This is a genomic window from Methylocystis sp. (assembly GCF_046349115.1).
Lineage (GTDB): Bacteria > Pseudomonadota > Alphaproteobacteria > Rhizobiales > Beijerinckiaceae > Methylocystis.
This window is the reverse complement of sequence record NZ_JAXMCX010000002.1, coordinates 191,309-248,508: the sequence shown is the minus strand read 5'-3', so window position 1 is coordinate 248,508 and position 57,200 is coordinate 191,309. Positions and strand designations below refer to the sequence as shown.

Annotated in this window: 47 protein-coding genes (1 of these 47 cut by a window edge); 29 read left to right on the top strand and 18 right to left on the bottom strand. The window is 63.6% G+C overall.

The genetic code is table 11. From position 1 onward, the window contains the following. Window positions 1-120 precede the first annotated feature (120 nt). The 3 genes from hisC to U1E20_RS06920 are packed head-to-tail and all read left to right on the top strand — an operon-like array spanning window position 121 to window position 2,913. Window positions 121-1,263 carry a histidinol-phosphate transaminase gene (gene hisC / locus U1E20_RS06930; protein WP_409979863.1) on the top strand — a complete coding sequence of 381 codons (1,143 nt, stop codon included), beginning with the start codon at window positions 121-123 and terminating at the stop codon, window positions 1,261-1,263. Next, window positions 1,256-2,179 carry a prephenate/arogenate dehydrogenase family protein gene (locus U1E20_RS06925; RefSeq protein ID WP_409979862.1) on the top strand — a complete coding sequence of 308 codons (924 nt, stop codon included), beginning with the start codon at window positions 1,256-1,258 and terminating at the stop codon, window positions 2,177-2,179. The genes hisC and U1E20_RS06925 overlap by 8 nt, the downstream gene beginning before the upstream one ends. A 38-nt stretch (window positions 2,180-2,217) precedes the next feature. Further along, complete coding sequence (locus tag U1E20_RS06920; protein WP_409979861.1) at window positions 2,218-2,913, top strand: methyltransferase domain-containing protein; 696 nt, start codon at window positions 2,218-2,220, stop codon at window positions 2,911-2,913. On the opposite strand, the gene U1E20_RS06915 is transcribed toward U1E20_RS06920, so the two are convergent. After that, window positions 2,888-3,241: a polyhydroxyalkanoic acid system family protein gene (locus U1E20_RS06915; RefSeq protein WP_409979860.1), complete on the bottom strand. Its 354-nt coding sequence runs from the start codon at window positions 3,239-3,241 to the stop codon at window positions 2,888-2,890. The genes U1E20_RS06920 and U1E20_RS06915 overlap by 26 nt on opposite strands. A gap of 912 nt (window positions 3,242-4,153) precedes the next feature. On the opposite strand from U1E20_RS06915, the gene U1E20_RS06910 reads away from it, so the two are divergent. Beyond that, a complete protein-coding gene (locus tag U1E20_RS06910) occupies window positions 4,154-5,029 on the top strand; it encodes a class I SAM-dependent methyltransferase (RefSeq protein WP_409980364.1) in 876 nt (291 codons plus the stop codon). A 266-nt stretch (window positions 5,030-5,295) separates the two neighbouring features. Here U1E20_RS06910 and glnA read toward each other — a convergent pair whose 3' ends face one another. The 3 genes from glnA to sseA form a co-directional block, all read right to left on the bottom strand. Continuing rightward, window positions 5,296-6,705 carry a type I glutamate--ammonia ligase gene (glnA, locus tag U1E20_RS06905; protein ID WP_409979859.1) on the bottom strand — a complete coding sequence of 470 codons (1,410 nt, stop codon included), beginning with the start codon at window positions 6,703-6,705 and terminating at the stop codon, window positions 5,296-5,298. A 110-nt stretch (window positions 6,706-6,815) separates the two neighbouring features. Next, a complete protein-coding gene (locus U1E20_RS06900) occupies window positions 6,816-7,154 on the bottom strand; it encodes a P-II family nitrogen regulator (protein WP_292532821.1) in 339 nt (112 codons plus the stop codon). A gap of 182 nt (window positions 7,155-7,336) precedes the next feature. Next, on the bottom strand, window positions 7,337-8,212 hold the full coding sequence (gene sseA, locus U1E20_RS06895; RefSeq protein ID WP_409979858.1) for a 3-mercaptopyruvate sulfurtransferase: 876 nt from the start codon (window positions 8,210-8,212) through the stop codon (window positions 7,337-7,339). A gap of 321 nt (window positions 8,213-8,533) precedes the next feature. Here sseA and U1E20_RS06890 point away from each other — a divergent pair, with 321 nt between their 5' ends. The 3 genes from U1E20_RS06890 to U1E20_RS06880 all read left to right on the top strand — a co-directional run bounded on the left by U1E20_RS06890 (window position 8,534) and on the right by U1E20_RS06880 (window position 10,658). Continuing rightward, window positions 8,534-9,196: a class I SAM-dependent methyltransferase gene (locus tag U1E20_RS06890; protein ID WP_409979857.1), complete on the top strand. Its 663-nt coding sequence runs from the start codon at window positions 8,534-8,536 to the stop codon at window positions 9,194-9,196. Window positions 9,197-9,387: 191 nt separating this feature from the next. Next, a complete protein-coding gene (locus tag U1E20_RS06885; RefSeq protein WP_409979856.1) occupies window positions 9,388-9,804 on the top strand; it encodes a hypothetical protein in 417 nt (138 codons plus the stop codon). A gap of 65 nt (window positions 9,805-9,869) precedes the next feature. After that, a complete protein-coding gene (locus U1E20_RS06880; protein ID WP_409979855.1) occupies window positions 9,870-10,658 on the top strand; it encodes a DUF3108 domain-containing protein in 789 nt (262 codons plus the stop codon). A gap of 16 nt (window positions 10,659-10,674) precedes the next feature. On the opposite strand, the gene U1E20_RS06875 is transcribed toward U1E20_RS06880, so the two are convergent. Next, complete coding sequence (locus U1E20_RS06875; RefSeq protein ID WP_409979854.1) at window positions 10,675-11,067, bottom strand: hypothetical protein; 393 nt, start codon at window positions 11,065-11,067, stop codon at window positions 10,675-10,677. 780 nt (window positions 11,068-11,847) lie between these two features. Between U1E20_RS06875 and U1E20_RS06870 the strand changes: the two genes are divergently transcribed. Beyond that, window positions 11,848-12,633 carry a LuxR C-terminal-related transcriptional regulator gene (locus tag U1E20_RS06870; protein WP_409979853.1) on the top strand — a complete coding sequence of 262 codons (786 nt, stop codon included), beginning with the start codon at window positions 11,848-11,850 and terminating at the stop codon, window positions 12,631-12,633. On the opposite strand, the gene U1E20_RS06865 is transcribed toward U1E20_RS06870, so the two are convergent. Both U1E20_RS06865 and U1E20_RS06860 read right to left on the bottom strand, forming a co-directional pair. Next, window positions 12,634-13,422, bottom strand: a complete 789-nt coding sequence (locus tag U1E20_RS06865) for a YdcF family protein (RefSeq protein WP_409979852.1) — start codon at window positions 13,420-13,422, stop codon at window positions 12,634-12,636. It lies immediately after the preceding gene. A gap of 134 nt (window positions 13,423-13,556) precedes the next feature. Further along, window positions 13,557-15,233: an electron transfer flavoprotein-ubiquinone oxidoreductase gene (locus tag U1E20_RS06860; RefSeq protein WP_409979851.1), complete on the bottom strand. Its 1,677-nt coding sequence runs from the start codon at window positions 15,231-15,233 to the stop codon at window positions 13,557-13,559. Between the two features lie 168 nt (window positions 15,234-15,401). On the opposite strand from U1E20_RS06860, the gene U1E20_RS06855 reads away from it, so the two are divergent. The 4 genes from U1E20_RS06855 to U1E20_RS06840 all read left to right on the top strand — a co-directional run bounded on the left by U1E20_RS06855 (window position 15,402) and on the right by U1E20_RS06840 (window position 19,030). Next, window positions 15,402-16,391 (top strand): HlyD family secretion protein, encoded by a 990-nt coding sequence (locus tag U1E20_RS06855; RefSeq protein WP_409979850.1) that lies wholly within the window; start codon window positions 15,402-15,404, stop codon window positions 16,389-16,391. Further along, window positions 16,388-17,317: an ATP-binding cassette domain-containing protein gene (locus tag U1E20_RS06850; RefSeq protein ID WP_409979849.1), complete on the top strand. Its 930-nt coding sequence runs from the start codon at window positions 16,388-16,390 to the stop codon at window positions 17,315-17,317. Before U1E20_RS06855 ends, U1E20_RS06850 begins: the two co-directional genes overlap by 4 nt. Beyond that, a complete protein-coding gene (locus U1E20_RS06845; protein WP_409979848.1) occupies window positions 17,314-18,498 on the top strand; it encodes an ABC transporter permease in 1,185 nt (394 codons plus the stop codon). Before U1E20_RS06850 ends, U1E20_RS06845 begins: the two co-directional genes overlap by 4 nt. Window positions 18,499-18,826: 328 nt before the next feature. Beyond that, a complete protein-coding gene (locus tag U1E20_RS06840) occupies window positions 18,827-19,030 on the top strand; it encodes a hypothetical protein (RefSeq protein WP_409979847.1) in 204 nt (67 codons plus the stop codon). A 14-nt stretch (window positions 19,031-19,044) separates the two neighbouring features. On the opposite strand, the gene ubiA is transcribed toward U1E20_RS06840, so the two are convergent. Both ubiA and U1E20_RS06830 read right to left on the bottom strand, forming a co-directional pair. Then, window positions 19,045-20,001 (bottom strand): 4-hydroxybenzoate octaprenyltransferase, encoded by a 957-nt coding sequence (gene ubiA / locus U1E20_RS06835; RefSeq protein WP_409979846.1) that lies wholly within the window; start codon window positions 19,999-20,001, stop codon window positions 19,045-19,047. Beyond that, complete coding sequence (locus tag U1E20_RS06830) at window positions 19,998-20,450, bottom strand: hypothetical protein (RefSeq protein ID WP_409979845.1); 453 nt, start codon at window positions 20,448-20,450, stop codon at window positions 19,998-20,000. Before U1E20_RS06830 ends, ubiA begins: the two co-directional genes overlap by 4 nt. A 139-nt stretch (window positions 20,451-20,589) precedes the next feature. On the opposite strand from U1E20_RS06830, the gene U1E20_RS06825 reads away from it, so the two are divergent. Together U1E20_RS06825 and U1E20_RS06820 are read left to right on the top strand one after the other, a co-directional pair. After that, a complete protein-coding gene (locus U1E20_RS06825; RefSeq protein WP_409979844.1) occupies window positions 20,590-21,354 on the top strand; it encodes a 16S rRNA (uracil(1498)-N(3))-methyltransferase in 765 nt (254 codons plus the stop codon). Window positions 21,355-21,610: 256 nt separating this feature from the next. After that, a complete protein-coding gene (locus tag U1E20_RS06820; RefSeq protein WP_409979843.1) occupies window positions 21,611-21,937 on the top strand; it encodes a hypothetical protein in 327 nt (108 codons plus the stop codon). A 16-nt stretch (window positions 21,938-21,953) separates the two neighbouring features. Here U1E20_RS06820 and U1E20_RS06815 read toward each other — a convergent pair whose 3' ends face one another. Beyond that, window positions 21,954-23,342 (bottom strand): glutamate--cysteine ligase, encoded by a 1,389-nt coding sequence (locus U1E20_RS06815; protein WP_409979842.1) that lies wholly within the window; start codon window positions 23,340-23,342, stop codon window positions 21,954-21,956. Between the two features lie 202 nt (window positions 23,343-23,544). Further along, the gene (locus U1E20_RS06810; RefSeq protein ID WP_409979841.1) at window positions 23,545-24,390 is read right to left on the bottom strand and encodes a DUF937 domain-containing protein; all 846 of its coding nucleotides are present in this window, start codon (window positions 24,388-24,390) and stop codon (window positions 23,545-23,547) included. A gap of 298 nt (window positions 24,391-24,688) precedes the next feature. On the opposite strand from U1E20_RS06810, the gene ispH reads away from it, so the two are divergent. From ispH to U1E20_RS06765, 9 genes are all read left to right on the top strand, one after another. After that, the gene (gene ispH / locus U1E20_RS06805) at window positions 24,689-25,657 is read left to right on the top strand and encodes a 4-hydroxy-3-methylbut-2-enyl diphosphate reductase (RefSeq protein ID WP_409979840.1); all 969 of its coding nucleotides are present in this window, start codon (window positions 24,689-24,691) and stop codon (window positions 25,655-25,657) included. A 28-nt stretch (window positions 25,658-25,685) separates the two neighbouring features. Beyond that, complete coding sequence (gene thrB, locus U1E20_RS06800; protein WP_409979839.1) at window positions 25,686-26,651, top strand: homoserine kinase; 966 nt, start codon at window positions 25,686-25,688, stop codon at window positions 26,649-26,651. Further along, window positions 26,648-27,124, top strand: coding sequence for a ribonuclease HI (gene rnhA / locus U1E20_RS06795; RefSeq protein WP_409979838.1), 477 nt, complete (start codon window positions 26,648-26,650; stop codon window positions 27,122-27,124). Before thrB ends, rnhA begins: the two co-directional genes overlap by 4 nt. Before the next feature lie 211 nt (window positions 27,125-27,335). After that, entirely contained in the window at window positions 27,336-29,087 is a 1,752-nt protein-coding gene (locus U1E20_RS06790; RefSeq protein ID WP_409979837.1) for an OmpA family protein, read from the top strand. A 21-nt stretch (window positions 29,088-29,108) separates the two neighbouring features. After that, window positions 29,109-29,885, top strand: a complete 777-nt coding sequence (locus U1E20_RS06785) for a hypothetical protein (RefSeq protein WP_409979836.1) — start codon at window positions 29,109-29,111, stop codon at window positions 29,883-29,885. A gap of 25 nt (window positions 29,886-29,910) precedes the next feature. Continuing rightward, a complete protein-coding gene (locus U1E20_RS06780; RefSeq protein ID WP_409979835.1) occupies window positions 29,911-30,696 on the top strand; it encodes a pentapeptide repeat-containing protein in 786 nt (261 codons plus the stop codon). Next, window positions 30,693-31,616 (top strand): ROK family protein, encoded by a 924-nt coding sequence (locus U1E20_RS06775; protein ID WP_409979834.1) that lies wholly within the window; start codon window positions 30,693-30,695, stop codon window positions 31,614-31,616. The genes U1E20_RS06780 and U1E20_RS06775 overlap by 4 nt, the downstream gene beginning before the upstream one ends. A gap of 91 nt (window positions 31,617-31,707) precedes the next feature. Next, on the top strand, window positions 31,708-32,511 hold the full coding sequence (locus tag U1E20_RS06770; RefSeq protein ID WP_409979833.1) for an NAD kinase: 804 nt from the start codon (window positions 31,708-31,710) through the stop codon (window positions 32,509-32,511). Then, window positions 32,512-32,808, top strand: coding sequence for a (2Fe-2S) ferredoxin domain-containing protein (locus U1E20_RS06765; protein ID WP_409979832.1), 297 nt, complete (start codon window positions 32,512-32,514; stop codon window positions 32,806-32,808). On the opposite strand, the gene U1E20_RS06760 is transcribed toward U1E20_RS06765, so the two are convergent. Together U1E20_RS06760 and U1E20_RS06755 are read right to left on the bottom strand one after the other, a co-directional pair. Continuing rightward, the gene (locus U1E20_RS06760; RefSeq protein ID WP_409979831.1) at window positions 32,809-33,216 is read right to left on the bottom strand and encodes a hypothetical protein; all 408 of its coding nucleotides are present in this window, start codon (window positions 33,214-33,216) and stop codon (window positions 32,809-32,811) included. Window positions 33,217-33,264: 48 nt separating this feature from the next. Beyond that, complete coding sequence (locus U1E20_RS06755; protein WP_409979830.1) at window positions 33,265-36,393, bottom strand: type ISP restriction/modification enzyme; 3,129 nt, start codon at window positions 36,391-36,393, stop codon at window positions 33,265-33,267. 109 nt (window positions 36,394-36,502) lie between these two features. Here U1E20_RS06755 and U1E20_RS06750 point away from each other — a divergent pair, with 109 nt between their 5' ends. Together U1E20_RS06750 and U1E20_RS06745 are read left to right on the top strand one after the other, a co-directional pair. Next, entirely contained in the window at window positions 36,503-37,231 is a 729-nt protein-coding gene (locus U1E20_RS06750; RefSeq protein WP_409979829.1) for an aldolase/citrate lyase family protein, read from the top strand. Window positions 37,232-37,404: 173 nt separating this feature from the next. Next, window positions 37,405-38,355 (top strand): hypothetical protein, encoded by a 951-nt coding sequence (locus U1E20_RS06745; protein ID WP_409979828.1) that lies wholly within the window; start codon window positions 37,405-37,407, stop codon window positions 38,353-38,355. Between the two features lie 70 nt (window positions 38,356-38,425). On the opposite strand, the gene U1E20_RS06740 is transcribed toward U1E20_RS06745, so the two are convergent. After that, window positions 38,426-40,006, bottom strand: coding sequence for an outer membrane beta-barrel protein (locus U1E20_RS06740; protein ID WP_409979827.1), 1,581 nt, complete (start codon window positions 40,004-40,006; stop codon window positions 38,426-38,428). Between the two features lie 352 nt (window positions 40,007-40,358). Here U1E20_RS06740 and U1E20_RS06735 point away from each other — a divergent pair, with 352 nt between their 5' ends. Then, window positions 40,359-41,909, top strand: a complete 1,551-nt coding sequence (locus tag U1E20_RS06735; protein ID WP_409979826.1) for an FAD-dependent oxidoreductase — start codon at window positions 40,359-40,361, stop codon at window positions 41,907-41,909. A 9-nt stretch (window positions 41,910-41,918) separates the two neighbouring features. On the opposite strand, the gene U1E20_RS06730 is transcribed toward U1E20_RS06735, so the two are convergent. Then, window positions 41,919-48,257, bottom strand: coding sequence for an apolipoprotein acyltransferase (locus U1E20_RS06730; protein WP_409979825.1), 6,339 nt, complete (start codon window positions 48,255-48,257; stop codon window positions 41,919-41,921). Window positions 48,258-48,520: 263 nt separating this feature from the next. Here U1E20_RS06730 and U1E20_RS06725 point away from each other — a divergent pair, with 263 nt between their 5' ends. Then, on the top strand, window positions 48,521-48,970 hold the full coding sequence (locus U1E20_RS06725; protein WP_409979824.1) for an Hpt domain-containing protein: 450 nt from the start codon (window positions 48,521-48,523) through the stop codon (window positions 48,968-48,970). On the opposite strand, the gene U1E20_RS06720 is transcribed toward U1E20_RS06725, so the two are convergent. Next, complete coding sequence (locus U1E20_RS06720) at window positions 48,937-49,857, bottom strand: transporter substrate-binding domain-containing protein (RefSeq protein WP_409979823.1); 921 nt, start codon at window positions 49,855-49,857, stop codon at window positions 48,937-48,939. The two genes, U1E20_RS06725 and U1E20_RS06720, sit on opposite strands and share 34 nt — an antisense overlap. Window positions 49,858-49,937: 80 nt before the next feature. On the opposite strand from U1E20_RS06720, the gene U1E20_RS06715 reads away from it, so the two are divergent. Then, window positions 49,938-51,941 (top strand): glycosyltransferase, encoded by a 2,004-nt coding sequence (locus tag U1E20_RS06715; RefSeq protein WP_409979822.1) that lies wholly within the window; start codon window positions 49,938-49,940, stop codon window positions 51,939-51,941. On the opposite strand, the gene U1E20_RS06710 is transcribed toward U1E20_RS06715, so the two are convergent. Beyond that, window positions 51,900-52,973, bottom strand: a complete 1,074-nt coding sequence (locus tag U1E20_RS06710; RefSeq protein ID WP_409979821.1) for a DGQHR domain-containing protein — start codon at window positions 52,971-52,973, stop codon at window positions 51,900-51,902. The two genes, U1E20_RS06715 and U1E20_RS06710, sit on opposite strands and share 42 nt — an antisense overlap. A 517-nt stretch (window positions 52,974-53,490) precedes the next feature. Here U1E20_RS06710 and U1E20_RS06705 point away from each other — a divergent pair. Further along, window positions 53,491-56,628, top strand: a complete 3,138-nt coding sequence (locus tag U1E20_RS06705; RefSeq protein ID WP_409979820.1) for an efflux RND transporter permease subunit — start codon at window positions 53,491-53,493, stop codon at window positions 56,626-56,628. 179 nt (window positions 56,629-56,807) lie between these two features. Here the strand turns inward: U1E20_RS06705 and U1E20_RS06700 are convergent, their stop codons facing one another. Then, window positions 56,808-57,200, bottom strand: the 3' portion of a protein-coding gene (locus U1E20_RS06700; protein WP_409979819.1) for a DUF2182 domain-containing protein. 417 nt of this gene lie beyond the right edge of the window; 393 of the gene's 810 nt are visible here — the last part of the coding sequence; its start codon lies beyond the right edge, outside the window; its stop codon occupies window positions 56,808-56,810.

Here is a 57,200-nt window from a genome sequence, read left to right as displayed (position 1 = left end):
TAGTGTGTGTTTTGTAACACACACACTGTGTATGTCAACGAGGGCGCCTCGAAAAACTTTGCGCTCACTACGCCAAGGCTTATGAGAGGACGCTCCCGCTGCGCCGCCGAAAAAAGACAAATGACAAAGCCCACACCCCGCTCGAGCGTTCTCGCGATCGACGCTTACGTGCCCGGCAAGAGCGCCGCGCCGGGGGCGGCGCGCGTTTTCAAATTGTCGGCCAATGAGACGCCGCTCGGACCGTCGCCGCGCGCAGTCGAAGCCGTCCGCGGCATGGCGGACCATATTGCGCTTTATCCCGAGGGTTCGTCGCGCGCCCTGCGCGAGGCGATCGGCGCGCGCTATGGGCTCGACCCCGATCGGATCATCGCCGGCGCCGGCTCTGACAATCTTCTGGAGCTGCTGGCGCTCGCTTACGTCAGTCCGGGAGACGAGGGCGTCTACAGCCAATACGGGTTTCTCGAATATAAAATCGTCACGCTCGCCGCCGGCGGAACGCCCGTCGTCGCGCTAGAGACGAATTACACCGCGGACGTCGACGCGTTGCTCGGCTGCGTGAGCGAGAGAACCAAAATCGTTTTTCTCGCCAATCCGAACAATCCGACCGGCACGTTTTTGCCCGCGAGCGAGGTTGCTCGGCTGGCGCGTTCGCTGCCCTCGCATGTGCTGCTCGTCATCGACGCCGCCTATGCCGAATATGTCGTGCGTGAGGGTTACGAAGCGGGCGTCGCGCTCGTCGATGCGCATGAAAATGTCGTGATGACCCGCACCTTTTCGAAAATCTACGGACTTGCCGGACTGCGCGTCGGATGGGCTTACGGACCTGCGCATGTGATCGAGGCGCTGAATCGAATCCGCTCGCCTTTCAACGTCTCGAGCGCGGGTTCGGTCGCGGCGATCGCGGCGTTGTCGGATCGCGCCCATCTCGACGCGGCGATCGGGCATAATGCGCGCTGGCTGCCGTGGCTCACCAGGGAAATTACCGCGCTCGGGCTCGACATTCTGCCGAGCGTCGCGAATTTCATCGCCATCCGTTTCCCGGAGACGCCGGGATCGACGGCCGCCGACGCCGACCGTTTCCTCACCTCGCGCGGTCTGGTGCTGCGCGCCATTGGCGCTTACGGCATGCCGGAATTCTTGAGGCTCACCGTCGGCGGACAAGAGGCCAATGAACGCGTCGTCGAAGCGCTCGCCGAATTCGTGCGGAGCGCGCCTTCGCAACAAGACGCGCGAGCAAACGCGCAAGCGGACGCGCATGGCTGAAGTGATTTGCGAACGCCTCGCGCTGATCGGCGTCGGACTGATCGGCTCGTCGATCGCGCGCGCGGCGCGCCAGTTCGGCGCGGCGCGGCATATCGCTGTCGCGGATTCGTCGCCGCAGGTCGTCGAACGCGCCGGCGAACTCGGCCTTGCCGACATTGCGACGCAGGATTATGCGCAAGCCGTCGCCGGCGCCGATCTCGTCATCATTTGCACGCCGGTCGGCGTCTGCGGCGAGGTCGCGCGCGCGATCGCGCCACATCTTAAGGACGGCGCGGTCGTTTCCGACGTCGGTTCGGTAAAGGGGGCGGTCGTCGCGCAGAGCGCGCCGCATCTTCCCGAACCCGCGCGCTTCATCCCCGCCCATCCGATCGCAGGCACGGAGTTTTCCGGGCCGGACGCGGGGTTCGCCACGCTTTTTCAAAACCGCTGGTGCATTCTCACGCCGCCCGAGAACGCCGCCGCCGAGGCCGTGGAAACACTGACAAAATTCTGGGCGCGTCTCGGCGCGAATGTCGAGACGATGAGCGTTTCCCATCATGACGCGGTGCTGGCGCTCACCAGCCATCTGCCGCATCTCATCGCTTACAATATCGTCGGCACGGCGGATGATTTCGGCGATGAGACGCGCTCGGAAGTGATCAAATTCTCCGCCTCGGGCTTTCGCGATTTCACCCGCATCGCGGCCTCCGATCCGATCATGTGGCGCGATATTTTTCTCGCCAACAAGGACGCGGTGCTGCAGATGCTCGGGCGGTTCAACGAGGATTTAAGCGCGCTGCAGCGGATGATCAGACGCGGCGACGGGCAGGGACTCGAGGATTTTTTCGCGCGCACGCGCGAAATTCGGCGCTCGATCGTCGAACAGGGCCAGGACACCGCTGCGGCGGACTTCGGAAGGCGCGGGCAGGGGCGGTGAGCGCATCTCACCAGGCGCAGGCAATGCAAGGATCACAAATGATCGAACCCGATCGCGATGCTTTGCGCTCTGCCTTCGAAAGCGCCGTTCCCGGCTATGATGGGCTGCGCCGAAAGCTCATTCCGCATTTCGACGCTTTCTACGGAACCGCGCTCGACCTTTTAGAAGAGGCCGTCGGCGCGGATGAATTTCGATGCGTCGATCTTGGCGTCGGCACCGGACTTCTGTCGGAAATGATTCTCAAGCGCTTCCCCGGCGCGCGGATCGAAGGCGTCGATTTCGCGCCGAAAATGCTCGATGCCGCGCGGGAAAGGCTCGCGATTTACGGCGCGCGGCTGCGCCTCTCGGCCGCCGACTATGCGACCGCGCCGCTTGCTGCGCCGCTCGACGCGGTCGTCTCGGCGCTCTCCATCCACCATCTCGAAGATGACGCGAAGCGCCGGCTGTTTCGCCGGATTCACGATGCGTTGAGGCCCGGCGGCGTGTTCATCAACGCCGACCAGTCGCTCGGCGCGACAAGCGAGATCGAGGATGCCTATCAGCGCCGCTGGGAAGCGGACGTGCGTCGTTCGGAAATCGCCGAAGAGGATTTCGCGGCGGCGAAGAAGCGCGCCGAACTCGATCGCAGCGCGACTTTCGCCGACCAGATCGCCTGGCTGAAAGAAGCCGGGTTCCGCTATGCCGACATCGGCTGGAAGCGCCACCGCTTCACGGTGTTTTACGCGCGGCGCTAGAATCGTCTTTCGACCCGTGGCCAAGGCGCAAGGCCTCGTCGGCGTTTCGCGCGATGACCTGCTGCACCTTGCCGGAGAGCGCGGCGAGCACCCACGGCAGCTGAATATCGATGCGCAATAGATCATTCAGCACCGCGATCTGCGCCGTCGCCGTCTGACCGAGCGCCGCGACGCGCACCGTCGCGACATCGCCCGCCCATGTGACTTCAGAATGCGCGACCTTGTCGACATAGGCGCGCTGCATTTTCGTCAGCTGTTCCGAAATGCGGGCCTTGGCCGCTTCGACGCCCAGTTTATGCGGCACGGTGATGGTGATGGCGTTCGGCATGGTTTTCTCCACTGGCCTCAATGTAGGCGTCCGAGCGCCTGTTTAAATGGCGCGGCTGAAGCCGATCGATGATCTCTCGAATATTGGCGCCGCAGGATTGATGAGGTTGCGCCGTCAATTTCGCGCCCTGGCGCCCAACCTGGACGATCGTCGGCGTCGAACGACGCATGAGCCGCCGGGCGTTTGCCGACGACAGGCGCGTCATATGCAAAGGCGATCGCTCTTAGTCTCAATTCCCGACGATTAAGCCCGGAACGATTTCGAGCGCCTGCCCTGGCTGCGCGAAGGGGATGGCGTTGACTTGGTCGCCGGAGAAGGTCCTCACGCTTGACGCCGCGTCTGGCGCTTTCGGCTGAGTCAGTGGCTTCCGCGCTTCTTCATAGGACCAGGGAACGGCGGGGTTCGCCGCAGCGGCGGGCGCATTCCGGACGATGCGCGCTTTTGAGCCGCCGATTCTGACGGTCGGTCGCCGTTCGATTTGTGGCGCGGCGCTGGCGAGCGTCGCAGCCAGGAGGCTAACGGCCAGCGGGAGAAGGTATCGTCCCATGTTAATTCTCGATCTCGGAAGAGAGAACAGGTTCGATTGCTGAACCCGCGCCTTCTTACATATAGCGCGATGTTGCGCCGGATTGCGCGTCTGCGCGGTCAGATCGGCTGCGCTTCAATTTCCCGTCGTTTGACGATCGATTGCGCGGATATTTGAAGATGCGCGGGTCGAAAATCATAGAATTCCTCGCGCTGAAACGTTAAGGTGCCGTTCATCTTTCATGATGAACCCGAATCGCCGGCGTGGCGCGCCGCTGTGATGCAGCGTTGTCGCTCCCAACGGGCAATAAGAGGAGGCTTGGAATCGTGATCGACGACTATGGAGAGATCAACACGGCCAAGGCGAATTTCGACGAAATCTATGTAATGGATGATCCAAGGTCGTACTATTCTGTCCTCGGCGGCTTGGATTACATGATCCCCGACGTCGCCGAGCCGGTCATCCGGCAAGTGCTCGCGGCCAAGGCTACCGGCGGAAACAGGCCGATCGTCCTCGATGTCGGTTGCTCTTACGGGATCAATGCCGCGGTACATCGATTTCCGCTCAGTTTCGATACGCTGAGACGCCGATACGCCCGGCGGGAGTTGGTGGAATTATCTTCTGACGATCTGTTGCGGCTCGACGCCAATTTTTTCGCGGCTTGGCCGGACCGCGGTCTGGCGCGCTTTATCGGCTTCGACATTTCGGCGCCCGCGATCCGTTACGCCAAAAGCGTCGGTCTGATCGAGGATGGCGTCGTCGCCGACCTGGAAGAAAATGAATTGACGTCGGACGCCGCGCGCATCGTCTCCCGCGCCGACGTCATTCTCTCCACGGGCTGCATCGGTTATTTGGGCGAGGCGACGTTCCGCAAGCTGCTTGCGAAGATGAATCGCCGGCCATGGGTGATTTCCTTCGTGCTGCGCATGTTTCCTTTCGACGGCGTCGCGCAGGCGCTCGGCGAGCATGGCTATGTCACCGAACATTTGGACGGCGCCACTTTCATCCAGCGGCGTTTTCGAAACGGCGGCGAATTCGAACATACGCTGGAGACGCTCGCGGCGCTCGGAAAGGACACCCACGGGCTTGAGGCGGAAGGCCTCTACCACGCCGATCTCTACATTTCCCGTCCCGCCGAGGAAGCGGCGGAACTGCCGCTCTGCGAATTCGTGACGATCGCCAGCGGGCGCTATCGGTCGTTCGGACCGCGCTATGTCCATGTCGAGACCGAAGACGGCAGGCTCGTTACGCTGGAGCCCTGAGTATTGGAACGGATAGGCTGCGAAAAAGTGGGAACCGGCTTTTCGCATAGAGCGCGCTCTAAACTTTTGGAATCGATCACGTTATCTGCGTTTAGGCGATTCCGCCTAAACGCAGTGTGATCTAGGGCGTGGCGCCCTGGCGATGCGTCTGAATAGACGCGACATGAATTCAATAATCTCACAGGCGCGCAATAAAAAAACCGGGAGGCGAAGGATCGCCTCCCGGATCGCTTGGTTGCAACCGGCCGGAAAGGCCGGCCTCCTCCTTAGTAGGAGTAATACATGTCGAATTCGACCGGATGCGGCGTCATCTCGAAACGGATCACGTCCTGCATCTTGAGGTCGATATAAGAGTCGATGAAGTCTTCGCTGAACACGCCGCCGGCGGTCAGGAAGGCGTGATCGGCCTTGAGGCTTTCAAGCGCTTCGCGCAATGAGCCGCAGACCGTCGGGATCGCCTTCAACTCTTCCGGCGGGAGATCGTAAAGGTCCTTATCCGACGGCGCGCCGGGATCGATCTTGTTGGCGATGCCGTCAAGGCCGGCCATCAACATCGCGGCGAAGGCGAGGTAGGGATTGGCCGTCGGATCCGGGAAGCGCACTTCGACGCGCTTCGCCTTGGGGTTCGTCGAGAACGGAATGCGGCAGGAGGCCGAACGGTTGCGCGACGAATAGGCGAGTAGCACCGGCGCTTCGAAGCCCGGCACCAGACGCTTATAGGAATTCGTCGACGGGTTGGTGAAAGCGTTCAGCGCCTTGGCGTGCTTGATGATGCCGCCGATATACCACAGGCATTCCTGAGAAAGGCCGGCGTATTTGTCGCCAGCGAAGACCGGCTTGCCGTCCTTCCAGATCGACTGATGCACATGCATGCCCGAGCCGTTGTCGCCGTAAACCGGCTTCGGCATGAAGGTCGCCGACTTGCCGTAGGAATGCGCCACCTGATGGATGCAATATTTGTAGATTTGCAGATGGTCGGCGATGGTGACGAGCGTCTCGAACTTCAGACCGAGCTCGTGTTGCGCCGAGGCGACTTCGTGATGGTGCTTCTCGACCTTGGCGCCCATGGCCGCCATGGCGGCGAGCATCTCGCTGCGCATGTCCTGCGCCGAGTCGACCGGCGGCACCGGGAAGTAACCGCCCTTGGTGCGCACGCGATGGCCGAGGTTGCCGCCTTCATAGGCCGTGCCGGAGTTCGAAGGCAGTTCGGTCGAGTCGAGCGAGAAGCCTGTGTCGTAAGGCTCGACTGAAAAGCGCACGTCGTCGAAGACGAAGAACTCGGCTTCCGGGCCGAAATAGGCCGTGTCGCCGACGCCGGCGGATTTCATATGGGCGAGCGCCTTTTTGGCGATGCCGCGGGGGTCGCGGTTATAGGGCTGGCCCGTCGTCGGCTCGATAACGTCGCAGACGATCGAAAGCGTCGACGCCGCGAAGAAGGGGTCGATGGTGAGGGACTCCAAATCGGGGACCAGCGTCATGTCCGATTCATTGATCGCCTTCCAGCCGGCGATCGACGAGCCGTCGAACATGATGCCTTCGGTCAAAGCGTCCTCATCGACGATCGAAACGTCGAACGTAACGTGCTGCCACTTGCCGCGCGGGTCGGTAAATCGGAAATCGACGTATTTCACGTCGTTATCCTTGATTTGCTTAAGTACGTCCTTGGCCGTCGTCATTTGGTTCGATGCCTCTCTTTGCTGATCCTGCTGTTTAGCTGATTTCGTATTGGGCGCGGCAGAGCGTTTGAAAATATTGGCGAGGAAGCTCATGGGGCGGGGGCTCAGTGCTAAATGGCGTCAGCGCCGGTCTCGCCGGTGCGGATGCGGATCGCGCCTTCTATGTTGGAAACAAAAATCTTGCCATCGCCAATTCGGCCGGTCTGGGCGGCGGTGCGTATCGCCTCGACGGCGCGTTCTACGGCGTCGTCGGCCAGCACGATCTCGATTTTAACTTTCGGCAGAAAATCAACGACATATTCAGCGCCGCGATAGAGTTCCGTATGCCCTTTCTGACGACCGAAGCCCTTCGCTTCGGTGACGGTAATGCCCTGGAGACCAGCCGCCTGCAGAGCTTCCTTCACCTCATCGAGCTTGAATGGCTTGATGATCGCCTCGACCTTTTTCATCAAATCCCCCGCGCGCTTAGCTTAAGCCCCGGCCCCGCTAGCGTCTTTGGCTCGGCTGAAGAACCGCCGAGCTTCTAACACTGCCGCGTTGGTCGCGCCATGGCCAAAGTTCCGGCGCCGGATTCGATTTGGCGCCCAAGCGAAGTGCGATATGCATATAAATTATGCATTAAGCACAATAATCAGGCGATGCCTCGATCGTCGACGACCGCAGGCAAATCTTCCCTTGCGCCCCATTCCGTCCAGGACCCGTCATAGACCGTCGCCATCGGTCGGCCCATCGCGGCGAGCGCGAGGCTGATGATGCAAGCGCTGAGCCCGGAGCCGCAGGTCGCGATGACCGGCGCGTCGGGATTGACGCCCGCCGAGGAAAACGCCGCTTCGAGGCCCGCTCTCTCCTTCATTACGCGCCCGCCGTCGAGAACATTGCCGTAGGGAAGATTGAACGCGCCTGGCATATGGCCGGAACGCAGCCCCTGTCGCGGCTCTGGCGCCCAGCCGTGGAAACGCTCGGCGCCGCGCGCGTCCACCACTTGCGGGTCGCCAAGTTCGATCGCGCGCCGCACGGCGTCGGCGTCGGCGACGAGGCGCGCGTCGATACGGGGGGTAAATCGCGCGGGCGCTCTCTGATGCGCCTCGCCTTGTTCGAGCGGCCGGCCTTCGGCCTTCCAGGCGGGCAGACCGCCGGCGAGGACAGAAACTCTTTCGGCGCCAAAAACATTGAGCGTCCACCACAGGCGCGGCGCCGAGAAAATGCCGACGGCGTCATAGACGACGGCCCGCATGCCGTCGCCAAATCCCAGCCGGCTCATCTCCGCGGCGAAGACGTCCGGCGCGGGCAGCATATGCGGCAGGTCGGTCGAATGGTCGGCGACGGCGTCGATATCGAAGAACACGGCGCCGGGGATATGGCCGTCAAGATATTCCGCGCGTGGATCGCGCTTGGTCGCGGGCATGTGCCAGGACGCGTCGAAGACGAGGAGATCGGGCGCGCCGAGCTGGTCGGCGAGCCATTGCGTGGAGACCAAGAGGCTTTTGGGATCGATTTGGCGCGCCATGAATTTGCTCATACCGCGTTGCGGCGACCGGCGCCAACTCATCACGACCTGACGATGGAAGCTTGGGCTAGCTGCGATTTCAGCGCCTCTTCGCGTCCTGTCCGCCAGACATCGTTCGCAATGGCGCGTCGGCCTTGTCGTAAACGCCGAATGAAAGCATTCTCGTTTCCGAATCGGAGGCCATCTGGAGCATCCCGGCGCGGCTGTCGAGAAAGAGCAGCCGAGAGTCGATTTACGCCTACACTCGCTCTCATGGCTTGACCGTTTGCCGCTTCCCTGCCGCATGCGTTATTCGCCCGAGCGTTCCGACAAGAGCAGGAATTGAAAGCGATGATGATCGATGACTCAAAATATATGTTTCTACAGACCGGCGACACGCACCGGCGGACAATACTCGATCACATCCTGAGACATATTACTGTCGAACGTGATCGCAAACTTGTCGATCTTGGCGCCGGGCACTGCATTTTTTCATGCGCCGCCGCAGCGCATGGTTATCGCGTCACCGCCGTCGACGCGCGACAAGACAGAAAACCCGCGGTTCTGCCGCCGAACGTATCGTTCAAGCTGCAAGACGTCCGCACATTCGACCTGGCCGGCTTTGACGTGATTTTGATTCTTGGGCTCTTATATCATCTGACCCTCGACGATCAGATCGACTTGCTGACGCGTTGCCCGAAAGGCAGCCGGGTGATCATCGACACCCAGGTCCACATCAGAGATCTCGTCGCGCAGGATGTCTGGGATCAAATGAAATTGGACGCGGACGCGATTGAGCGTCAATCCGGCTATGAAGGAATCTTGTATCCGGAACAAACGAATCTGCAGGCGTCCGTCGGCAACGCGCATTCCTGGTGGCATACAGAGCCCAGCATCTTGAGACTGTTCAAAGAAACAGGCTTTTCAAGGTGCGTCATGATCGGTCTGCCCTATGTGTCGAAATATGGCGGCAGGCGGTGGTATGCGCTGTCAAAGCAACCATAGTCGATCGGCCTACGACCCGGCTTCGTCCAAACCGGACCGAAGCGAGCGGCAAGCGTCCCGAGCGCAGCCTTGCGCGCCGACGGACTGATCCGCCCGAATTCCCTGTTCATCCGCCCGGCGCTGCTTGCATCCGGCGCGCTCGCGTTCACAATACGCCGATTCGAATCTCTCGCCATCGGCGCTTAACCCTCATGCTCGACATCCCCGGCAAGGCCTGCGGCTCCTGCTTCTTCTGCTGCAAGGTGCTTGAAATCGAAGAATTCAAGAAGCCGGCCGGCAAGCTTTGCGAGCATTGCGCGCAGGCCGGCGGCTGCGGCGTTTACGACACGCGCCCGCAAGTGTGCCGCGACTATTATTGCCGATGGAAGGACGAGCGCAGCTTCTCCTCGCAACTGCGGCCCGATCGGGTCGGCGCCCTGCTGATGGACGACCCCGACAGCGACGAATATCTCGCCGTCTGCGACCCGGAAAAGCCCTTTTCCTGGCGCAATCCTCTCGTATTCAAGCATCTTGTCTCTGAGGCCAAGGCGGGACGTCTCGTTGTCGCAAAGGCTGGATTGCGGGCATGGCGCATATTCGAGGACGGACATTGGCAGGAATGGGCCTGAGCCTCTGCGCCGCCGCGGTTGAGCAACGCCTAAAAACGTTGGGCCGGGACATCGTCGCCCTCGCCATGCCTCTGGCCCTTTGCCTGGCGCTTGGCGCGCCGGCCGGGGCTGAGACTCTCAGGGCGCATTATGCGTTGAGCCTGATGGGGCTTTCGATCGGCAGCGCCTATGCGTCGGGCGTCGTCGATCCGCAGACCTATCGGGTCGAAATCTCGATGCGGACGACCGGCCTCGCCAATCTGATCAACAACGCCCGGGGCGCCGCCAGCGCCAGCGGCGGGCTGACCCTGGCGGGCCCCTCGCCGGCAAGCTACGCCAACACCACTTCGAACAGCGACGAGACGCGCACGGTGCGCATGTCGCTCGCCGGCAACGCCGTGCGCACGGTCGACGTAAGGCCGGCGCCCTGGGACGCCGAGGCGCGCATCCCGGTCACGGAAAGCGCCAAGCGCCACATCGTCGACCCGGTCAGCGCGCTGATCATGAGGGTGCCGCCAGGAGAGCAGCTTACCGGTCCATCAGCGTGCAACCGGACCATTTCGGTGTTCGACGGCGTCACGCGCTTCGACGTGGAACTCGCCTACGCCGGCGATCACGTGGCGCAAATCAGAGGCTACGCCGGTCCCGTCACCGTCTGTTCGGCGCGCTATATGCCGATCGCCGGCCACCGTCCGGACAGTTCGTCCACCCGCTATATGGCGAATAATCACGACATCAGCGTCTGGCTCGCGCCGCTGCCCGACGCCCATGTCGTCGTGCCGATCCACATCGCGATCGGCACCGCCGCCGGCAGGCTCGTCATCGACGCTTCTGAATTCGAGATCAATCAGCGCCGCGCCGACTCCAGGCGTTGAACTTCTCGCGCCGATTTCAGTTGACCCGAACTTCCTTCGTCTTCTTCCGGTTCATGCGATCAGACTCATATTCGAGATATCTGACTTCTAGAGGCTCGGCGTTCGCGCCCGGGCGCAGGCAAAATGAGGGCTGGGGCGAAAAGCCTCCTTCCGGGGCCTGGAAACAGTCCGAAAAACGCACTTCGCACTGAAACATGGTCTCGGTTTTCGGCGCCGCCCGCACGACGACCGCGCGCGCTTTTTCGATCGCCTGCTTGCATATGTCGGGCGCGAAGCCCCATGCCTCGCAGTCGCTCCGCGTCGCCATATATTTGCCGTCGGCGGAACAGACGGGCGAGCGCCGGAAGGCGTAAAAGGCTGAAAACCCTGCGGCCGCCAAGGCGACGGCGATGATCACGAACCTGAACATGGAAGGTTTGCTCGCGAGAAGGACGGGCGCCGCGCTTTGATAGATAGTCGCGGAGGCGAGGCGACGGCAAGCGCAAACTAAGCCTGTGCTTGGGGCCGTCGATGCGGCGATGCAGCGCATCTGCGGCCATTTCAGTCGCTTGACAGGACTGTGCGTCTGCAATACTTCCAAACGACCGCATTTCGGAACAGCGGCCGAGAGCTGCGAGCATTATGGCTCTCCGGGCGCGGCTAGGGCCGAATAAGCGATGCAGACGCGTTCCCGCCTAAGTGAGGTCGATGTTGAACTGAGACCGAATTGGGCCGGCGTCAGCCATGCTATCCACTTGACCAATTCTACAACGACCGCAATGCCGCATCGCGGATTGCAGCGTGAATCTCGGCATGTGGCAAACCCGCAGTGTGTGACAGAAGGAGGAAACTATGGGCGCTATTCTTGAACTGACGAGCTATGCAGCGACTCCGGTCGGCATGATCGCGATCATCGTCATTGGCGCGGCCGCTTATTTCGCCGCCCGCTGGGTGTTCAGCGACTAAGACCAGCTCTTAAGCAGCTTATAAATACGGCGCGCTGGCTCGGCCAGCGCGCCGTTTTTCTTGCCGGCCGACCCTTCTCCTGCGCCCGAAGAGGCTTGCATCCGCCGGCGCCTGCGCTATGGTGATACGCCCACTTCGATCGGGCGGGCAGCGCCGACCCGACGGGCCAGAATTTGCTCTATGTCCGAGTTTGTTGGGGGCGAATCGGACACATGCGCCGCGCTCGCGTGGCGGTGGAGGCTAGATGGCTCCTACCTCTTCGACCAGGGCCGGAAACGACCATAAGGATGGTGGCCGCGCCGCGCGCGCCAATGGCCCCGACGGCGCGCAGGCGACGGCCGAAGTGGAACGCATCGACGTCGCCGTCGCGGACAAGAGCCCGCTGATCCTTGCCGGTCTCGACAAGCTGCTGTCGGACGATCGCCGCTTCAACCTCGTGGCCAAGCTGACCGACGGCGAGGAATTCCTTGAGGCGGCGCGCCAGCAAAAATTCACCATCGCGGTCATCGGCTGGCAATTGCCGACGCTGCACGCCCGCGACGTGCTGCGGGCGCTGTCGCGCCAGGTCGCCGCGCCCAAAATCGTCGTCTACAGCGGCACCAATGATCCTGCTGCGCCGGCCGAGACTCTCCAGCTTGGCGGCGCGGGCTTCGTCTCGAAGCGGGCCCCGCCGGAGCGGCTTCTCGACGTGCTCGCCGCGGTGGCGGCCGGCGACATGGTTTTTCCTTTCGTCGACATTCGCAAAATGCGCAGCGACCCGCTGGAAAATCTGACCTTGCGGGAGCGAAGCCTGCTGTCGGCGCTCGGCTCCGGCCATACCAACAGCCAGCTCGCAAAGGATTTCGGGGTCTCGATCAACACGATCAAGTTCCATTTGCGCAATCTTTTCGAAAAGCTCGAGGTGCGCAATCGCGCCCAGGCCATCGCTCTTTTCCTGGAAATGAAACACGGCGCTTATCCTGGCGGCGGGGGCGGGCGCAGCATGGAGCCGGCGGGCGCGTCGCGCGGACGGCGTAATCGCTCGGATTGATCACGGCGCGGGAAAGAGCGTGTCGGTCTTTCCAGTCAGCCAATAAGCGACAAGCCCCGCCCATTCATGCGCGGCGGATTCGAAGAGGGCGAATGCGCCGAGCGCGCCTGGAATTTCTAGGCGCCGGATATCGCGATGCGTGCGGTAATCGACCGGAAAGGCGATCACCGGAAATCCCGCTTTGCGAAAGACGCCGATCGCGCGCGGCATGTGCATGGCGGAAGTGACGAGCAGCCAGCGTTCGCCCGCCTTCGGCTGAACCAGGTCGCGCGTGAAGATGGCGTTTTCGAGCGTATTGCGCGAGCGCTCTTCATAGAAGACGCGGCTTTCGTCAAGGCCGACGTCGTTCCAAAATTGTTTCGCGACCTCCGTCTCCGGAATGCCAAGCGGCGCCGCCGATCCGCCGCTGAAAATTAGTCGCGCCTCTGGATATTTGCGCATCAGCGCGATCGGCGTCGTCAGGCGTTCCGCCGCCTCCGACAATATCGGCCAGCTTCTCTCGGCGCTCAATTCCGCATCGGCCGCGCCGCCGAGCACGATGATTCCGTCAGGCGGCGCCGGCAGATCGCGCGGCGCTTCGTGAAAACGGCCTTCGAGCGGCGCCGCGAGCATGGCGCCGAGCGGCGTGAAACCCATGAGCAGCAGCGCGAGCGCGCCCATGGTGGCAAGCGCGCGCCCCCATGCGCGCCAGCGCGTGTAGAGCAGCATCGCGCCGATGACGCAAAGAAAGACGGCGACATGGATGGGCGCCAGAAGGTAGCCGAGGATTTTCGAGGCGAGGAAAAACATTTGCGTTTAGGGACTCCTCCGCGCTTCTTTGCGAGGCGCGAGGCGACGAAGCAATGACGGCTCCATGCAAAGAGCGCCGCCGCCGCCCTCGTCCTTCGCGCCGCGCTTCGCCCGCTCTTCGGACGGAAAACCGCTCACATATTCGGGTAATTCGGACCGCCGCCGCCTTCCGGCGGCGCCCAGGTGATATTCTGCGCCGGGTCCTTGATGTCGCATGTCTTGCAGTGGACGCAATTCTGCGCGTTGATGACGAATCGCGGATCGCGGCGCATCTCCTCGTCGGCGTAGACCACTTCATAGACGCCGGCCGGACAATAGAGCCGGGCCGGCTCGCCATAGACCGGAAGATTGCGATCGATCGGGATCGTGGGATCGGCGAGCTTCAAATGAACCGGCTGATCTTCTTCGTGATTGGTGTTCGAGACGAACACCGACGACAGTTTGTCGAAGACGAGATCGCCGGCGCGTTTCGGATAGACGATCGGCGTCACTTCCGAGAGCGGCGTTAAGGTCTCGTAATCGGCCTTGCCGTGCTTGAGCGTGCCGAAGAGGGAAAAGCCGAACAATTCGTTCGTCCACATGTCGAGGCCAAAGAGCGGCGCGCCGACATAGGTGCCGTATTTGGACCAGAGCGGCTTGACGTTGCGAACCGGCTTTAGATCGCGGCCGATGTCGGACGCGCGCCACGCCGCGTCATAGGCGGCGATTTCGTCATGCGCGCGGCCTTCGGCGATCGCCGCCGCGACATGATCGGCGCACAGAATCCCGGAGAGCATCGCATTATGCGACCCCTTGATGCGCGGCACATTCATGAAGCCCGCGGCGCAGCCGACCAGCGCGCCGCCGGGCATGACCAGCTTCGGCACGCTCTGCCAGCCGCCCTCGGTCAGCGCGCGCGCGCCATAGGACAGGCGCTCGCCGCCTTCGAGCGTCGGCGCGATCATCGGATGCGTCTTGAAGCGCTGAAACTCGTCGAAGGGAGAGAGCGTCGGATTCGAATAGTTGAGATGGACGACGAAACCGATCGACACGAGATCGTCGTCGAAATGATAGAGGAAAGAGCCGCCGCCGGTGTCGCCGGCGAGCGGCCAGCCGAAGGAATGCTGCACCAGCCCGTCCTTATGCTTTTCCTTTTGAATACGCCAAAGTTCCTTGAAGCCGATGCCGAATTTCTGCGGCTCGCTCTTCGCGCAAAGATCGTATCTCGCCAGCAGTTGCTTGGTCAGCGAGCCGCGCGCGCCTTCGGCGAAAATCGTATATTTGCCCCTAAGCTCCATCCCGCGGGTGAAACTGTCCTTGGGTTCGCCGTCGCGGCCCACGCCCATGTCGCCGGTCGCGACGCCGACGACCTCGCCCTGATCGCCATACAGGACTTCGGCGCCGGCGAAGCCGGGATAGATTTCGACGCCGAGGGTTTCAGCTTCGGAGGCGAGAAAGCGAACGACATTGCCGAGCGAGCCGATAAAATTGCCATGGTTGTTCATCAGCCGCGGCATCAACATATTGGGAATGCGAAACCCGCCTTTTTCCGACAGCAGCAGAAAATGATCTTCATGCACCTGAGTTTTGAGCGGAGAATCGTCGCGCGTACGCCATTCGGGCAGAAGTCGGTCGAGGCCGATCGGGTCGATCACCGCGCCAGACAGAATATGCGCGCCGGGCTCGGAGCCTTTTTCGATGACGACGACTGAAAGATCTGGCGCGACCTGCTTCAAGCGAATCGCCGCGGCGAGGCCGGCCGGGCCCGCGCCGACGACGACCACGTCATATTCCATCGATTCGCGCGGCGGCAGCTCCGTATCTTCAGTCATTTTCAATCCCTTTTGCCTTTCTTGGAGACATTCTAGCCTTTTTGCGCGGGCTGCGGCAAAAGGAGTTTCGCGTTTGAGCAAGGCTTTGATCGAGCCATTTCCGGCGAAAGTTCGGGGCGCGGCCAGAGAGGTGCATAATCAGATCATGCGCGATCCGATTTCCGCCCCATGAAGCGTCTCCCCTATTTCATTGCGATCGCGCTCCTCGCCTTTGGCGTCTGGATCGTCACCGCTCGCCCGGTCAATCCCGGCGACGTCTTCCTCGGCTATGTCGAGGGGGACATTCTCTACATCGGCCCCTATGAGAGCGAAAAGATTGCGAGCGTCGCGGTCGCCGCCGGTTCGGCGGTGAAGAAGGGCGATCCGCTGTTCGCGATGTCGACCGCGCTTCTCGATCGCGCTCGTGACGAGGCGGCGGCGCGCGTCGCGCAACTCGAGGCGCAAGCCGAAAATCTGCAGGCGGCGATGAATCGGCCTGAACAGATTGCTGTTTTGCAGGCGGCGCTGGAGCGCGCCGAGGCGGCGTTGCAATTGTCGCGCGCCGATTATGACCGGCAACGCAAGCTCTATGCCGACGGCCATGTCGCCAAGGCGGCGCTTGATCGCGCCGAGATGGCGCGCGCCCGCGATGAAGCGAGTGTGAAGGAGGCGCGCCGGCAGGTCGAGGCGTCGCGCATGGCGAGCCGCACGCAGGAGATCGAAGCGGCCGAAGCCAGTTTGAAACAGGCCCGCGCGCAGCTCGATGCGCTCAACATTCGCATCAAGCGCCAGAGCGTCGTCGCGCCCGCCGACGGCGTCGTGCAGGACGTGTATTTTCGGCCCGGCGAAATCGTCAACGCCGGCCAGCCGGTCATCGCGCTGCTGCCGCCAGAGAACCGCAAAGTGCGCTTTTATGTCTCCGAACCGAAATTGCCGAAAATCGCGCTTGGCGAGCGGGTGCTCGTCGCATGCGACGGCTGTGCGAACGATCTTTACGGACGCATTTCCTTTATCGCCGGACGCGAGGAATATACGCCTCCTGTCATTTTTAGCGACAGGGAGCGCGCGAAACTCGTCTTCAAGGTCGAAGCGCATCTCGAAGGTCCGGCGCGCGCCCTGCCTTTAGGGATGCCGGTCTCCGTGAGCCCCGCGCCGGAATCGACGGAACCGGGGCGATGAGCGTCGCGAGCGACATCGCGATCGATGTGCGCGGGCTGACCAAATCCTTCGGCGCGAAAAAGGTCGTCGACAATCTCACGCTGCAGGTGGCGCGCGGCGACATCCAGGGATTTCTCGGCCCGAACGGCAGCGGCAAGACAACGACGATCCGCATGCTCTGCGGGCTGCTGACGCCCGACTCGGGCGAGGGAACATGTTTCGGCTACGACATCCGCCGCGAGCAGGAAGAGATCAAGCGTTATGTCGGCTACATGACGCAGGGCTTTTCGCTCTATCGCGACCTCACCATTCGCGAAAATCTCGAATTCGTCGCGCGCGTCTATAATCTCGAAGCGCCGGTGCGCGCGGCTCAGGCGGCGCTTGAGCGATTGGGGCTCGCGGCGCGCGCCGATCAGCTCGCCGGCGAATTGTCCGGAGGCTGGAAGCAGCGGCTGGCGCTCGGCGCCTGCATCCTTCCCGGACCGTCGCTGCTTCTTCTCGATGAGCCGACCGCCGGCGTCGATCCTAAGGCGCGCCGCGATTTCTGGGACGAGATTCATCATCTCTCGACTCAAGGCCTGACCGTGCTGGTTTCGACCCATTACATGGACGAAGCCGAGCGCTGCCATAAGATCGCTTACATCGCCAACGGCCGGCTCCTCGCGTCGGGGACGATTCCGCAGATCATCGACGGCGCGCATCTCTCGACATGGGTCGTGACCGGCGAGGATCTCGATGCGCTCGGCGGCGAATTGAAACATCAGCCGGGCGTCGACATTGTCGCGCGCTTCGGCTCGGCGCTGCATGTGGGCGGGCGCGACGAAGCGGCCATGGAGCGCCTTGCGCGCCGCTATGGCGCCGAAGGCCGCCACCGCTGGAAGCGCGACGAGCCGACTCTCGAGGACGTGTTCATCGATTTGATGACTCGCGCCGGAGCCGACCGATGAGCGCGCCGCAACGCCCGCCAAGCGCCGCCTCGCGTTCGGCGCGCGGCGCGCTGGCGCAGTCCTGGCAGCGATTCGTCGCCATGTTCGTGAAGGAATTTATTCAGCTTCGTCGCGATCGGCCGACCTTTGCGATGATCGTCGGCATTCCGCTCATGCAGCTGATGCTGTTCGGCTATGCGATCAACAGCGATCCCAAACATCTCCCGACGGCCGTGCTCACCACGGATGACAGTCCGATCGCGCGCGCGCTGATCGGCGCGTTGCGGGCGACCGATTATTTCGACATCAAATATGTCGCGCGGGGCGAGGCGGACGCCGACAAATTGATCCTTTCGAACAAGGTGCAATTCGTCATTCAGATTCCGCCCGATTTTTCTCGCCAGCTGGTTCGCGGGGAAAAGCCGGCGCTGCTGCTGACCGCCGACGCGACCGACCCGACCGCGACCTCGGGCGCCGTCGCCGCCGCGCTCGGCGCCGCCAATCAGGCGCTCGATCGGGAGTTGATCGGACCGCTGGCCTCGCTTGCGCAAAATGCGGCACCTTACGATATCCGCGTGCATCGCCGCTACAACCCGGCGGGAGAGACCCGCCGCAATATCGTTCCCGGATTGATCGGGACGATTCTGACCATGACGATGCTGATGTATACGGCGATGTCGGTGACGCGCGAAATCGAGCGTGGAACGATGGAGGCGTTGCTCGCCATGCCGATACTCCCGGTCGAGATCATGCTCGGCAAAATCGCGCCCTATGTGGTCGTCGGCGGCGTGCAAATGGCGACAATTCTCATTGTCGCCTCGGTGCTGTTTCAGGTGCCCTTGGTCGGATCGCTGTTCACTCTCACCTTGCTGACGCTGCTCTTTATCGTCGCCAATCTTTCGGTCGGCTATACGTTCTCGACGGTCGCGGTCAATCAGCTCCAGGCGATGCAAATGGCCTTCTTCTTTTTTCTGCCGAGCATGCTTTTGTCGGGCTTTCTTTTTCCTTTCTATGGAATGCCGACATGGGCGCAATATCTCGGAGAGGCGATGCCGCTCACCCATTACCTGCGGATCGTGCGGTCGGTGATGCTGAAGGGCTCGACCTTCGGCGAACTCGCCATCGACGCCGGCGCGCTCGCGGCTTTCACGCTTGTCGCGATGAGCGTCGCGGTGATGCGATTCAGACAGACGCTCGATTAGATCACGCTGCATGTGGGTGGAAGCGCCCAAATGCAGCGTGATCGATTCCAAAAATTTGGAGCGCGCTCTATGCGAAAGACCGGGCCGCATTTTTTCGCAGCGCGCTCTATCGTTGACGGCGGATTTTATGGCGGCCTAATACGAATTCCCGCTGATCCGTTAGCTTGGACGGCGTCATTCCCGGCAGGCCGAAGGCCTGGCCGGGAATCCAGAGCCGACCCGGCAAAGCTGGATTGCTCTGGATTCCCGATCGCGCGCGTTGCGCGCGTCGGGAATGACATCCGCGCAGTTCAAACGGGTTTCGTATAACTCTGGCGCGGAGATAAAAATGTCCGGCACTGAAGATCCGCAACAGCGGTTCAATTTGATCATGAAGGTCGCCGCGCTCGCCGCGGTGCTGCTGACTCTCTATTACGTCTGGTCGTTTTTCGTCAGCAGCCGCTACCAGGCGCTCTGCGGCGGCTCCTATTGGGAGCTGGACAAGAAGGAGATCGATTCCTGCATCGATCGGAAAAAGGAACTCGAAAAATAGGGCTAGTCTGGCGATCAGAGCAGAAACATCGCGCTTTGCGCGAAGAAACCGGCGAACAGCAGCAGCCCGGCGTCGCGATTGGAGCGGAACAGGCGAAGCGCGGTCGCCGGCGCGGCGTCTTCCTTCGTCTGCGCGGTCTGCCAGACGAGATGCGCCGCATAGGCGGCGACGCCGAGATAGGACAGCCATCCGCCGCCCGCCAGAAAAGCCGCGAGCGCGGCGCTCGCGGCGGAAAGGGCATAGAGAGCGCCGACAGCGAGCTGCACGCGCGGCCCGAAGAGACGCGCCGTCGAGCGCACGCCGACGATCGCGTCGTCGCGCAGGTCCTGAAGCGCATAAATCGTATCGAAGCCGATGGTCCATAAGATCGCGGCGGCATAGAGGAATAGCGCCGGGGCGCCGAGCGCGCCGGTCTGCGCCGTCCAGCCGAGCAGCGCGCCATAGGCGAAGGCCGATCCGAGAATCGCCTGCGGCCAGGACGTGAACCGCTTGGCGAAAGGATAGATCAGCACGATCAGCGGCGAGATCAGTCCCAGCGCGATCGTCAGCCCGTTAAACGAGAGAAGCACCGCAAGACCGATGAGGCATTGCGCGACGATGAAGGCCAGCGCGGCGCGCGGCGTCACCCGTCCGCTGGCCAGCGGACGCAAACGCGTGCGCTCGACCTTGGCGTCGATCTTGCGATCGACATAGTCGTTATAGGTCGAGCCCGCGCCGCGCATGACGACGGCCCCGATGAAGAACAGGGCCAGATGCCAGAAATTTGGCCCTTCGCGCAGCGCGACCGACGCGAGCGCGCTCGACTCCCAGCAAGGCAGCAGGAGCAACCACCAGCCGATCGGCCGGTCGAGGCGCGCAAGCTGGAGAAAAGGCAGGAGCGCGGGAGGCGCGCGACGCAGCAATGCATGGTCCGCGATCGCGTCGGGCAGCGCGGTCGCTCCCGACGCATCGCCGCTTCGTCTGATGGTCACAGCGGCCCGGCGGGCAACTTCGGCGGCGCCATCATGCCGCCGCCCCCGGCGGCCGCCTGATCGCGCATCTGTTTCATCTTCGCCGCGGCCGCGCAGGCCTGCGAAGCAAAGCCCTGGGTCTTGCCGCGCGCATCCTTGAAGCCGTCGACGACATTGTCCGGAATGTTGCACCACTCCTTGTTCTTGGCGAGGTAATTCATCATCTCGGTCTCGATCGCGACGAGACGGCGCGCGGCCGGGCAGGCGGCCTCGGGATCCATCTTGCCCTTGCCCGCCTTGCCGATGGCGTTGAGCGCCTCGATGCCGGCCATCCGCTTGACGGTGAGCTTCTGAAAATCCTCCTGGCAGCTTTGCGCATGCGCGCCATTCGCCGCGATCAGCGTCGCGAGGAGGGCAAAGATCGAATGTCGCGCGAGGGCGCGAGGAAAAGCGACAGCGCCAATGATCATGTCTCTTGGTCCGCTCATAAGGCTTGCAGCAATACCAGCAGGCTTGCCGCCGACGCAAGTTTTAGCGAACCTGCGCGCAACAAAGCGGCGGCTTCATGGCAAGCGCGCATCGCGCTCGCGTCGCCGCTCGGAAGCGATTGTGTCAGCTTATGATTTTACCGCCCAGCGCCTGTTCGTTCGCGACGAGCTCGCTCCTGGCGTCGACTTCGCGCCTTCAGCTGAGGCGTTGAACTATCTGCTCAATGTTTTGCGCCTGCGCGAGGGCGCCGCGATACATGTATTCAACGGTCGCGACGGCGAATTTCGCGCGACGCTCTTCGATGTTACGCGCCGCGCCGCAAGATTGCGCGTCGCGGAGCGGTTGCGCGTCCAGCCCGAACGCGCCGACCTCGATTATTGCTTCGCGCCCTTAAAGCAGGCGCGTCTCGACTATATGGCGCAAAAGGCCACGGAGATGGGCGCCGGCAGGCTCCTTCCGGTGATTACCCATCGCACCCAGGTCCGCCGAATCAATGCCGCGCGGCTTCAATCGAATGTCGTCGAAGCCGCCGAGCAATGCGGCGTGCTGGCCGTGCCCGAAGTCGCGCCCGCCGTCGAATTGCCCGATTTCCTGGCGGGTTTCCCGGCGCGGCGGCTGCTCATTTTTTGCGACGAACATGCCGTTCTCGCCAATCCGATGGACGCGCTCGCCGACTGCACGGCCCGGGAGGGCGTGAGCCTGCTCATTGGGCCCGAAGGCGGCTTCGACGATTCTGAACGGGGATCCATTCGACGATTGCAGAATGTCGTTTGTCTCTCGCTTGGACCGCGCGTGCTGCGCGCCGACACCGCCGCGGTCGCCGCCTTGGCGATCGTTCAGGCCGCGATTGGCGATTGGCGACCGCCAGCGCAAGACAAAATCTAAACAAAAAATAAATAAATAGAAAATAAAGCGTAAGGCGCGTGTGACGCGGGCGGGCTTCGCGCGCAGGGCGTGAGAGACACGATCCTGCCACGATGTTTGGCTCTAGTTGGAATGTGAGTAAACAGCGTCGGGCTCGACGCGAGCGTTTGTCTTCGCCGTCGGCCCAATTTCGTCGCACCGAGAGACAGGTCGGGATTGCAAGGCTCCTGAAATATCGCGCCCGGGCGCGAATTTTCGGAAGTGAGGCCAAAAAATTATGACGACCCAAGACATCATCCGCCGCAGCGAAGGTCAAATTCCGGGGCGCCTGTTTGCAGTCATCGCGCTCGCAACGTTCGCGGTCACGCCGGTTCGCGCCGAAAATGTGAGCCAATGCGCGCGCTATGGCGCCGATTATGTCCCGGTCGCCGGGTCGAATGGCTGCGTTCGATTGGGCGGACACGTTCGCGTCACCATGCCGAGAACGCCGGTCGCCCCGATGGGCTATGCCGAAATGCCGCGCGACGGCATGCGGCATGCCGCCGCGCATTCCTCATGGCTGCCGATGGCGCCCTTCGGACTGCACGATCTCTTCCCGCGCTGAGCGCGGTTCAAAGCGCCTATAGCGGCAGGACGCAGTCGACGAAGGCGGCGTCGATCGACTCTCCCCATCCGCCGTAATAGGCGTCGAGCCGCTGCTGCGCCAAACATCGTCCTTCTTCGACAATGGCTTCTAGGGGCGCGAGAAAAACGCTCTCGTCACGGCCCTGCGCGTCCAGTCGCGCGCGCCGGCGTAACCCGTCCTTCGCCAGCGAAAGAACGTCGCGACCGATGTCGCGCAGACCGCGGCCCCCGATCGTCGCATCGAGCGCCAACGCCGGAACGTCGTCGCGCAGCGCCTGGCGGGCGTCGGCGGTCCAATCCTTGGTGAGTTCGCGCGCCGCGTCGAGCGCGCCGGAATCATAAAAGAGGCCGGCGAACAGCGCGGCGAGGGCGGTGAAATGCGTGCGGGGCCCGGCGTCCGCGCCGCGCATTTCCAGATAGGTCTTCAGTCGCACCTCGGGAAAAATCGTCGAGAGATGATTGGCCCAGTCGGACATTGTGGCGCGTTCGCCGGGCAATTGCGCGAGGCGCCCTTCCATCAGATCGCGAAAGCTTGCCCCCGCCACGTCATGATAGACGTCGCCGCGCTTGACGAAATACATCGGCACGTCAAGCGCATAATCGACGTATCGCTCGAAGCCGAATCCCTTGTCGAAGGCGAAAGGCAGCATGCCGGTGCGATTCGGGTCGGTATCGAGCCAAATATAGGATCGTTGCGACAGTCGGCCGGTCGGCTTGCCGTCGAGAAACGGCGAGTTGGCGAAAATTGCCGTGACGAACGGCTGCAGAGCGAGGCCGACCCGCATCTTTTGAACCATGTCGGCTTCATCGACGAAGTCGACGTTGACCTGCACGGTGGCGGTGCGAAACATCATGTCGAGGCCGCGCGCGCCGACTTTCGGCATATAGCTCCGCATGATGGCGTAGCGCTGCTTGGGCATCGCCGGCGTTTCCGCGCGCGACCATTTGGGGCTGCAGCCGAGATCGAGGAAACGCACCCCGAGCGCGTTTGCGACTGGCGCAAGCGCGCCGAAATGCGCGTCGAGTTCCTCCTTCGTCGCGTGAACGTCGAGCAGCGGCGCGCCGGAGAGTTCGAACTGGCCGCCGGGCTCGAGCGAAATCGCGCCGCCGCCTTCCGGCTGATAGAGGCCGATCAGCGCGTCGCGGTCGAAGATCGGCGCCCAGCCGAGCGCATCGCCGAGGCCCTCGAGCAGCGCGCGCACGCCGCCGCGACCGGCCGAACCGTCATAGGGGACGGGCGCGTTGTCTGCGGCGTAAAAGGGGATTTTCTCGTGTTCGGTGCCGATGCGCAGCGGCGCGCCGCCGGTCTTGCACCCGGCTTCCAGCCATTCGACCAACATGTTGCGCGACGTGATTGGCGTCGTGTCGGATACGTCGCGGGCCATCTATCGGAAACTGTCCGTGTTCGAGGAGGGGCGCGATCGCGGCGCGGACGCGCCTCGCGCTGTCGAGGAATCGCGCCGATGGATTGCAGGAAAGACGGCGCTGCGCAAGCCTCCGTTGCGCCGGCGGGGAAGGGCGCCTCGTTAACGATCGGCCGCCATTCCCCTGGGGCTTGCGTCGCCGCCGATGGCGGCGCCGCCTTGCTCAGCGCTTGCCCAATATTTGACCGATGATGCTTTCGAAATCCGAGCGCGCCGCCGCGGTTTCGCCCTGGCCGCCGCGCCCAATCTGCAGTGTTTTCTTGATGTCTTCGATCGCTTGCTTGATCGATGCCTGATCCATTTCCGGGGTCCCCTGGGAGCTCCCTCGGCCTGGGTCGAGATCGAAGGGGCCGCCGCCCGTATCGTCCGCCGGTCCCCGATAGGGGCCGGGCGCCGGTCGGCGGCCGCCGCCAAGCAGCGATCCTAGGATCGATCCGAGGATTCCACCCAGCCCGCCGCCCAGTCCGCCGCCACGCGGTGTCGGCGTTGGCGCGGGCTCCGGCGCACGGCCGCCGCCGAGCATTTGTTCGAGGATGGACCCCAGCGCGCCCGAATTGACGAGTTGGCCCAACACGCCGCCAAGTCCGCTGGTTCCGATATTCTTGAACAATCCGCCGATGAGAACCGAGACCAGAATTGGCAGAAGCTGCGAAAGAATATCGGGACGCAGGCCTGATTCTCGCGCCGCGACCTGGACGATCCGGCCGACAGCCGCCGGCGAGCCAAAGAGATCGTCAAGCAGCTGTCGCGATTGAGCGACCGAGTCAATGTCATGCGCCGCGCTGGGGTCGTCGAAGGCGGCCGCGCGTCCGGGCGACGCGATGTCGCCCAGAAGCCTTTGGAACATCGCTGGCTGTTCGGCGGCGTTGCTCAACCCGATTTCGAGCGCGGGGGCGAGCGCCTTGATCGCGCCTTCCATCTGTTCGGCCGTCAGGCCGAAGCGTTGAGCCAGGTTGGCGACCAGCTGGCCGCCTTGCGCCGATTGCAAAATCTCGTCGAGATAGGACATGCGCGCAGCTCCGTTCATTCGGGCCCGGGATGCGGGCGCCGGCGTCATCGTGTCACAGAGCGGCGGCGCCGCCAATCGACGGCGATATCGGGAAACCGTTAGGGACGCTCGATATTCTGCAACGCTTTGGCCTGGCTCACGGATGAGTCTCTCGCCGGCGCCGCAAGCGTCGCGGCCGGCTTGACACCGTCGCGCATGCGCGACATTGCTTGCCGGCGTTCAATCCGGGGGTCCGGATGGCCGCGTTTGGCGCTTGAGCGACTCTCCGCCTGGCGCCGCCTCTGCCTAAGGCGCGAAGATGAACGTCCACTCCCGGCCCGCGAAGCCGCCGCTCAAGATACTTTTGTGTTCGCCGCGGGGATTTTGCGCCGGCGTCGTGCGCGCGATCGACGCCGTCGAGCGGGCGCTCGCCAAATTCGGGCCGCCGGTCTATGTGCGGCACGAAATCGTCCACAATCGCTATGTCGTCGAGTCGCTCAAGGCCAAGGGCGCGATTTTCGTCGAGGAGCTCGACGAGATTCCAAAGACTGCGGCGCCGGTGATCTTCTCGGCGCACGGCGTCGCCAAATCGGTCTCCGCCACCGCGGCTGAGCGCGGGCTGCTTGCTATCGACGCCACCTGTCCGCTCGTCACGAAAGTGCATCGGGAGGCGGAAATTCATTGGCGGCGCGGCCGTCGGGTGCTGCTCGTCGGACATTCCGGCCATCCGGAAGTCGTCGGCACGATGGGGCAGCTTCCGGAGGGCGCTGTTGTGCTGGTCGAGTCCGTCGAGGACGTCGATCGACTCAAATTCGACGACGAATCCAATCTTGCCTATGTGACGCAAACGACGCTGTCGCTCGATGATTCTCAAGTGATCGTCAATGCGCTGATGCGGCGCTTCCCGAAAATCATCGGCCCGCATAAGGAAGACATCTGCTACGCGACGACGAACCGTCAGGCCGCGGTCAAGGAGGTCGCGCCTTACGTCGACGCGGTGATTGTCGTCGGTTCGCCGAATTCCTCCAATTCGCAGCGGCTGCGCGAAGTAGCGGAGCGCGCTGGCGCGCCGGCGCAGCTCGTGCAGGGCCGGGGAGAGATCGACTGGGAGATTTTCGGCAGCATCGCGACGCTTGGCATCACCGCCGGCGCGTCGGCGCCCGAAGTGCTGGTCGAGGAGATTATGGACGCTTTCGCCGAGCGTTACGACATTGTCGTCGAAACCGTCTCCAGCGCCGACGAAAACGTGTCCTTCCCCCTGCCAAAGGAACTGCGGGCGATCGCCTGAGGGCGGCCTGCGGGAACGGTCGGCGCGCATGGCCGTCTATACGCTCGTCGACGATGAAGAGCTGATCGCTTTTCTCTCGACTTATGACCTCGGCGAATTGCTGTCGTGCAAAGGCATCGCCGAGGGCGTCGAGAACTCCAACTATTATCTCCATACCGGCGCCGGCAGCTTCATCCTCACGCTTTACGAAAAGCGCGTCGCCGAAGCCGATCTGCCGTTTTTCCTGAATCTCATGGAGCATCTCGCGGCGCGGGGCGTCACCTGCCCGCTGCCGGTGAAAGACCGCGCCGGCGTCGCGCTCGGGCGGCTCGCCGGCCGCCCGGCAGCGATCATCACCTTTCTTGACGGCTATTCCGTCCATCATCCCGAAGCCGCGCATTGCGCCGCGCTCGGCGCGACGCTCGCGCAACTTCACCTCGCCGGCGCCGATTTCGCGCAGCGGCGCCACAATGCGCTGTCGGTCGAGGGGTGGCGGCCGCTTTTTTCGACCTGCGCGTCGCGCGCCGAGGAAGTCGCCTCGGGATTGCGCGCGCTTGTCGAAGCCGAACTCGACCATCTGGAGCGCGACTGGCCGCGCGACCTGCCGTGCGGCGTCATCCACGCCGATCTTTTCCCGGACAATGTGTTCTTTCTCGGCGAGCGCATCTCGGGTCTGATCGACTTCTACTTCGCCTGCACCGACGCCTACGCCTATGATCTCGCGGTCTGCCTCAATGCCTGGTGCTTCGACGCCGAGCATTGCTATCAGCCTCAGAAGGGCGCGGCGCTGCTTGACGCCTATCGCCGAATCCGGCCGCTCTCCGCGGCCGAGATCGCGGCCTTTCCGACGCTTGCGCGCGGCGCCGCGCTGCGCTTTCTGCTGACCCGCTACGTCGACTGGCTCAACGTGCCGCCTGGCGCCTTGGTGCGTCCGAAGGATCCGCGCGAATATCTCGCCAAGCTCCGCTTTCATCAGTCCGCCGCCGATGCGCGTGTCTATGGCCTCGTCTCGTGACGCGCCGAGTCGCGATCTGGACCGACGGCGCCTGCTCGGGCAATCCGGGCCCCGGCGGCTGGGGCGCGATCTTGCGATTCGGCGATCGCGAAAAGGAGATCAACGGCGGCGAGCCGCTCACCACCAATAATCGCATGGAGCTGATGGCGGCGATCAGGGCGCTTGAAACGCTGACGCGGCCATGCGCCGTCGACCTTCATACTGATTCGCAATATTTGCGCGGCGGAGTCACGTCATGGATCGCAGGCTGGAAGGCGCGCGGCTGGCGCACCGCCGACCGAAAGCCTGTGAAAAACGTCGATCTATGGCAAAGACTCGAAGCGGCGGCGGAGCCGCATGACGTCGACTGGCATTGGGTCAAGGGCCACTCGGGTCACGACATGAACGAGCGCGCCGACGAATTGGCGCGCGCCGGCATGGCGCCCTTTCTCCCGGGAAGACCTGCGGCAAGCGAGCGCGCTTCCTCGAAATAGTCTTGTCGGCGCGCTGACAAACTCTATGTCTTAGTCAACCAGGACTCTTCTTCGCCTTTGGGGAGCGCGGCGCGGCCGTGTTCCCCATTTTGCTTTGGATATCGCTGAGCGTTCGCCATCATATTGACATCACGCCGCGCAAAGGGAGCCATGTGCGGTTAAAGTATGCGCGTCTTCGCTGATTCTCTCTTCGATGGAGGGCAAGACGTCGATGCTCCTTCCCAAGAAATGGTGGATTGGTCTGCCGGTCCTTTTCGGACTCGGATATTTTGCGCAGCAGGCGCTGACGCCTGTGCTCGAGGATGAACTGCGCGACGCGGTTCTCTCTCGCATCGCAAAATCGCCTGACGCGATCGACAGACCAGAGGTCCGCGTCGGGGGCCGCGACGTGATCCTCGCTGGGATTTCGCTGTCGCCTGATGTGAAAGCCCGCCTGCTGACGGCGTTGGGAATCGAAACGCCGGCGCGGCGAATCGTCGACGCGACCGAGCCGCTTTCGCGGGCGACGCCCTTCGTGCTGAAACTCGAACGCCACGGCGGAAAGGCGACGATCTCTGGCAATATCCCGCCGACAGGCGCGCGCGAAAGGCTGCGCGCCGAGATCGCCTCTTTGGGCCTGGAAGTGAGCGACGCCGCAGCCTATGCCGACGGCGCGCCGCAATCCTTCGCCGAGCTTGCGTCCTTCGCCATTCGCCGACTCGCCGAACTCGATCCGGCGACGACGACGATCACCGACGCGACCTTAGCGGTCTCGGGCGAAGCCCGCAGCGCCGCCGATTACGACAGAGCGATCGCGGCGCTCAAATCGCCGCCCTTCGACGCGGGCGCCGTAAAGGCCGCGGTGTCGCCGCCGCGGGTTTCGCCTTACGTGTTTTCGGCGGCCTTGCGCGACGGCGTCGTCAGCCTGTCCGGCCATCTTCCGAATGACGATCTGCGCAAAAAGATCGTCGCCATGGCGGCGACGGCCGGGGTCGGCGCCGCGGTCAGCGACGCGACGCAGCTCGGCGCCGGCGCGCCGGAGGGCGATTTCGCCGGCGCGCTCGCATTCGCGGTCGGCGAACTCGGCAAGCTCTCGCAAGGCAAGGTCGTCGTAACGGACGGCAAAATTGTCATTGAAGGGCAGGGACGCGAAAACATCTTAAGCGCGACGATTCAAGCTGACGCCAAAGCCCGCCTGCCTGCGCGATTCGCAATCGCGCGGCTCGACGTGACGGCGGGTCCGGTCGCGCCTTATGTGTTTGACGCGCAGCGCGCCGGCGGCGAAGTGACGCTGACGGGCTATGCGCCGGATGAAAGCGTCCGCAATCGTCTCGTCGAAACCGCGCGCAGGAGTTTCTTCGACGCCGCGGTCGTTGACCGACTCGCCATCGCGAAGGGCGCGCCGCAGAATTTCGCGGAAGCGACGGATCATTCGCTTGCGGCGCTCGCGCGGCTCGACGAGGGCAAGCTTTCGATCAGCGATTCGACAGTATCGCTGGCCGGCGTCGCGCGTCATCAGAACGCGCGCGCCGATATCGCAACGGCGTTCGACGAGGGGCTGCCGCAGAGCTTCCATGGCGACGCTCAGCTCTCGACGCGCATCGTCGGCGCGCCGCTCGACGCCGGCGAATGCGGCGCGACCTTGTCTCGGCTGATCGCCAAATCGCCAATCGTCTTCGCCTCGGATGATGCGACGATCGCGCCTGAATCCGCGCCGCTCGTCGATGCGATCGCCGCGACGGCGCTGCGCTGCCAGGGCGCGGTCCTCGAAGTCGGCGCGCATACCGACAATGTCGGCATCGCCGAAGTGAACATTGGACGCAGCAAGCGTCGCGCGCAGGCGATCCTCGATCGTCTCTCGAAAGCTGGCGTCGACCCGTTCAAAATGACGGCGGTCGGCTATGGCGGCGAGCGTCCGGTCGCACCCAATGACAGCGACGAAAATCGCGCCCGCAATCGCCGCGTCGAAATCATCGTCAAGTAGCGTCAGAAAAGGAGAAAGCAGATGGCTTATGTGCTGACGCTCGGCTGGCCCTGGTTCGCCGCCGCTTGCGCGCTTGGCGCGCTGATCGGTTATGTCACGACCGCGCCGGCGAAGGATTCGCCCTCGGCCCCCGGCTGGAACGTCGTTGCGGTCGCCTCGGCGCTCGCGGGAGGCGCGGCGGCGTCCTGGCTGGGACTCCTCGAAGGCCGCGCCGCGCTGACCTTGGACATATTGCTTGTCGCGGCCTTCGCTTATCTCATCGGACTGCCGATCGGCGGCGCGTTCAAGCAGGTTCAGGGGTCGGCGCCGGCCCATGCGGTGAAGCGGCCGACGCTCATTCTTCGCGGCGTGACGGCCGAAATCTCCGAACCAGTCGTCGCGCCGCCCGCTGAACCGCTAGCCGACATCGCCGCGACGGCCGAGCCCATAACGCCGATGAGCGTCGAGCCGGCGTTGGAGTTGGCGGCTTCGGCCGCCAAGGCGTTGAACGAGAAAGCCGCGCAGATGCGCGCGCCAAGCGGCAAGATGGCGGCTGGCGCACGACCCGCCGTGCTTCCCGCGCCGCGCGGCGGCGCGGCCGACGATCTCGCCAAGATCAAGGGGCTCGGACCAAAGAGCGTCGAGAAGCTGCACGCGCTGGGGGTTTTCCATTATGATCAGATCGCCGCCTGGAGCGACGACAATGTCAAATGGATCGAATCATCGATCGGCGCGGCGGGCCGGGTGAAACGCGGCGGCTGGGTCGCGCAGGCGCAGGCGCTGAGCGGCGGCGCTGATCGGAGCGCCGACGCGGCGTAGCGCCAAAGAGGACGAGTTCGAGCGTATGCGTCAAGTCCTGAGCTTCGTCCTTCTTTGCGTCGCGCACCTGTCGGCGCCAAGCGCTCGCGCTCAGGACATGCTGCAGGGCGTCGACCTTGCGCAGCCCGCCTATTCCAAGGCTGAATTGACGCGCGCCGACGTCGAGGCGGCGCTGCGGCAGCGCAGCAACGAACGCAAGGTCGATCTCTCAGGTAAAAGCCTCAACGGGCTCGATCTCTCCGGACTCGATCTGCACGGCGTCGATTTTCGCGCGGCGCGCATGAACAAGACGCGTCTCGCCGGCGCGCGGCTTGATGATTCGATCCTTGATCAGGCCTGGCTGATCGAAGCCGACCTCTCCGGCGCGTCGCTGAAAGGCGCGCACGCCTTCGCATCGCAGATGCAACGGATGCGCGCCGACGGCGCGGATTTCGCCCATGCGCGACTCGCAGGCGACCTCACCGGCGCATCGGCGCGCGGCGCCAATTTCGCCGACGCCGATCTTTCCGCCGACATGAAGAACCAGTCGATGGGCCTGATGCGCGCGGTGCTGCGCTCGGCGTCATTGGAGGGCGCGCGTTTTCACGGCGCCAATCTCGCGAGCGCCGACCTTCGCTTTGCGAAAGCCGCGCGCGCCGATTTTACCAACGCAAATCTGACTGGCGCCGACGCCGCCGGCGCTGATTTCACCGACGCCAACTGGGCAGGCGCGAAGACCGAAGGCCTCGATCTCGATTCCGCGCAGATCGACTCTTCCGCCCGGGGCGCGCTCTCCGATGCGCAGAATCTCGATCGCGCCCGCGTGAAATGACGCGCGATCTCATTCGCATCGGCGTCGATCTCGGCGGCGCCAAAATCGAGGCGATCGCGCTCGACGCTAAGGGCGAAACTCTGGCGCGCCGCCGCGTCGCGACGCCCGCGCATGATTATCAAGCGATCGTCAAGTCGATCGCGGCGCTCGTCGGCGACATCGATTCAGACATCGGACGGCGCGGCGCCGTCGGCGTCGGCGCGCCCGGCGCGATTTCGACCCATACCGGGCTGGTGAAAAACTCCAACACCGCCGTCGTCAACGGCAAGCCGCTCGACGTCGATCTTTCGCAGGCGCTCGCACGGCCGGTGCGCGTCGCTAATGACGCCAATTGCTTCGCGCTGTCCGAGGCGGTGGACGGCGCCGGCCGCGGCGCTGGCGTCGTCTTCGGCGTCATCCTCGGCACCGGCGTCGGCGGCGGCATCATCGTCAATGGCGGAATTGTCGAAGGCCGCAATCGCGTCGCCGGGGAATGGGGCCATACGCCGCTGCCGTGGATGACCGAGGACGAATATCCGGGAGAGCGCTGCTTTTGCGGTCATCGCGGTTGCGTCGAGACGTTCCTCAACGGCGCCGGCCTTTCGCGCGACTATGAGCGACGTTCCGGCGAAGGTCGCTCTGCGACCGAAATCGCCGTGCTGGCTGAGGCAGGTGACGCTTTCGCGCGCGAGAGCCTCGAGCGCTATCAGGACCGGCTGGCGCGGGGGCTCGCGGTAGTCGTCGATCTCATCGATCCCGACGTGATCGTGCTTGGCGGCGGTCTTTCCAATATCTCACTGATCTACGACGGGCTTGCGGCGCGGGTCGGGGAATACGCCTTCACCGACGCTTTCGACACGAAAATCCTGCCCAATGTACATGGCGATTCAAGCGGCGTGCGCGGCGCGGCCTGGCTGTGGCGCGCCGGGGAGATCGGCTGAGCGGGGCGGCCGCGGCGCCTTTCCCTAACGCCGCGCGTCGGTGTATGCGAAAGGATCGCGGCGGCTGCGGACGCAGGCGAGGGGAGTTGTGATGGGCGCCGCCGGAGACCAGCCGAATAATGTGAAAAGGCCCTTCTCCAAGCTCGCCTTTCTCGCCTCGGGCGCGCCGGACGCGGAAGAGGCGCGCCGGCGCCTCGCCGAAAAATACGGCGACTGCCCGCCGGAAGAGGCCGACTGCATCGTCGCGCTCGGCGGCGACGGGCTGATGCTGCGCACGCTGCATCGCTTCATGGACGCCGGCAAGCCGATCTATGGCATGAACCGCGGCTCGGTCGGCTTTCTGATGAACCAATATCGCGAGAGCGGGCTGCGCAAGCGGATCGCCGAGGCGAAATCCTCGATCGTCCACCCGCTGCTGATGCATGCCGTCAATGTGCGCGGCGACGAGTTTTCGGCGCACGCCATCAATGAAGTTTCGCTGCTGCGCCAGACGTCGCAGATCGCCAAGCTGCGTATTCTTGTCAACGGCCAGGAGCGCATGCCGGAACTCGTCACCGACGGCGTGCTGGTGTCGACGCCCGCCGGCTCCACCGCCTATAATCTTTCCGCCAATGGTCCGATCCTTCCGCTCGACGCGCCGTTGATGGCCTTGACGCCGATCTCCGCCTTCCGCCCGCGCCGCTGGCATGGCGCGCTGCTGCCAGACGCCGCCAAGGTGCGGATCGAAGTGCTGGAGGCGGCCAAGCGCCCGGTCTCGGTCGTCGCCGACCATGACGAATTCCGCGATCTCGCTTATGTGGATGTCGAGATGGACCATGCGACGACGCTGATCCTGCTCCACGACCCCGGCCATTCGCTGGAGGAGCGGATTCTGCGCGAACAATTCGGATATTGAATGCCTGATACAGCGATCAAACCTTTCCGCAGCCATATCTTCGTCTGCGTCAACCAGCGCGACGGCAAGCCGGCCTGCGAGGACCACGGCGCCAAGGCGGCGCTCGCCCAGGCGAAGGAGGCGATGAAGGCGCTGCCCTTCGCCAAGCGCGACGGCGTGCGCCTGTCGCAGTCGGGCTGCCTCGGCCAATGCGAACACGGCCCGGTCGCCGTTGCCTATCCGTCGGGGAAATGGATCAGCTATACCTCGGCCGACGAGCTGACCCGTTTCGTGCTGGAGGCGTGCGAGGCGGAGTGATCAGCGGCCGGGCGGGCGGCGGACCCAGCGGGGGGTGAATTCGCGGGTCGGATATTTGTAATAGTCGGCGTGCTCTTGCTGGGGCGCGCGCGGGCCGGCGGCGTCGAGCCGCGCCATCTCGGCCTCGTAACGCTCCCGCCATTCCTCGGCCTCGGCGTCGTCGGCGATGAGGCCGTAATAATATTCGGCGCTCTCGATCAGGCGGAGGCGCGCCCAGGCGTGTTCGTCGGTCCAGGCCTTGACCGCCTGAAATTTTTCGAGCGCGCTCCTAGCGCCGCTTCGAACGGCCTCCGGCTTGGGGATATAGACGTCCCGGCGCGGCGCCGGCTCCTCGCCGAAGAGGTCGGGCTGGTCGGGCGGGAACAGCCCCGGTTGCTCGTAGGATTGACGGGCGGTGCGACTCGACATGCGGGAAATATAGCCCCGCGCTTCGCAAGGGTCTCGCGTGCCGAAGAGTTATCCCCTGTCGGGATAGGCCTTAGCCCAGGCCTTGTCGATCCGCGCCATCTGCTCGATCGTGAAGGCCAGCACTTCGGCGACGGCGGCGATATGGTTGATCTCGTCGAGCGAGAGTTTGCGGCCTTTGCGCGACTTCAGATATTTGTCGAACACCTGATAGCCGCCGATGTGAAATTCCCAGACGTTCTTGGGCACTGGCGCGAAGGATTGCGTCTCGTTGATAAGGACGCGCGCTTCGGCTTCGACATAGCGGGGTTTCTCGACGCTATTGTCGCCGCGGCCGTGATAGTCGGCGAGACCGCGGCGGGGAAATTTGCGCAAAAGATGCGCCTCGATCAAATCCGCGCCGAGTTTCGACAATTCTTCGAAATCCTCGCGCTTCTCGGCGAAGGGAATGCGTGGGAAATCAATGCGCAAAAATTCGGCGTAGCGGCGCCGGTAGCTCGGCGCGTGTAGGATCGCGTAAATGTAGCCGAGGATTTGTTCGGCGCTGTAATGATGTCCGTGGTAGCGTGCGTCGACGAAAGAACGAAATGCAGGCGAGAGATTTTCCCCACTTTCGGTATAGAGTGGGAATGCGTAGCCGCGTTCCTTTGTTTTGTTGGAGACAAAGGAGTCATCGACCAGGTCGCAAATGGCCATTACGTGGCGCCAACTACCGACGACGAATCTGCAGACGTCGATGCCAATCGTGCCCCGCCGAAAATGCTTCATTACGCTATTGCGTGGCCGACAAATGAATCCTCTTGCTTTGCCGGTATAGTAGGTCGAACGCAAATCAAATGGTCTATACGCGATTTGTTCAATGTTACTTGGATCGAGGCTAGACTCGACGAGGTCCGCTTGAGCCCACGCCACTCGCCAATCTTCGACGTCCGGGCCCAAACTATATTTGATTCGAGCGTCGTTGGGCTCCGAACGCGAAAAATCGGATATGACCTGGACCACGTCGGCGTCCGTAAACTGAATCGTCAGGTGATCCCGAGCAGTAACTATACCTACGCTATTGATTGGGAAAATTTGGTTGATCGATAAACCGTCAGAATATTCGTCTCTATCGTCCGCTGATTGATCTAAGAATAGGTATGTCGGCTCGGTTACCTCAATTCCTTTATGAGCAAGATTTTTGAGTGCCAATTCTGACCCCGCTCGATATTTCTCTATCCTCTTGCCCCACATATCTCCGCGCCAAACTCCGCGTTCCAGGACCGGCTTTTTGACAAAGACGCTGATCGCCACGCCTTGTTCGATGTCGAAAATATTCTCGTCCTTCGAGCCGTCGGGCGCGACTTCCTTCTTCTTGGCATTGCCGTGCAAATCGAGCACGTAAATCTGATCGAAGCTACGCATCAGCGACTGACGCATCCCGCGAAAGGTCGGATTGTCGAGCCAGGAATGATTGGTGATGATTCCGACAACGCCTTCCTCGACGGCGTCCATCTTCAACTGCGCGAAACGGATGAATTTTACATAGTCGTCGTTGAGCCATTTCGGGTTGCGTTCGCCAAGCGGCTTGTTGAACTCCTTGCCTTTGTCGTCTTTTTCGACTGTGTATTTATATCCGTCGATCGCGGTCGTGATCCACGCGCCCTTGTTTTTCGAATGGCCCGAATACGGCGGGTTCCCCAATATCACCAATATCGGCTTTTCCTTAACCGCCTGGGCGGCTTCGACCTCGGCCGAAATCGCCGGCAGCAGGAAATTCTTCTGCGGCTCGATCGGCTCCAGTGTATTGGTGAGAAACACCTGCAACCGCTCATTGTCCTTGAGCGCATGGCCTCGGTCGCGCAGGAATTGCGACAGTTTCAAATGGGCGATGGTGTAGGGCGCGATGAGATATTCGAAGCCGTAGATGTTCTTCAAAATATGTTCGCGGACGATCGGATCGGCGCGGCCTTTGTCGGCGCCGCCGATATTGTCGAAGATGCGTTGAAACACTTCGAGCAGAAACGTGCCGGTGCCGCAGGCGAAATCGAGCACGGTGACGCGCTTTGAATCCGCAAGGCCCTCACGAATGTCGAAACTGTCTTTGAGAATGTCGTCGACCGCGCGGACGATGAAATTCACGATCGGCGGCGGCGTGTAATAGACGCCGCGACTCTTGCGCATCTTGGCGTCGTAGGCCTTCAGATAGTCTTCATAGAAATAGATGAAGGGATCGCGCTCGAAAAGCCGATGCTCTTCCTCATCCGCTGCGCGCACCTTGCGATTGATCGCCTTGCGGGCGCGGAAGGACAAATCCTCGTGAATGGCGGGAAGATCGAGCCCGTTGACGATGGAAAGAACCTCTTCGACCACCCATCGCACGTCGCGGTATTCCTCCTTCTCCAGCTCGGTGAGGAAATCGACGAGTTCACGAATGAGACGGAAGGAGCCGGGGATGAACTCTTCGGCGTTTCGCAGCGTCACTTGCTGGTCATCCGCGTTGAGCTTTGCAAGGAAGAGCCCATAGGCGAGCATTTGCGCGAAAGCGTCGGCGAAATCGGCCGTCGTCAGTTCGTGAAAGACTTGATCGCGGAAAATCTGGAAGAGTCCGAAGAGACGGCCTTCGGTGTGTTCACGCTGCTGCCGTATCAACTCCTCGCTCAAGAATTCGCGCAGCAGCTTGCTACGGGTCGCCAACGCCAGCGCCAATTGCTGCGCGCGGCCAATGCCCTCGGGCGCTTCCGAGAAGAATGCCGATATGAGCTCGCCGACGGCTTTGGCGCGCTCCGGGGCGATGCGAATTTTGCGGGCGCCGAGGTCGGTCGGGAAGGCGAGCGCTTCGCGCGCCTTGACATGCGCGCCGTCGATCCAAATCCACTGCAGATAATCCGTAAGGACGATGTTGTCGGAGAGTTCGCGATAGCGCTTGATCTGGTCGGACTTCAGAACCTTGTCGAGGTTCGTCCCGATTTCCTTGACCTCGACATAGCCGAGGATCATGCCATGGCGCGAAATCTTGAAATCCGGCGCGCCTTTGTCTCTCTCGCGCTTGGGTTCATGCTGGACCCGCAGGCCTTTGTGCGCATCCTTGGCGAATTGACCCAGCAGCGTTTCGAGAGCCGCGCGGCCGGTGTGCTCGGTGTGCTCCGCGAGCGGCGTTTCGCGCAGTTTTAAAAGATAGGTTTCAAAACGATCGATCATTGATTGCGCTTATGCGCGCCGCCCTGGTCGCCGTCAACGCGACCCCGCTACGCCGCGCCGTCCCGAGCGTGATAGAAATGGCCGAGGTCACTCGGAACCCCGCTTAATCATGCGCGCCTGTCTGATCCTCGACTCCGACGCCGGCGATGTCGACCTCGCCGTGGCGCTCGCTTGCGGCGCGGATGCGCTGCTGTTGCGGCTTGGCGACTGCGTCGAGGACGACGCGCGGCGCGGCGCGCGCGCGAGGGCGAGCGCGCTCATCGACGCGGCGCGCGCGAAGAGCGGGGGCCCGAAGCTCTTTGTCGAAGTCGCGCCTCTTAACAGTGAGCTCATAGAGGCCGACCTCGATGCGCTGTTCGGTCCCGGACCGGATGGCGTCTTTCTTCCCGCCCGCGACGGCGCGGCCTGCCTGCAGCGCCTCGCGGTCAAGCTCGCCGTGCGCGAGGCGCAGGCCGGCCTCGCCGACGGCGCGACCAGGATCGGCGCTCTCGTCGGCGCCGATCCGGCCGGCGTCCTGGCGCTGTCAAATTTTGCCGGCGCGTCGCGGCGGCTCTGCGCGCTGTCCTTCGACGAGGCTGGGCTTTGCGTCGCGCTCGCGCTGCTTGAGGGCGGCGGGGCCGCCATCAATGCGGCGCGCGCGGCGATCGTGCTGGCGGCGGCCGCGGCCGGCGTTCCCGCTCTGGCGCCGCCTGTCCGTGTCGGGGAAGAAGCCGCCCATGTCGCGGCGCGCCGCGATGGATTTACCGGCGCGATGGCGCTTGATCCTCGGCAGGTCGCCGCCATCCACAAAATCTTCCCGGCGGGCGAGAATCGACAAAAGCCCAATTCGCCGGCATAGACAGACCGATGAGCAAGGTCCGATCGGGCGCGCCAGATCACGCTGCATTCGGGCGGGATCGCCGAAATGCGGAAATCGTGATCGAATCCATAAGCTTAGAGCGGGCTCGACGCGAAAGGCCGGTTCCCGCCTTTTCGGGGCGCGCGCTATGCGGCGTGGCCGCCGCGACATTGTTGAGCGCGGCGGTTCTTTCCCAGCCGGCGCAGGCGCAACAGCAGGCGCCGCCGCCCCATCATCCCCGCCCGCCGCATGGCGCCGCGGAACCGGCCGTGCCGGCGCCGCCGCCGGCCGAGAAACTGTCGACGCTGCGGCTGAGCGCGACGCTTGCCGCCAATGATCAGCAGCCGGTCCGCTCGGGAATCATCTGGCGCATATTCGAGGACGGCGCCCAGCCGGACGGATCGCATAAGCTTGTGGCCCAATCCGAGGAGGCGTCGCCGACCCTGCCCCTGCCGGACGGCGCCTATATCGTTCACGCCGCCTATGGGCTTGCCGGCGTCACCCGTCGCGTCGCCATAGAGGGCGCCAATGTTTCCGAACGGATCGCATTGAACGCCGGCGGGCTGAGGCTCATCGACAGACTGGGCGACGCGCAGCTTCCGGCGCAGCGGCTGTCGATTTCGATCTATGTTCCCGAACGCGGCAATTCCGAAGCGAAGCTTATTCTCGCCAACGCCAAGTCGGACGAGATGATCGGTCTTCCCGAAGGCGCCTATCACGTCGTGTCGACATTGCTCGATACGGGCCAGGGAGCCCAGGGCGGCGCCAATGAAACCAATTCCGTCGTCACGGCGGATTTGAAAATCCCCGCCGGCAAGCTCATTGAAGCCACTCTGCGCCATCACGCGGCGACGATGACGCTAAAGCTCGTCAAGCAGCCGGGCGGCGAAGCGCTCGCCAACACGAGTTTTTCCGTGTTGACCCCGGGCGGCGACGTCATCCGCGAATTGATCGGCGCCTTCCCTTCGCTTGTTCTGGCGGAAGGCGAATATGTCGCCATCGCGCGCCACGAGGGGAAAACCTATCAGGGAACTTTCCGGGTGCAGTCGACGAAGGACGCCGACGTTGAAATTCTGATCCGCGATCAGCCGAGCAATCGCGGCGACGAGAACCTTCCACAATAAGAGGACCTTCCGCAATAAAAAAGCCGCCCGGCAAACCGGACGGCTTTCTGACGCGCTTGGGATGTTGCGTCTAAAGCAGCGAGAAGGGAATAATCACGTCCATATTGAACATGCCTTGGCTACTGCTGCGGCCGTTGCCATTATTCCGGAAGAATGGCGTCGTGCCATTGACCGCCTGATCCCAGCGGAGTTCAGGACGCAGGATCATTCCAGTGATAATCGGCATCTTGGGCAGATCCGGCGTGATCGTTACGCCGGCGGTGAGTCCGAGATAGCTCGTGCCGACATTTGCCGGTTGGGCGATGCAGGACGGGCAGGCGTAACCGTGAAAAGCGGCCACTGAGTCGAAGTAGCCAGGGAAGCCGGCGACGAAGAAGTTCTTATTGTCGCGGTAAAATTCGACGCGGGCGTTCAGCTTGAAGAGGTCATTGACTTTGTACGAGACATATTGCGCCACCGCGTAAGAGTCCGCGCCTTGCGAATGCTGTGGCAGGGCCACGACGCCTGGCCAATTGGGGACGACAGCGCCCAAGACCTGGTCGACCCCGCCGTACCAGTTGGCCGGGAAGCCAGTGTACGAGATCGGGTTCCAACCACTTTCTCTATTATAGGCGATGTCGGTGATGAACGTCAGATTCTCGGTCGCTTTCCAAGTCGTCGTCAAATTCGTGAAAGTGCGGTTGGCCGAGTTGGGGTTACACACGCAGGCCCCTGGTATGCCCTGGAGGGTTAGGTTCGGCCAGTACAGGCCGGCGGCGGCGAAGTCCGGCGGCGTGTATTGCCAGTTGAATCGGCCCTGGCTCGAGTTTTGAGGCCCGTGGTGGACAATAGCCAAGACGGTCAGATTGCCGTCCAGCAGATTGAGACCGAAGCCGCCGTGGAAAGAGGGAGACGAGTTGGGCTGACCAGGATAGCCGATGAAGTTGTTCACGCCGGTCGTCACGCCCGAATATACGTCTAGCCAATCTCTCACATGGTTCGTCACCATCACGCCGGTGTGAAGGAAGGGGCCGAAATTGAAGATATAGGAGTGCGAATAGAACAGATTGTCCTTCGCGTACATGAGCTCTGCGCCATTGTACGTCGGGAAGATGCCCGCCTTTACGTCGATGCCGCCCTCTGAGACAACGCTCTTCCAGGGGAGATGCGCCAAGGCGTTCGCCTCCAGGAAGCCAATCTGTGTGCGACTATGGATCGCGTAATCGAGAAAGCCGGTGAGGTGGTTGTATCGCATGTCCTCGCCGATTTGCGGCTGGAGCTTGAAGCCGAAGTCATAGCCTTCGGCTTTTGGGTCAAGCGGACGCTGGATAGTCACCGTTAAGCTATTGAACGTCGGCCAATTGGCGCGGTCCGTATAAAGATGGCCCCAATTAAGCTTGTTGAAGGGCTGATTGAAGTTGATGGCGACGCCGCCTTCGACGTAGCCATCGATCGTCACGGTGTCGATCCAGGCGGGCGGAGGGGGAGCCTCGGCCGGGCCCTTAACGATCTTTCCCTTCTTCGCCGGCTTGGCCGCCGGAGGAGGCGCGGGTTGATTTTCCTCGATCAGCGTCGGATCGACCTCCAACAATTTCGACTGAGCGTGAGCGGCGCTCGTGATGCTGGTTGCCAATGTTAGAGCGGCGACGCTCGATAGATAGTACCACTTCATTGCTGAGAACTCCGGCTGGAGGCGAAATCTGATTGATATCACTCGCGACCGGAGTTCCATTCAAGTCTAAGGTCCGCGCATATGCCTAATATTTGAGCAAAAATGGCCTGGCTGAATATTTGTTCTGGTGAGTGTGGCGTCAATGTCACAATTTTTGGGTCCGCCATAGCCGCTCCCTTGATTTTGCGCGGCCTGGTTTGTTTGAAATATAACATGTCATGTTCGCTTTCCGCCGAATCAGCTCGATTCGATCGTTAAGCGACACTTGTCCCTGCTCAAGCGTCGCCCTTTTTAAGCGATGCGTGTCCCCGGCCCCGCCGAGGGGCGGACCCGGCGCAAGAGGGAGAGCGGCATGACGGAAGAGGGGCGCAAACAACCGGAGGGCCCCGACTTCTCGCAGGGCGTCGCTGGCCGGGACGTCCCCGACGATCGCCCTTTGCTCGGACATGTCGCGGGCGAGGCGGCCATCATGACGCGGCAAGGCGACGCCTTCTTCGTGATCGGGGCCCATTGCACCCATTATCACGCGCCGCTGGCCGACGGGCTGGTGGTCGGCGGCTCGATCCGCTGTCCCTGGCATCATGCCTGTTTCAGCCTGCGCAGCGGCCGCGCCTTACGGGCGCCGGCCTTTGACGCCTTGGCGCGGTGGCGGGTCGAGCAGGCTAGCGGCAAGGTTTTCGCCCGCGAAAGACTTCCGGATCCAGCGCCGGCCGCGCATAAGGGCGCCGCCCAACCGCGCGGCGTCGTTATCGTCGGCGGCGGGGCGGCGGGCTTCGCCGCCGCGCAGATGTTGCGGGCGGAGGGCTATGACGGAATCCTCGAGCTGATCAGCGCGGATACGGCCGCGCCCTACGACCGGCCCAATCTTTCCAAGGACTATCTGGCGGGAACCGCCCAGCCCGACTGGCTGCCGCTGCGCGATCCCGCCTGGTATCGGGACAATGGCGTCCAGCTGCGGCTTAGCTGCCGCGTCGAGTCGCTCGATCCGGCCGGCAAGCGCCTGACGCTCGCTGACGGGGCGACGCTCTCTTACGACGCGTTGCTGCTCGCGACCGGCGCCTTTCCAACCAAGCTGCCGACGCCGGGCGCCGATCGAAGCCATGTTCACTATCTGCGTTCGCTCGCCGATTCCGACCGTCTCATCGCCGCCTGCGCTGGCGCTCGCCGCGTCGCTGTGATCGGCGCGAGTTTCATCGGCCTTGAGGCGGCGGCGTCGCTGCGCGCCCGCGATCTCGAGGTGCATGTCATCGCGCCCGAGGCCATCCCGATGGCGCGCATTCTCGGACCAGAAATCGGCGCGCATGTGCGGAAGCTGCATGAGCGCCACGGCGTCATATTCCATCTCGAGGATACGGCGACCGAAATCGGCGAGCGCGCGTTGACCTTAAAAAGCGGCGCGACCCTCGAGGCCGACCTCGTGGTCATCGGCGTCGGCGTCAGGCCGGATCTTGCCCTCGCTGAGTCGGCGGGCCTTGCCGTGGACCACGGCGTGCTCGTCGATGAATATCTGCAAACCAGCGCGCCCGACATTTACGCGGCCGGCGACATCGCCAGCTGGCGCGACAAGATCACTGGCGAGCGAATTCGCGTCGAACATTGGGTGGTCGCGGAGCGACAGGGGCAGACGGCGGCGCGCAATATTCTCGGCTGCGCGGAGAAATTTGACGCCGCGCCCTTCTTTTGGAGCCAGCACTACGACCAGGCGATCTCCTATGTCGGCCATGCCGCCTCATGGGACCGGCTGGAAATATCCGGCGATCCCGCGGCTGACTGCGCCGTATCTTATTTTAAGGACGACCGGCTGCTCGCGGTCGCGACGATCGGCCGAGACCTCGACAGTCTTCGCGCCGAAGCCGCATTTGAAGCGCGCATCGGCGCGGCGCCGCCGGAAGCGATCGAATAGCTTCGCGCGCTATTCGAAACGTCCGCAGGCGTGCCCGAGCATGGTGTAAACCTTGCCGGCGTCGCCGGTCAGCAGTTCGAGCGCTTTCGAGCCGTCGCGATCGGCGCGGCTCGTCTCGACAAGCAGTTCCTCGAAATGCTTGATGTAGTGATCGGCGGTCGCACGAAAATCCTGATCCAGACGATAGCGACGCTTGATTTCCTCGAAGGTCTGATGGCCTTGCGGCGTGTAGAGACGCCGACCGAAAAGTCCGCCCTTCTCGCCGCGCTGATAACGGCGCCAGAGCTCGGCGACGGCGGCGCCGTCGATCATGCGCGCAATGTCCAGCGTGAGGCTGTCGAGCGCGCCGGCGCCGGCCATGGACCGCGCCGGACGCGACGGCTGCGCGGCGTCGTCGAAAGAGGCGCGCGCCAGCAGGTCGCTCAGCCATCCGCCGTTGGGCTGGCGGTTCGAAGGATTTTGCGCGCCGCCCCGCTGCGTCGCGGCTTCCCTGCGCGCCGGCTGGTCGGGGCGGCGGGGCGCGGGAGCGCTCGGTTCGGCGGCCTCATAGGCCCCGCCCGAACGCGCCACGATATCGGTGAGTTCGTTCAGCGCCTTCACCTGATCGCCAATGACTCGCCTCAGGGTCGCCGTTTGCTCCGCCGCTTCCTGCGGTATCTCGCTCGCGCTGCGGCGCACTTCCTGGCGGGTCTTCTCGATATCGCCGTGAATGGCGCGCGCCATGCCGCGAATTTCGCTCGCCGTTTGCTCGAATTTCGAACGCGCGCTGTCGAACAGCCCGGCGATTTCCGCATTGGCCTGCGCATAGGCGGCGTGCAGCGCCTCGGCAGTTTGCTCACGTTCGCCTTCCGCAGCGGCGCGCATCGCCGCAAAGCGCGACTCGATGAGTTCGGCGGTCTCCTTCGAGGTTTTGTTCAACGCGCCGCCAAGCTCGCGCGATCGCGCTTCGATCGACTGGAATGAGCTTTCCATCAAATCGCTGAATGTTGCGATGGCGCTTTCGAGTTCGGCGCGCCGGCCTTCGATCGCCGCCGCCGCCTGTTCGAGCGAGCGATGGCGCGCGGCCATCGTGGCGTCGAGCGCCTGCTGGCTTTGCGCCAGCCTGTCGGCGCTCTGAGCCAGAGTGTGCTGTCCTTGGTCGAGCGCCTCGACGATCGCATTGGCGTCACGCACCGAATCGCCGGCCGTCGCGGTGACATGCTCGATCTGCGTCGAGGCCGATTGCAGCGCGCCACGGAACTCCTCGAGCCTCGCGCCAAGCTCATATTCGAGCGCGACGAGACTGCCGCCGGTCTGGTCGACGATCGCGTGCAGCGAGGCGTTGGTCTGGCCGAGCCCGTCGAGCAGGACCGGCAGTTCGGCGCGAATCTTGTCGTTCGTCGCCAGAAGAGTCGCGATTGAATTCTGCGCGCTCGACTCCAGCGTCAACGCCAGCGCCTCGCGCGAAGCGTTGAGCGCGTCGGTCAGTTCGTCGCGCTTCACGCCGAGCTGCGAGACAAACTCGGCCCCGGCGTTTTCGACGGCGGCCGCCGCCAGATCGGCGACCGCGGTCAATTCTTGAGCGACCGCCCCGCCGCGCTCGTCGAGCACCGAGCGCATCCGCATGAGCCGCGCGTCGAGCGCGCTGCTGACTTCAGCCACTCGCTCGGCGAGCGACTGGCCGAGATCGCCGGTGCGCGCGTGCAGCGTCGTATCGAATTCGCGCTGCGCGCCGGCAAGAATTTCCTTGATGTCCAGCAACCGCGCGCTGATCGTGTCCACGACCAGCCGGCCTCTTTCGTCGATCTCCGAAGAAACCGCGCCGAGCTGGCTGACGACATTGGTCTCGAGATGCGCGATGCGATTGTCGAGAGTCGCCTCCAGCTCCTTGGCTTGCGCTCCCAGGATTTGATTGATCTCTTCCGTCCGCGACGCCAAAGCCTGGGCGAGTTCGCTCGATCGCGACAGGAGCACCCAGTCAACGTCTTTGATCTTGGCGTCCAACGCCTGCATGACTTGACGTCCGCCGTCTTCCATCGCGCGCGCGACGTCAGTTGCGTGTTTGGACAGCGCCTCCTTCAGCAGCTCGCCGCCCATGCCGAGGCCGGCGTCGACGCGTCCGACGAGTTGATCGATGCGGTCGGCGGCTTCCACCGTCCGAGCGCTGGCGACGCTTTCAAAGGCTTCGATCTTGTTGGAAATCGTCGAGGCGATGTCGATCGCGCGCGCGCCGAGCCGTTCGAGGAGATGGCCGCCCTTGCTCTCGATCGCTTCGTCGATTTCGGCCAATTTCGCATCGAATTCATCGGCGAAATGGCGAGAATTGTCGCCGATGCGGGAGTTGTAATGCTCAACTTGCGCCGACAATCGGTCAACAAGCGCGCCGCCCTCTGCGCGTAGCGTTTGATCGAGCGACTGCAACCGTTCGTCGAGCTGATGCGCGATCTGCTGCGCTTGCACGTCGAGACGCGCCGCGGCGTCGGTCGTCCGCGTCGTCAGTTCGTCGACAAGCTGTGTTCCCTTGTTGCCAATTGCGTCTTCGACGGCGGCGAGACGCTGCGTGAGTTCGCCGGAGAGTCTTTCGGCATGCGCGCCGACTCGATCGGCGACCGCGCCGCCGTCACGCAGCAGCGCATTCTCGAATTGCGACAGGTGTTCGCCGAGCGTTTCCGCAATGTGCCGGCCGTGATTGGCCAGCGAGGCCACGACCTCTTTGCTGTCCGACAGGACGGCGTCCTCGAAGGAGCCGAGCCGGTCGTCGAGAAGTTCATGGAGCCTTTCGCCCTGCGTCGCGATCGCGAGCACGGCGTCGTTCGCCGTCGTCGACAGGCGCTCGTGCATCGTTTCGGCGTTTGCGGCCAGCGCCGAGGAAGCATCGGCGACGCTTTCGTGAAGCTTGTCGCGCAACGCCGCGCCATGCGCTTCGAACTCCTGCAGCGCAAGCTGGCGCGTCGTCTCCATCGTCTTGGCGACGAGCATTCCCGCGGTCTCCAGCGCGTTTAGCCGCTCGTCGAGCAGTTCGTCGACGCGCGTCGCATGTTCGCCGACCACCGACGCGACGTTATCGCTGTGGCGCTTGATGGCCTCCTCGAACGAGCCGAGCTTTTCGGCGAGGCTCACGTCAACGCGATTGGCGTGCGCCGCCAGACGGTCGGCGATCTCGCCGCCGCGGCCGACAAGCACGGATTCGATCGCTTCGAGACCCTGCGCGACAGCGTCATTGACCTGGCCGGCATTGCCGGCGACGCTTGCTTCGAACGCGGAAAGCTTTTCGCCGAGTTCGACGGCGGCGCGCTCGGTGCGGGCGGCGACCCGGGCCGCCAATTCTTCGCCTTGGCCCGCGACCAGGTCTTCGAATCTCGAGAGGCCCTGCGACAGGGCGGCGGTCGCGCGTTCGCCATGTTCGCCGACCCGCTGGACGATTTCCTCGCTGTGGCGCGTGACCGCCTCTCCAAACGCGGCGAGCTGGCCCGAGAGGTCCGATATGGCGCGTTCGCCGCGCTCGCCGACGCGTTCGGCGATGTCGTCGCCGTGGCGCATGACGGCGTCCTCGAAGGCCGCGAGCTGCGCCGACAATGTCGACGTCGCGCGTTCGCCCTGCTCGCCGACGCGCTGCGCGATCTCGTCGCCGTGTCGCGTGACGGCGCTTTCGAATGATTCAAGCTGAGCCGCGAGCGTCGACGTCGCGCGCTCGTTCTGTTCATTGACGCAAAGCGCGATTTCCGCGCTGTGTCGCGCGACCATCTCTTCAAAGCCGGCGAGCTGGCTGGCGATCGTCGAACTCGCGCGTCCGCCGTGCTCGCTCACGCGCGCGGCGACCTCGTCGCTGTGGCGCGTGACCGCCTCCTCGAACGCGGCGAGCTGCGCCGACACTGTCGCCTTGGTCAGCTCGGCTTGCTCGCTGACCCGCTCGGCGACTTCGCCGCTGCGGCGATCGACCGCCTCTTCGAATGCGGCGAGTCCGGAGACGAGAGCCGACGTCGCGCGTTCGCCGTATTCGCCGACGCTTTGCGCGACCTCTTCGCTTCGCGAGGCGACGGCGTGTTCGAATGCGGCGAGCTGGTTGACGACGGCAGTCGCGGCGCGTTCGCTGTGCTCGCCGACGCTTTGCGCGACCTCTTCGCTGCGCGAGGCGACGACGTTTTCGAATGCGGCGAGCTGATTGGCGACGACAGTCGCGGCGCGTTCGCTGTGCTCGCTGACGCTTTGCGCGACCTCCTCGCTGCGCAAGACAACGGCGTTCTCGAATGCGGCGAGCTGATTGACGACGGTGGTCGCGGCGCGTTCGCTGTGTTCGCCGACGCTCTGCGCGACTTCTTCGCTGCGCGAGGCAATGGCGTTTTCGAATGCGGCGAGCTGATTGACGACGGCGGTCGCGGCGCGTTCGCTGTGTTCGCCGACGCTCTGCGCGACTTCCTCGCTGCGCGAGGCAATGGCGCTTTCGAATGCGGCGAGCTGATTGACGACGGTGGTCGCGGCCCGCTCGCTGTGTTCGCCGACGCGCGAGACGACGTCGTCTCCGTGCCGCGAAAAAGTGTCCTCGAAGGCGGCGAGCCCGTCCGAAATGACGGCGCTGACGCGGTCGCCATGTTCGGCGATGCGCAGGGCGGTTTCCGTGCTGTTGCGCACGACGGCGTCTTCGAAGGCGGCAAGCCGCTCTACGACTGTGGTCTCGAACTGCTTGCCCCGTTCGGCGATGCGTTCGGCGACTTCGCCGCCTCGGCCGAGTACGGTCTCTTCGAAAGCGTGAAAATTGTCGGCAAGCGCTTCGGTGACTCGATCGCCATGCTGCCCGATCGCCGATACGGCTTCGTTGGCGGCGGCGACGAAGCGCTCCTGCAACGCGTCGACCTGTTCGACCAGCGCCGTGGAGTTCTGGTTCATGCTGCGCGAGATCTCCTCATGCAGCGCCTGGCCGCGCGCGTCGAATTCGCTCTGCGCCTTTTGATGCGTCTCATCGAGCAGGCCGACGATACGCGTTTCCGCCGTCTCGAGCGTGGTTCGAGCAGTTTCGACATGTTCGGCGACGCGTGCGGTGAGGCGTTCCTGGGTTTCGGCGAGCGAGCGTTCGAACGAACCGCCCTGCATTTCGATCGTTTCGCGAATGGCGTCGCCGGTTTCGGCGAGTTGCGCGACGATCCGCTCGCCCTGGCCGCCGACCGCCTCGGAAAAACCTGCTCCGATTTCTTCGAACCGTTCGAGCATTTCGGCGCCGCGCGCGCCGAAGTCGCCGGCGATCGTTTCGCCCGCGGCTTCCAGCTTGCGTTCGAAGTCCTCGACGCCTTCGGTGAAGCGGCGGCTCACGTCGTCGCTTGCGCCGGCTACTTTTTGCGCGACTTCGTCGCCCGTTTGAGCGAGCGCGAAGAGCACGCGTTCGCCATGACCCGCGAGCGTCGACTCGAAGGCGTCTCCCGCCTCGTCAAGCGCGAGCCGGATCTCTTCGCCCTTCGAGCCGAGCGAGGAGGCGACCCGCGCCCCGGCCTGGCTCACCGCCTCGGCGAGATGGACCGAGGTCGTCGCGAGTTCCTGAGAAAGCGTTTCGCGCGCGCCAAAGAGCGCCGTCCGCGCGTTGTCGGCGTTGACGATGATGGCTTCGCGTTCGCGCGTCAATTCGTCGATGAGCAGACGAATGCGCCGCTCATTGTCGGTGTAGGAGCGTTCGAGATTGGTGACCTCGGTGCGCACGATCACTTCAAGCTCGCCGGCCCGGGCCAGCGCGCGTTCGATGCCGTCGCCCATGGAGGCGGCTTCGCGTCGAATGGCCTGTGACAGCGAGACGATCTGCTCGGTGGCCACCGTCTCCGGCTCGATGAGCCGGATGGCGACTTCGGTCATGGAGTTTGCGATGAGCCGCATCTCATGGGCGCGGCGCGCCATCAGGCCGGTGAGGAAGAGAAAGATGAGCGGCGCGACGAGCGCGGCGAGCGTCAGCACCGGCTTCGGCGCGAGCAACGAATTTTCGGCGTCGAGGATTTCGCCTTGATGGAAATAAAGATACGCGACCCAGCAGGCCGCCCACAGCGCCATGGAGACGAAGGTGAAGGCCATGATCGAGCGGTTCGGCTTGATCTGGAGCGCCTGCCGCAATTCGCCAACGGTGCGACGGTCGTCGTTCGCCGGCGCATAGGCGGGGGCGATGACGCCGTGCGGCGGCGGTTGACGGTTCTGCGGCTCGCCGTAAGCTGGGGCCGAGCGGCGCGGCTCCGCGGCATTCGGGTCCGCCCTGGGCGTCGCGGCCTGGTCCGATCGGTCGTTCGCCTCGTCCGCGGCTGGCGCCGCGGCGTCCGGCGTCGCGCCGATCTCCAGCGCCTCCTCGACCGCCGACAGAGCCGCGGCGGCCGCGTCCTGGATCTTTCCCGATGTCGCCATTCACTCCACTCCAGCCGGCGCAGAGCCTTGCGGTCCGGCCGAAATTCACGGCCTGCCGCCAAGCGACCGCCGGTGAATAAAGATTAACCAAACTTTACAGCCCATTCCGGGCAATTGAAACATCGGGGCGGCGCGTATCGGGAAACTTCGTTAACGCGTCCTTCAGGTTAGGCGCGCCAATCATAGAGAGAAGCGTCGTGCGGCGCGCTCGCCGCAGGCTCCCAGGCGTTGCCCACTGCTTTAGATATCAAGGAGAATAGGGAATGGGGATGGCGAAACTCGCGGGATCAGCGTTTCTGAACTGCGATGCGCAGCCGCAGCCGCTATTGGCGGGGCAGTCCGAACCGGCGATCGACCTTGTTCATCTCTCCCGCCAGACCTTCGGCGACCATGAGCTCGAACGGGAGCTGCTGGAGCTGTTTGATGCGCAGGCGGCGCAATGCGCCGAGCGCCTGCGCGCGCCCGCCAAGCTTGGCGACGGCGATTGGCGCATCGCCCTTGCGCATACCGTCAAGGGTTCAGCGCGGGCGGTGGGGGCGTTTGGGGTTGGAAATGCGGCGGAAGCCTATGAGCAGGCGCTGCGCGACGAGGAGCCCAGCGTCGGCGAGAAGCGCGACAGGCTCGACGCCGCGTTAATAAGCGCGCGCGACGCCATCGCTCTATTGCTGGGCCGCGCAGTTCAGAATGGCCCGACCGGGAAATATTTCAAATAAAGCTCGGCGAAGACGCCGCGTTGGGCGAGCCGGGCGAGCGCATAATCGAGGGCGCGGCGCAGCGGCGCATTGCCCTTCTTCACGGCGATGCCGATGCCTTCGCCGAAATATTTCGGATCGGTGAAGGGGCCGTCTCGAAAGACGCAGCAACCGGCGGCTTCCGCGCCGTTCAGCCAATACGACAGAGAGATCGCGTCGCCAAAGAGCGCCTGAACGCGACCGGTTTTTAGGGCGTTGCGCGCCAAGGCCGGCGTTTCGAAAGTCATCAAAGTCGAGTGCGGATAGAAGGCTTTGAGAAAAGCCTCATGCCGAGAGCCGGCGACCACGGCGATCGGCCGGTCGGCGAAAGTGGCGGGAGAAGCGGATTTCAGGGTCGTGTCGGCCTGCACCGCGAAGCGCCCCGGCGTCATCATGTAAGGCCCGGAAAAGTCAACCTGTTTCCTGGTCTCATCGTTGATCGCGAGCGACGCGATGATGGCGTCGCCGCTATTGTCGTTCAGCGCGGGGATGAGCAAATCCCACCGCCGTCTCTGGATCGTGCAGGCGATGTCGAGTTCGACACAGATCGCGCGCGCGAGATCGATATTGAAGCCCGCCACCTGACCGTCCGGCAACAGGAAATTAAACGGCGGATAATCGTCCTCGGTCAGGAACCTGATCTGCCGCAGCTGGGAGAGGTCCGGCTTTTCCGGCGTGCGGTTGGGGTCCCAGAACGAGGGCGCAGTCGCGCCGGGCGTCGTCGACATCGGCGGCGTTGCGGCGCTTGGGGCGTCGTCGGCGACGGCGACCGGCGGCAAGGCGCAAAGGAGGAGCGCGGCCAGCGCCGCGCGGAGCCAGGCGAGGCGCACGAATCTGCGCGACTTGTCGACGGGGCGCAAAAAGTTCATACGGCGCATAAAGTTATTGCATAGCTCCTGCTAGAGAATGATAGTCGCGTGAAGACTGTCCGCGTTCGCCGGAATAATGCATGAATTTCGTTCCGATCGATAGTGCCGCCGCGGCTAAGCCGATCGAGGACGATCTCCGCCAGACTGTCCGCCGACGCTCTCCGCCAGACCCCTCGATCGTTCGCCGACCGGCGGCCTCGCGCGCGACCGCGCCGCGCCCCATTCCCGTCGAAATCGCCTTTCTGTCCGGCCATGGCGTGCCGGAGCAAGCGCTTCAGTTCGCCGCGGCCACGGCGCGCCGTCAGGGCGTTTGCGCCGACGAAGCGCTGCTCGCCGAGGGGCTCGTCGCGGAGGACGTTTTCTATCGGGCGCTGGCCAAGCATCTTAACGTCGACTTCATCGACGGCCGCGTCGATGTCTGCGCGTCTGGCGCAGCGACGGTCGAGCGCGGCTATGCGCGGGTTCGCGACGCGTCGAGCGGCTATCTTTGGCTGTTCGCGCCGAGCGGCGCCGGAGTCTTCCGGCTGATGAGCGTGCGGCGCGCGGCGAAGGGCCGGGCGCTTTTCGCCATCACCACCCGAACGCGCTTTCTGGAATCCGTGCGCCGCGCCGATCCTGAAGGCGCCGCGCGCAACGCGGCCTTCCTCGCTGAACGCGTCGACAGCGAGCTTTGCGCGCGCGGCGGTCTTCAGCGCGAACAGGTGGGACTGCTGCTCGCGACGCTGATCGCGCTCGCGGCGAGCCTTTATGCGCCCTTTTTCCCGCTGCGCCTGGCGTCGGCGCTGCTGCTCGCCGCCATGTTCTTTTGCGGCGTGTTTCTGCGGCTCTTCGCCTGCGCGGCGAGCTTTCAGCCGAGCGCCGAGACGGAGCCGCTCGACGGCGACGCGCGACTGCCGATCTACACAATCGTCCTGGCGCTCTATCAGGAAGCCGCCGTGGTCCGTCAACTCACCCGCGCGCTCGACCGGCTCGATTATCCGCGCGCGAAGCTTGATTTGAAATTCGTCATCGAAGCCGATGACGAAGCGACGGCGGCGGCGCTGCGGGCGCATCCGCCCCGCGCGCCGCATGAGATCGTGATTGCGCCCGAAGGCGCGCCGCGCACCAAGCCGCGCGCCCTCAATGTCGCGATGCCGCTCGCCCGCGGCGCGCTCGTCGCCGTATTCGACGCCGAAGACCTGCCCGAGCCGCGGCAATTGCGCCGCGCGGCGACGCGCTTCGCGAACGCGCCGAGAAACGTCGCCTGTCTGCAGGCGAGCCTCGCCATCGACAATGGCGCGCTCAATTGGATGACGGCGCTGTTCGCTCTCGAATATGCCGCGCTCTTCGATGTCTGCAACAGGGGGCTCGCGCGGATGGGCCTGCCGCTTTTTCTCGGCGGCACCTCAAATCATTTCCGCATCGAGGCGCTGCGCGAGATCGGCTTTTGGGACGCGTTCAACGTCACCGAGGACGCTGACCTCGGCCTGCGGCTGGCGCGCGCCGGCTTCGACGTGCGAACGCTCGACTCGCAAACCTTTGAGGAGGCGCCGGCGGTTTTCACCGCCCTGGTGAAACAGCGGACCCGCTGGTTCAAGGGCTGGATGCAAACCTTCATCGTGCATTGCCGCCGGCCGGCGCGGCTGTTCGTCGATCTGGGCGCGTGTCGCGCCATCGCGGCGCTGGCGATGTTTGCGAGCGGACTCTTCGGGCCTCTGCTCGGTCCGTTCCTGGCGGCGCGCATGGCTTATGACGCGATTTTCGGCGCGCTGCTGACGCCGGCGACGCCGTGCGAAATCGCGCTCAGCACGCTGTGGTGCTTTCTCGCGTTCGCCGGCGCGGCGGCGCTTGTTTGTCCGCTGGCGATCGGCATGCGCCGTCGCAATCTGACCCGGTTTCGCCCCGCGCTGATCTATCTGCCGCTATGGCTCGCGATGCTGAGTCTCGCCGCTTGGCGCGCGATCTATGAACTCTGGCGGCGTCCCTTCCACTGGGAAAAGACCGAGCATGGGCTGACCACGCGCGGCGGCGTCGAAGCGGAAATAAGTATCGACCCGTTCGGCTCAGGAGAAGAGCCATTGTTTGATCAGGAAGCCGGCGCTTAGCGCCTTGCTGTAATGCTCATACAGCGCGACATGACTCATGCCGGCGCGGGGCAGGTCGGATTTCTTAAGCCGTTTGAAGAAGGGAATGAGCACGTCCTCGAAATTCGCCACCGTATATTTGCCGCCATGGCGGTCGGCGACGCGCTCGGCGACATTGGCGAAGAGCAGCGCCAGCGCCTTGAACAGCGCCGGATGGGCGATCTGCTCATCGGCGTTGTGCAGGCCGAGCCCGTGTCGGCAGGCGCGCAGATAGGGGTTGAGCACGGCGTAGACTTCCTCGGCGCTTGCGTCGTCGAAGGCGCCCTTGATCGAGCGCAGCGCGGCGTTGAAGGTGACGCGCGAAATCGTGCCCTTGCGCCGCTCCGCCGGGCTGAGCAGGCCCTTGAGGGCGCTGTCATTGCGATTGTGGAAGAGATCGAAAACGTCGTGCAACAGCGCGTCGGCTTTGGTCTCGACTTCCGAGAGCCGCCGGATGTCGAGCAGGAGTTCGTTGGGCACCGGCCGCTGCTTGGTGTTGATGTCCATGAACAGCCGGCATTCTTCCGAGCGCTTCAGCCGGTTGTAGATCACCACGGGGACGTCGACCGCGCCTTTCGCCAGCTTGAAGCCGAAGACGCGATGCTGCCCGTCGATGATGAGAAAGGCGCGGGGGTCCTGCCGGAAGGTGAGCGTTCCCGCGGCGCGGTCGTAATGCATATGGGCGCGGGATTGCGCCGAGAGCACCACGGCGCCGGGCACCGTGCCGAAACCCGCGTCGATATATTTGGCGATGGATTTCGCGCGCTTTTCGTCGAGCAGCCGCTGGAAGCCCTCCATCGGATTTTCGACCCGAGGCTCGACGACGCAGGTCTCGGCGAGCAGCCCGCTCGGCAGCACGAGGGCGTAAAAGCGGTGCTTGCCCTGGGCGACGACCTGCGCCGGAACGGTGACGGAGTTCTTGCCGGCGGGGGAAGCGGCGGCGCTGCGATCGTCGACGCTTTCGCCCGCTAAGGGGGCGGCCTCGGCGATGTCGCCGAGCGTATCCCGATCCATGTTCTGATCCCTCGAAAGCGCGAACTTTAGACAGCGTCCGCGACAGCTGACTCGACGAATCGACCGGCACTCGTGCGCAAACGCTAAGCGGGAAAAGAGTCAAGAGCAAGACGCGTCGCGGGAAGAGCGTCGATTTCAGCTCCGCCGAGCGCCGCAGGCGGTCATGGGACGGCGAACGAACCATGCGGGGCTCGCTCGACCGCAACATCGCAGCCGCCGGCGCCAGGAAAGGTTCAGCTCAAGGGCCAAAACCATCGCATCACGAGGATTGAAGCGATGGTTCGGCAAGCGTTTCGTCATGGTTGCGAGCGTTGAGCAGAAATGATTGCTGGCGCCCCTTGATAACTTGTATCTTAATCGATGTTCATTGGCCCAGTCAGCGGCGAATGGCGAAAGGCGATTTCATCCGCGATCCGCTGGCGTTGGCCGATGGACAGGGCGACTCAGCCCTGAAAGTTGAAGCGCGGAGCGCCGCCAACGACGCCTACGCCGATGGCGCAATACGCGAGGCCGCCGAGTGAACGTTTCCGCGCCCTTCATCAGACGGCCGGTCGCGACGACGCTGCTTGCAGGCGCGCTGTTCCTCATCGGCGCGGTCGCTTATTTTTTCCTGCCGGTGGCGAGTCTGCCGGCGGTCGATCTTCCGATCATCGGCATCTCGGCGTTGCGGCCCGGCGCCGATCCGCAGACGATGGCGGCCTCCGTCGCGGCCCCGCTTGAGCGGCATCTTTCGACCATCGCCGGACTGAACGAACTCACCTCGACGAATTCGCTCGGTTCGACTCAGATCATGGCCCAGTTCGACATCACGCGGGACATCGACGCCGCTGCGCGCGACGTGCAGGCGGCGATCAACGCCGCGCTCACCGACCTGCCGAGCGATTTGCCGATGACGCCGCACTATCGTAAGGCGAGCCAGTCCAGCATGCCGGTGATCGTGCTGGCGATGACCTCCGACACTCTGCCGTCGAGCGCCGTTTTCGACGCCGTCGACTCGGTCATCGCGCAGCGCGTTTCGCAGGTTCCTGGCGTCGGCGAGGCGCGCCTCGTCGGCGCCGAGCAGCCGGCGATCCGGGTCCAGGTCGACAGCGCGCGGCTCGCCGCCATGGGACTCGGGGTCGACGCAGTCGCCGATGCGCTCTTTGCCGCCAACGCTCATTCCGCCGTTGGCGCGCTCGACGGCGATACGCGCGAGATCACGCTTGCGACGACCGATCAGCTGTCGACGCCCGACGATTATCGCGACATCGTCATCGCCTCGCGCAATGGCGCGGTGCTCAAGCTCGGCGACGTCGCCAAGGTCGAACTCGGCATCAAAAATCGCAACGCCGCCGGATGGTTCAACGGCAAGCCCGCCGTGCTCCTGATCGTCACCAAACAACCCGACGCTAATGTGATCGAGACGGTCGATCAGATTAAGGCGTTACTGCCGCGGCTTCAGGAATGGATTCCGAGCGGCGTCAAGATCAATGTGCTGTCCGACCGTACCCAGACGATTCGCGCCAGCATTCACGACATTCAGCGCACGCTGGCGATCTCCATCGTGCTGGTGATGATCGTCGTCTATGTGTTCCTGCGCCGCGCGACGCCGGTCATCGCCGCCGGAATTACGGTCCCTCTGTCGCTTGTCGGCACCTGCGCCGCGATGTGGATTGCTGGCTACTCGATCGACAATCTGTCGCTGATGGCGTTGACGATCTCGGTCGGCTTCGTCGTCGACGACGCCATCGTGATGATCGAAAACATTCAAAGCAACGCCGAGCGCGGTCTGGGTCGCATGGAGGCGGCGCTGCTGGGCGCGAAGCAGATCGGCTTCACCGTCGTCTCAATCAGCCTGTCGCTCGTCGCCGTGTTTATACCGCTGCTCTTCATGAAAGGCGTGATGGGCCGGCTGCTGCGCGAATTCGCCTGGACGCTGACCTTCGCCATAGCGATTTCGACGGTCATCTCGCTGACCGTGACGCCGATGATCTGCGCGCGCTTGCCCGCCCACCGCGAGAAGCCGCCATCGCGTTTCGATCGGATCGTCGGAGGCGCGCTCGACCGGGTCGTCGACTTTTACGCGCGCAGTTTGCGTCCGGTGATCGATCACCCTTGGGCAACGCTCCTTGTCGTGGTGATCTCGATCGCCTGGACGGTGCGGCTCTATGAGACGATCCCCAAGGGCACGCTGCCCCAGGACGATATCGGACTGATCAATGGTACGACCGAAGCCTCCGGCGACATTTCATTTACTGAAATGGCGCGGTTGCAGCGGCTCGCTTCCGACACGCTGCTCGCCGATCCCGATGTCGCCAATGTCGGCTCGTTTATCGGCGGCGCCTATATGGCCTATTCGATGAATCAGGGCCGGCTGTATGTCGCCTTGAAGCCGCCCGACGAGCGGCGTGCGTCGAGCAAGGAAGTGATCGCGCGTCTACGTCGAGAATTCGTGAAAATCCCTGGGCTCGGCGTGTATCTGGTGCCCTCGCAGGATCTGCGAAAGGGCGCGCGGATGAGCAAGTCGCAATATCAGTTCACGCTGTCGAGTCCGTCGGTCGAGATGCTCGAAGCATGGCGCGACAAGGTGCTGGAGCGCTTGAAGCAGGCGCCCGAACTCGTCGACGTGACCTCCGACCAGGAGCGCGGCGGGCTGCGCGCCAAGGTCGTCATCGATCGCAAGGCCGCCTCGCGCATGAATGTGCAGATCGCCGCCATCGACGCGGCGCTGAACAGCGCCTTCGGCCAGCGGCAGGACGCAATCATCTATACCCAGCGTAACCAATATCGCGTTGTTTATGAGACTCCGACCGAAAGGCAGCGCGACATTCGCGATCTCGCGGGAATTTACGTCTCTTCAGCGACCGGCGACCAGATTCCGCTGACCGCGCTCGCCCATATCGAACGCAGCGCGTCGCCGCTGGTCGTCAATCATCAGGGCGTCGTGCCGGCGACGACGATTTCATACAATGTTGCACCCGGCTACAGTCTCGACGCGACTGTCGCGGCGATCGAAAAAGCGATCGCGGAGCTCAATCCGCCGGGCGCGCTTCGCGCCGAATTCGCCGGCGACGTTGCGGATTTCCGCAAAGTTGCGGGCGGCATGGCGGCGCTGATGCTGGCCGCTCTGCTCTCGGTCTACATCATTCTCGGCATTCTTTACGAAAGCCTCGTCCATCCGATCACGATCATCTCGACGCTGCCGTCGGCCGGCCTCGGCGCGCTGCTGTCGCTCGAACTGTTCGGCGTCGAATTCACCATCATCGCCTTCATCGGCATTTTGCTGCTGATCGGCATCGTCAAGAAGAACGGCATCATGCTGGTCGACTTCGCCTTGCAGGCGGAGCGCGACGGCGGCATGTCCGTGCATGACGCCGCGCTCGCGGCGGCGCGCGAAAGATTCCGTCCGATTCTGATGACGACGCTTGCCGCGACGTTCGGCGCGCTGCCGCTCGCCTTCGCGACCGGGATCGGAGCCGAACTTCGGCGTCCGCTCGGCATCACCATCGTCGGCGGCTTGCTGCTCAGTCAGGCGCTGACGCTCTATACGACGCCGGTGATCTATCTCTTGATGAGCAAGCTCAGCCGCAACAAGCCCGCCGCGCCTTCGCCCGCCAAGGGGGCCAAAGAGGCGGATTCGGCGATGTCGCCGAGCGTATCCCGATCGATGTTCTGATTGCTCAAGAGCGCGTATTTTTGACGCGTTCGTGATAGCCGGCTCGATGAACCAAGCGACGCTGTGGCGGGAACGCTCGGCGGGAAAGGAGTCGAGAGCGAGATGGGTTCGGGCAGGCGGGGCGCCACATCTCGACCGAGCTGCGTGGCTCAACATGAATGCTGCCAGCGAATCGGTCGTCATCCATGGAAGATCGGAAGCGCCTGAGGCTGGATGATGATCAACAGGCCGTAGGCGAAGATGATGACGCCCGCGGCCTGCGCCACGGCGGCGCCCCAGGGCAGGGTCTTCTCGGCGAAAACGATAGCCGACACCGTCGCAAGCGCGGCGACGTTCATCATGCCGAGCGGAAACATGATGGCGCAAAGCAGCCAGCAACAGCCAAGGCACCAGGCGCCGTGGATCGCGCCCATCTGCAAGGCGCCGAGCGTTCCTTCGCGCCAGGAGGTCATGATGAAGCTCATCGGCGTGTGGCACTTGGTCAGGCAGAGATCCTTTAACGGGGTAAGCTGATAGAGCCCCGCCGCGACGAGGATCAGACCGCCGATGCGCGCCGACGTCGGCGCCGATAG

What these genes read in the sequence shown, in the direction of transcription:
- hisC (WP_409979863.1), top strand. Translation starts at nt 121, where the DNA reads ATGACAAAGCCCACACCCCGCTCGAGCGTTCTCGCGATCGACGCTTAC.
- U1E20_RS06925 (WP_409979862.1), top strand. Translation starts at nt 1,256, where the DNA reads ATGGCTGAAGTGATTTGCGAACGCCTCGCGCTGATCGGCGTCGGACTG.
- U1E20_RS06920 (WP_409979861.1), top strand. Translation starts at nt 2,218, where the DNA reads ATGATCGAACCCGATCGCGATGCTTTGCGCTCTGCCTTCGAAAGCGCC.
- U1E20_RS06915 (WP_409979860.1), bottom strand. Translation starts at nt 3,241, where the DNA reads ATGCCGAACGCCATCACCATCACCGTGCCGCATAAACTGGGCGTCGAA.
- U1E20_RS06910 (WP_409980364.1), top strand. Translation starts at nt 4,154, where the DNA reads ATGGATGATCCAAGGTCGTACTATTCTGTCCTCGGCGGCTTGGATTAC.
- glnA (WP_409979859.1), bottom strand. Translation starts at nt 6,705, where the DNA reads ATGACGACGGCCAAGGACGTACTTAAGCAAATCAAGGATAACGACGTG.
- U1E20_RS06900 (WP_292532821.1), bottom strand. Translation starts at nt 7,154, where the DNA reads ATGAAAAAGGTCGAGGCGATCATCAAGCCATTCAAGCTCGATGAGGTG.
- sseA (WP_409979858.1), bottom strand. Translation starts at nt 8,212, where the DNA reads ATGGCGCGCCAAATCGATCCCAAAAGCCTCTTGGTCTCCACGCAATGG.
- U1E20_RS06885 (WP_409979856.1), top strand. Translation starts at nt 9,388, where the DNA reads ATGCTCGACATCCCCGGCAAGGCCTGCGGCTCCTGCTTCTTCTGCTGC.
- U1E20_RS06880 (WP_409979855.1), top strand. Translation starts at nt 9,870, where the DNA reads ATGCCTCTGGCCCTTTGCCTGGCGCTTGGCGCGCCGGCCGGGGCTGAG.
- U1E20_RS06875 (WP_409979854.1), bottom strand. Translation starts at nt 11,067, where the DNA reads ATGTTCAGGTTCGTGATCATCGCCGTCGCCTTGGCGGCCGCAGGGTTT.
- U1E20_RS06870 (WP_409979853.1), top strand. Translation starts at nt 11,848, where the DNA reads ATGGCTCCTACCTCTTCGACCAGGGCCGGAAACGACCATAAGGATGGT.
- U1E20_RS06865 (WP_409979852.1), bottom strand. Translation starts at nt 13,422, where the DNA reads ATGTTTTTCCTCGCCTCGAAAATCCTCGGCTACCTTCTGGCGCCCATC.
- U1E20_RS06860 (WP_409979851.1), bottom strand. Translation starts at nt 15,233, where the DNA reads ATGACTGAAGATACGGAGCTGCCGCCGCGCGAATCGATGGAATATGAC.
- U1E20_RS06855 (WP_409979850.1), top strand. Translation starts at nt 15,402, where the DNA reads ATGAAGCGTCTCCCCTATTTCATTGCGATCGCGCTCCTCGCCTTTGGC.
- U1E20_RS06850 (WP_409979849.1), top strand. Translation starts at nt 16,388, where the DNA reads ATGAGCGTCGCGAGCGACATCGCGATCGATGTGCGCGGGCTGACCAAA.
- U1E20_RS06845 (WP_409979848.1), top strand. Translation starts at nt 17,314, where the DNA reads ATGAGCGCGCCGCAACGCCCGCCAAGCGCCGCCTCGCGTTCGGCGCGC.
- U1E20_RS06840 (WP_409979847.1), top strand. Translation starts at nt 18,827, where the DNA reads ATGTCCGGCACTGAAGATCCGCAACAGCGGTTCAATTTGATCATGAAG.
- U1E20_RS06830 (WP_409979845.1), bottom strand. Translation starts at nt 20,450, where the DNA reads ATGATCATTGGCGCTGTCGCTTTTCCTCGCGCCCTCGCGCGACATTCG.
- U1E20_RS06820 (WP_409979843.1), top strand. Translation starts at nt 21,611, where the DNA reads ATGACGACCCAAGACATCATCCGCCGCAGCGAAGGTCAAATTCCGGGG.
- U1E20_RS06815 (WP_409979842.1), bottom strand. Translation starts at nt 23,342, where the DNA reads ATGGCCCGCGACGTATCCGACACGACGCCAATCACGTCGCGCAACATG.
- U1E20_RS06810 (WP_409979841.1), bottom strand. Translation starts at nt 24,390, where the DNA reads ATGTCCTATCTCGACGAGATTTTGCAATCGGCGCAAGGCGGCCAGCTG.
- ispH (WP_409979840.1), top strand. Translation starts at nt 24,689, where the DNA reads ATGAACGTCCACTCCCGGCCCGCGAAGCCGCCGCTCAAGATACTTTTG.
- thrB (WP_409979839.1), top strand. Translation starts at nt 25,686, where the DNA reads ATGGCCGTCTATACGCTCGTCGACGATGAAGAGCTGATCGCTTTTCTC.
- U1E20_RS06790 (WP_409979837.1), top strand. Translation starts at nt 27,336, where the DNA reads ATGCTCCTTCCCAAGAAATGGTGGATTGGTCTGCCGGTCCTTTTCGGA.
- U1E20_RS06785 (WP_409979836.1), top strand. Translation starts at nt 29,109, where the DNA reads ATGGCTTATGTGCTGACGCTCGGCTGGCCCTGGTTCGCCGCCGCTTGC.
- U1E20_RS06780 (WP_409979835.1), top strand. Translation starts at nt 29,911, where the DNA reads ATGCGTCAAGTCCTGAGCTTCGTCCTTCTTTGCGTCGCGCACCTGTCG.
- U1E20_RS06775 (WP_409979834.1), top strand. Translation starts at nt 30,693, where the DNA reads ATGACGCGCGATCTCATTCGCATCGGCGTCGATCTCGGCGGCGCCAAA.
- U1E20_RS06770 (WP_409979833.1), top strand. Translation starts at nt 31,708, where the DNA reads ATGGGCGCCGCCGGAGACCAGCCGAATAATGTGAAAAGGCCCTTCTCC.
- U1E20_RS06765 (WP_409979832.1), top strand. Translation starts at nt 32,512, where the DNA reads ATGCCTGATACAGCGATCAAACCTTTCCGCAGCCATATCTTCGTCTGC.
- U1E20_RS06760 (WP_409979831.1), bottom strand. Translation starts at nt 33,216, where the DNA reads ATGTCGAGTCGCACCGCCCGTCAATCCTACGAGCAACCGGGGCTGTTC.
- U1E20_RS06755 (WP_409979830.1), bottom strand. Translation starts at nt 36,393, where the DNA reads ATGATCGATCGTTTTGAAACCTATCTTTTAAAACTGCGCGAAACGCCG.
- U1E20_RS06750 (WP_409979829.1), top strand. Translation starts at nt 36,503, where the DNA reads ATGCGCGCCTGTCTGATCCTCGACTCCGACGCCGGCGATGTCGACCTC.
- U1E20_RS06740 (WP_409979827.1), bottom strand. Translation starts at nt 40,006, where the DNA reads ATGAAGTGGTACTATCTATCGAGCGTCGCCGCTCTAACATTGGCAACC.
- U1E20_RS06735 (WP_409979826.1), top strand. Translation starts at nt 40,359, where the DNA reads ATGACGGAAGAGGGGCGCAAACAACCGGAGGGCCCCGACTTCTCGCAG.
- U1E20_RS06730 (WP_409979825.1), bottom strand. Translation starts at nt 48,257, where the DNA reads ATGGCGACATCGGGAAAGATCCAGGACGCGGCCGCCGCGGCTCTGTCG.
- U1E20_RS06725 (WP_409979824.1), top strand. Translation starts at nt 48,521, where the DNA reads ATGGGGATGGCGAAACTCGCGGGATCAGCGTTTCTGAACTGCGATGCG.
- U1E20_RS06720 (WP_409979823.1), bottom strand. Translation starts at nt 49,857, where the DNA reads ATGAACTTTTTGCGCCCCGTCGACAAGTCGCGCAGATTCGTGCGCCTC.
- U1E20_RS06715 (WP_409979822.1), top strand. Translation starts at nt 49,938, where the DNA reads ATGAATTTCGTTCCGATCGATAGTGCCGCCGCGGCTAAGCCGATCGAG.
- U1E20_RS06710 (WP_409979821.1), bottom strand. Translation starts at nt 52,973, where the DNA reads ATGGATCGGGATACGCTCGGCGACATCGCCGAGGCCGCCCCCTTAGCG.